This is a genomic window from Glycomyces sp. NPDC046736, assembly GCF_040645615.1.
In the GTDB taxonomy this organism is placed as follows: Bacteria; Actinomycetota; Actinomycetes; order Mycobacteriales; family Micromonosporaceae; genus Glycomyces.
Window position 1 is genome coordinate 166,828 of the sequence record NZ_JBEYYO010000002.1, and the last position, 57,361, is coordinate 224,188.

The following is a 57,361-nucleotide window of genomic DNA, read 5'->3' on the forward strand; positions in this document are numbered from 1 at the left end:
GGTCCTCGCCAACGCACGCGCGTTCCGCAAGGCCCCTAAGGGTTCTGGATGATCCGCTCGGTCAGTTCGGTGATGAGCGCGTTCGCCCGCGCCTCGTCGAACAGGTCGGGCAGGGTCAAGCGCTCCACGATGAGGCCGTTGAGCGCCAAGTAGAGCAGGACCACCGAGTCGGCGTCGCCGGGCAGGCCCGAGGCGAGGTGGAAGTCGATGTTCTCCTGGAGGTTCGCGCGGACCTGCTCGGTGATCGCGGCCCGCAGCTCGGGGCGGCGCGCCGATTCGAGGCGGAGTTCGAGCATCGCGAGCTGGCCGGAGGGGAACGCCGTGAGGCGCTCGACCATCTCGTGGAGGAGGCGGTCGACGCTGGCCCGGGTGCGGGGGAGCGCCATCGAAGCGTCGATCACCGTCGAGTCGGGGTCGAGGCGCTCGAAGACCCGGCCGTTGACCTGCATCAGCAGATCGTCGCGGTTCGCGAAGTAGTTCGACGCGGTGCCCACCGGCACCCCGGCCTCCTTGTCGACCGCCCGGAACGTGAGCCCGCGGGCCCCCTGGCCTGCGAGGACTTCGATCGCGGCGTCGATGAGCGCGGCTCGCCGCTCGGGGTTCTGGCGCATTGCGGCCTCCTCGGTTGACACCACTCCGGGTGTAGTGGTAAGTTCAAACCACTTCATTCATAGTACTTCAAACGGAGTGTATATGCGCACGCAGTCCCGCACCCTGACCTACTACATCGGCGTCTCGATCGACGGCTACATCGCCGGACCCGGCGACGAGTTCGACTTCTTCGCGATCGAACCCGACCTCACCGCCGCCATGAACGAGATCCGGCCCGAGACCGTTCCGACCCGGTTCCGCGAGATGATCGGCACCGCCGGCGTGCCGAACCGCAGTTACGACACCGTCCTTATGGGACGGAAGACCTACGAGATGGGCGTCCCCGACGGTGACTACAGCCCCTACCAGTCCCTGGACCAGTACGTGATCTCCTCCAAGCCCGCCCCCGAGCAGGCCGAGGGAGTGACCTTCACCGACGCCGACCCGATCGCGCTCGTGCGCGAACTCAAAGCCCAACCGGGCCTGGGGATCTGGCTGTGCGGCGGCGGTCGCCTCGCCGGAGCGCTCGCGCCCGAGATCGACGAGATCGTGATCAAGCGCCACCCGGTGATCGTGGGCAAGGGCGTCCCGATGTTCGACGGGGCCTTCGATCCGACGCCGTACGCGCTGGTCGAGAACCTGACGTTCGACTCCGGCGAGTCGGTCCAGACCTACCGGAAGTCATGACGCGCAAGCGAACGGCCGCGGCACTCCATAAAGGAGCACCGCGGCCGTTCGGCGTTCTCAGACCGGGAAGCGCCGAGGCTCCGGACCGGGCTTGGCCGGACCCGGACGCCACAGACGCAGCCACTGGGCCGCCAGGAGCGAGACGTACAGCGGGTTGAGCAGCACATAGCGCCGCCACAGCCGCTTGGGTTCGAGCCCGAGCCGCCACAGCCATTCGAGCCCGGCGCGCTGCATCCACGGCGGCGGAATCCGCAGGTTCCCCGCGTGATAGTCGAAAGCCGCGCCCACCGCGAGCTGCGGCATGTCCAGATGCGGGCGCATCTGATACACGAACTGCTCCTGCCTCGGGCAGCCCAGGCCCACGAACAGGACCCGCGCACCAGAGGCCTTGACGCGCTCGGCGATCAAGTGAGCGTCGTCGTCCTCGCTGAGGCGGAACTGCGAGGCCTCGGCCCCGGCGATCCGCAGCTCGGGGATCTGCTCGGCGAGCTGCTTCTGAAGGGCCTCAAGGGTTTCGGCGGTGCTGCCGTAGAAGTACACCGGCAGCCCTTCGGCCGCCATGCGCTCCAAGACCTTGATGGTGAGCAGCGGGCCGTACACCCGGTCGCTCAAACCGGCCTTGTGCAGCAGGTTCAGCGCCCACCGCACCGGTTGCCCATCGGGCGCGACCAGGTCGAAATCGTTGAGCTCGGCGCGCAGCCACTCCTGGCGGTGGCTCTCGATCACGCCGTGCACGGCGAGCGCGGTGACCGCCATCGGCCTCCCGTCCCGGGCCGCGGCGGCGATCTCGTCCACCGCGGCGGCGTAGGTCGTCGCGTCGACCTGCGTGCCGAGGACGGAGCGCTTGTCGGAGGCGGCCACTAGCTGGTCTTCCAGCGGTCGCGGTTCTCCTCGAAGATCTCGCGCATGATGAGGTTGACATCGTACTTCTGGGACCACTCGGGGTAGTCCTCCTGGAACTTCGCGTTCGAGCCGATCCACCAGATGTGGTCGCCCACGCGGTTCTGTTCGACGTATTCGCGTTCGACCGGGCGGCCCACGAGCTCCCCGGCGATGTCGAGCGCTTCGAGCACCGAGCAGTTCGAGTGGCGCCCGCCGCCGAGGTTGTACACCGCGCCGACGCGCGGGTTGCGGTAGAACCGCTCGAACGCGGCGACCACGTCGGAGGAGTGGATCGCGTCGCGGACCTGCTTGCCCTTGTAGCCGAACACGCGGTAGGCGCGGCCCTCCATCGCCACGCGCATCACGTACGCGAGGAAGCCGTGCAGCTCGGCCGCGGAGTGCCCGGGGCCGGTGAGGGTCCCGCCGCGGAAGACCACGGTGTGCATGCCGAAGTAGCGGCCGTACTCCTGGACCATGACGTCGGCCGCGACCTTGGAGGCCCCGAAGATCGAGTGCAGCGAGGCGTCGATCGACATGTCCTCGCGGATGCCGTCCCGGTAGATGTGGGAGGGGTCGATCTCCCAGCGCGACTCCAGCTCGACCAGCGGCAGCGAGTTGGGGGTGTCGCCGTAGACCTTGTTGGTGGAGCAGTGGATGAACGCGGCCTCGGGGGAGTGGTGGCGGGTGCATTCGAGCACGTTGAGGGTGCCGCCGGCGTTGATGTCGAAGTCGGTGAAGGGCTCGGCCGCGGCCCAGTCGTGGCTGGGCTGGGCGGCGGTGTGGACGACCAGTTCGATGTCGCCCGCGTAGCGCTTGAAGATCGCGTCCAGGCCCTCGCGGTCGCGGATGTCGGCGTCCACGTGCACGTAGTGCTCGCCCAGGTCGCGGCGGAGGGCGTCGACGCTCCAGCCGGTGGAGCCGTCGGGACCGAAGAAGTAGCTGCGCATGTCGTTGTCGATGCCGACGACGGTCATGCCGAGGGAGGCGAAGTGGCGTGCCGACTGCGACCCGATGAGCCCCCCGGCGCCGGTGACGATCGCGATACTCATGAGAAAGACCTTTCCTGTGCCTCGGTACTCGGGCGCGGCACCGCTCTCAACGGGCCAAACGCTAACATGCCACGCTCACGTTCGGCGCTGGCCATCGGTGGGCTGGGCTGGGATCTCGGGCTCTTCGGGGCCGCTCACGGTGAGTGCGCGCTGGCGCTCGGCGGTCTTGGTGGTGGCCCACAGCCAGATGAGCCCGAGGGTGGGCAGCACGGCCGCGGAGATGAGCGCCGGGACCAGGTGCAGCGTGGGGGTGATCATGACGCCCACGATGAGCAGCGTCGAGATGAGGATCGTGCGCCTGGTCGCGGGGTCGAAGACCTTGATCGGGCCGAGCGGGATGGTGTGCCAGGGCACGCGCTTGGCCATGCGGATGATGATCAGGCCGAGGAGGAACCCGGCCGGCTCGTCGGAGAGCCAGTGCTGGCCGAGGAAGACCTGGGAGCAGAACACGATCACCGGCGGGGCCAGGAGCAGCAGCCAGCGGGCCCACGCGGGCAGGACGCCGCCGATGAGCATCACGATGAGGCCGAACAGCAGGATCGAGTTGACCGCGTGCCCGGAGGGGAACGCGGTCGCGTCGGGGATGTTGCCGCCGCCGCCCTCGGCGAAGTAGGTGAACAGCAGCGGGCCTTCGGGCGAGACCTGTTCGAGCTGGAACGGGTGATGCGAGAGGGGGCGGCCGAGGAGGTGCTTCAAGCCCAGGATCGAGGCGAGGGTGATGAACGAGATCACGTACATCAGCAGCGGCCGGATCGAGCGCGACCGCAGCGCGCACCAGATCGCGATGAACAGGGTCACGGTCGCGACCGTCCGGGCCTGGCCGAGTTCGGCGCCGGCCTTGGCGAGGTCGCGCAGCCAGATCGTGTCGTTGGCGTCGACGGCCCACATGCGCACGGTCCAGTCGAGGCGCACCAGCCACGACGGGTACGTCACGAGGTAGGCGAGCGCGAGGAAGCCCACGAACATGGCCAGGTCGGGCCACCAGCTCTTCGGGCGCCGCGCGAACGGCTCCCAGTCGAACCAGCCGATGGGGATGTAGCGTCGCAGCGGGGTGATGATCTGGCTGACCACGGCTCGGTCGGCGACCGTCACACCGCGATCGGTGATGTTGGCGCTCCTGCGTTCGGTCGCAGGCCGGCTCGAATCAGAAGGCATACCTGGATAGTCGCCGGTCAAAGTTAATTTTGATGCCGCCACACCCGAACTGGACCGAATTTGTTATCAGGTCGGTATATATGGTGTGGTTTGCGACGCAACCCGAATGAGCAGCGGTGACGCAGTGTGATCCGCGCGTGTGGGCGGTGTCTCGCCGGCGATCCGCGTCACCTACCTTTGAGGAGCGGGCGCGGTCTGCGCTCCGGACAGGGAAAGCGGGCGTTTCGATGGGTGCGAAGCGGGGCGCGCGATGAGCGCGGCGCAGACGGCGGTGCTGCTGGCGGCGCTGCTCGCGTCGGGTCTGACGGCGGGGCTGTTCGCCGGGTTCTCGTACGCGGTGATGCCGGGGCTGCGGCGCGGTAGCGCGCGCACGCTGGTCGAGGCGATGCAGGGCGTCAACGTGGCGATCATCAATCCGCTGTTCATGAGCCTGTTCATGGGCGGGCTGCTGGTCTCGATCGCCTCGGTGTTCGTGCTGTGGGGCACCGATGCGCGATGGTGGGTGCTCGGCGGCGCGGTGTCCTATCTGGTGATGTTCCTGGTCACGAGCGCGCTGAACGTGCCGCTCAACAACGCGCTCGACGCGGCGGGCGACCCGGACGCGAACGAGGACCTCGACGGGGTGCGCGCGGGCTACGAGGCCCCGTGGACCTTGTGGAACAACGTTCGGGCCGTGGCGAACACGATCTCGTTCGTGTGCTTCGCGTTGGCGCTCTTGGTGTTCGCCGCGGGGTGACCCGATTCGGGCGAAGACCCGGCGGATGTCGGTGGTCGCATTTACGATTCGGGCATGTCACTGAGTTTCAAGGTCTGCGTCGACTGCGCCGATCCGCATCTGCTCGCCGCTTTCTGGGCCGAGGCCATGGGCTACGAGGTCGAGGACCACTCCGCGTTCATCCAGACGCTCCTCGACCAGGGGTTCGCCCCGCGCGAGGCCGTGACCGAGGTCGACGGCCGCCTCGCCTGGAAGACGGCGGCGGCCGTGCGCGACCCCGACGCCCCGTCTGACCCCCGCACCGGCGTCGGCCAGGGCATGCGCCTGCTCTTCCAGCAAGTCCCCGAACCCAAGACGGTCAAGAACCGCCTCCACCTCGACCTCCACTACGGCCCTGACGACTACGAGGCCCAGGCCGCCCGCCTCGAAACCCTCGGCGCCACCCGCCTCGGCGCCTACGACGAGGACGGCGCCAAATGGATCCTCATGGCAGACCCGGAAGGAAACGAATTCTGCGCCCACGCCTGACGGCGCGTCAGCCTCTCAGGAGCGGGAGCAGTTGGGTGCCTTGGCGTTTGATCTCTTCGAGGTAGGGGGTGTCGGAGAGGACGAAGTGGGTGATGCCGAGGGCTTCGTATTTGCGCAGGGACTTGGCCACGTCTTCGGGGGAGCCGACGAGCCAGGTGGTGCCCGCGCCGCCTCCGCCGTAGCGGCCGGGGGCGGTGTAGAGGTTGTCGTCGAGGACGTCGCCCCGCTCGGCGAGGTCGAGGAGGCGCTGCTGGCCCACGGCGGTGCGGCGGTCGAAGTCGCGCCGCGTCCCCTTCTTGGCCTCGGCGAGCGCCTCGACCTTGGCTTCGGCGTCGGCCCAGGCCTGCTCGGTGGTGTCGCGCACGAAAGTCGTGATGCGCAGCCCGAATTCGAGCGGGGCGTGCTCGCGGCCGAGCTTGTCGCTGAGGTTCTTGAGGCGCTCGATGCGCTCGCGGACCCCGTCGAGGGGCTCGCCCCAGAACAGCTGCACGTCGGCCTCGGCCGCGGCCGTGCGCTCGGCGGCCTCTGACGCGCCGCCGAAGTACAGCCGCGGGTGGCGCCGCTCGCCGAGCACGACCGGGCGCGGCGTCACGGTCGAGTCGGTCACGCTGAAGTGCTCGCCCTCGTACGTCACGCGCTCCTCGGTCCAGAGCCTGCGCACGAGCTGCATGAACTCCCTGGTCCGGGCGTAGCGCTGCGCCTGGTCGCCTTCGCTGTCGCCGTACGCGGCGAGGTTGTCCTGGCCCGAGACGATGTTGACCAGGACCCGCCCGCCGGTGAGGTGGTCGAGCGTGGCCGCGGCCGAGGCGAAGTTCGCGGGCCGCCAGTAGCCGGGACGGATCGCTATGAGCGGCTTGAAGGTCGAGGTCTGCGCCGCCAGCGCCGTGGCCACGGTGAACGTGTCGGGCCTGCTCCAGCCGGTGCCGATGAGCGCCCCACCCCAGCCGTGCTCCTCCAGGGCCTTCGCGTGGCCGGTGAGGGTCGCGAGGCTGTTGTGGCCCTCGACGGCGTCGTCGCCGCGGTGGCCGGGCTCGACCTGATTGGGGATGTACCAGAGGTATTCGGCGCTCATGGGAGGGTCTCCTTAGATCGCGAGCAGTATTTTTATAGTTATCCTATAGAAGTAGTGTAGATTATGCGAGGGTCGTTCGCCTCCTCCGCGAGCGCCCGCACCCGCAACCGAAAGGCGACTCCCATGGCACACGGCGCTTTCGAGACCACCTACGCCGCCGCCGCAGACCGGTACGAGCACCACCCCTACCGCCGCGCCGGCCGCTCCGGCCTCGACCTCCCCGCGCTCTCCCTCGGCCTGTGGCAGAAGTTCGGCACCGACTACGCCTACGAAACCCAGCGCGACATCGTCCTCCACGCCTTCGACCTCGGCATCACCCATTTCGACAACGCCGACCGCTACGGGCCCCCGCACCGCGCCGCCCAGCAGTTCTTCGGCCGCGTCCTCGCCAAGGACCTCGCCCCCTACCGCGACGAGATCCTCCTGTCCACCAAGGCCGGCAACCCCATCGGCCCCAGCCCTTACCTCAAGGGCGGCTCCCGCAAGACCCTCCTCACCTCCCTCGAACACAGCCTCCGCGACCTCGGCACCGACCACGTCGACGTCTTCTACCACCACCGCCCCGACCCCACCACCCCCATCGAGGAGACCGTCAGCGCGCTCGCCGGCGCCGTCCAGCAGGGCAAGGCCCTCTACGTCGGCGTCTCCAACTACAGCCCCGAGCAGGCCCACGAGGCCGTCGTGCTCCTGCGTGACGCCGGCGTCCCGCTCCTGGTCCACCAGCCCCGCTACTCGATCTTCGACCGCACCCCCGAACGCAGCGGCCTGCTCGACCTCGCCGCCGCAGACGGCTTCGGCCTCGTCGTCTACTCCCCACTGGCCCAAGGGCTCCTGACCGACAAGTACCTCACCGACATCCCCGACGGGGCCCGCGCCAAGAACAGCGCCTTCCTCAAACCCGACGTGATCGACGACGTCTACCGCGAACGCGCCGCCGCCCTCAACACCCTCGCGAAAGACCGCGGCCAGTCCCTCGCGCAGCTCGCCCTCCAGTGGGTCCTGCGCCGCCCCGAGGTCACCTCGGCGCTCATCGGCGCGAGCTCGACCTGGCAGCTCGACCACAACGCACAGGCCCTCGACTTCCCGCCTTTGAGCGACGACGAACTCAAACTCATCGACGAGCACGGCGTCCACGGCACCGGCCTGGGACAGCGATGACCGACCAACTCGACCGATCCCTCTCCGCCGCAGCGCGATACGGCGATCCTGACGCCTCGCTCGGCGTCGACACCGAGGTGCTGCGCCTCCAGCTCGCGCACCGATCGGTGCGCCGCTTCGGCCCCCGGGACGTCTCCGACGCCGAGCTCGACGCTCTCGTGACGGCCGCCCAGTCGGCCCCGACCTCCTCGAACCTCCAGCCGTGGAGCGTCGTGGCCGTTCGGGACCCGGAGCGCAAGGCCCGCCTCGCGCGCCTCTCGGGCGAGCAGGACTTCGTGGCCGGGGCGCCCCTGTTCCTGGTCTGGGTCGCCGACCTGGGCCGGGCCCGGCGGCTCGCAGTCCGCAGCGGCGCGACCCTGGACGCGGCCGACTACCTGGAGACGACGATGATCGGGTTCATCGACACGGCGCTGGCGGCGCAGAACGCGGTGCTGGCGGCCGCCTCGCTCGGCCTCGGTTCGGTGTTCGTGGGTGCGATCCGCAACCGGCCCTTGGAGGTCGCCGAGGAACTGGAGCTGCCGCCGCACGCGATCGCGCCGTTCGGGCTCGCGGTCGGCCACCCCGATCCGACCGAGCGGGCCGATGTCAAGCCGCGTCTGCCGCGCGAGGCGGTCCTGCACCGCGAGCGCTACGACGCGGCGGGCTCCGACGCGCACCTGGGGGTCTACGACGAGCGCCTGCGGGCCTACAACCAGCGGTTCGGCCTTCCGGGGGACTGGACGGCCCGGATCCTGACTCGTTTGAAGGGCCCGGAGTCGATGGGCGGGCGGCACCTGCTCAGGGAGGTGCTGGAGCGACTCGGGCTGCCGAGTCGCTAAGGGAGGCTGGACGATTCGGTCCGACGTCCGATCACTTGGGACGCAGGAGGGCCCGCGCGCACCGCTCGTGCCGGTCCGTGTCAGGATTCGCAGGCGAGCCCTCTGCGCCCCCTCTGAAAGGACCGGATCACGTGCGACGCGTATCCCGAATGGTCGGCCCCATGAACGCGCTGACGCAGGCGTCGGCGAACCGCCAGCGCGCGAACGTCGACGCGACCTTCGACAAGCTCGTGCGCCAGGCCGAGCAGGCGTCGGGCGGCACGGCCGCCGGGGACGACGCGTTCCTTGAGGAGTACCGCTTCCTGCTGCGGCAGGCCGCGAGCGTGCGGTCCCTGTCGGGCCTGGGGTGGACGGGCATCTCCAGCGACGTCCGCGGGCGCATGACCAACCGGTTCCGCGTCCGCCGCCTGCTCTCGCAGCACCCGGAGATCGCCGACGAGCCGATCGAGGCCCCGATCATCGTCACGGGCCTGCCGCGCACGGCGACCACGTTGGCGCACAAGATCCTCGCGCGCCACGAGGGCAACCGCGCGCCGCTGATGTGGGAGCTCCAGGCCACCGACCGGGCCGACATCCCCGACGCGGTGCGCCGCCGCCGCATCAAGGTCTCGAAGCGCTCGGCGGCGTTCGGGCACAAGTTCTCCCCGGTGCTGCCGATGATCCACGCGATGGAGCCCGAATCGCCCGAGGAGTGTGTGTTCGCGTTGCCGCACGGCCGCAACTGGCTGGTGTGCGCGAGCATGCCGGGGTACCGCAAGTTCCTTGAGGAGCGCAATTTCCTGCCGGACTTCGAGTACTACAAGAAGGTGCTCCAGGTCCTCCAGTTCGGCGGCCCGAGACGTCGCTGGGTCCTGAAGTCCCCGTATCACCTTGAGCACCTTGACAAGCTGATCAAGGTCTTCCCGGACGCGAAGATCATGTGGACGCACCGGGACCCGAACACGGTCATGGGCTCGTGGTGCTCCCTTATGGAGACCGGTGTGGCCCTGTGCAACCGCGAGTACGACCCGCACGACATCGGCAAGGAGTGGCTGGAGATGCTCTCGCAGATGGTGCGCGTGGGCCGCGACGTGCGCACGACGTTGCCGCGCGAGCGGGTGGTCGACGTGTCGTACCACCAGCTTACGGCCAACCCGTACGAGGAGATGCCCGCGATCTTCGCGAAGCTGGACATGCGGTGGCAGGGCAAGGACGAGGACAACCTCCGTGCGGCCCTTGAACGCCCGTGGATGAAGCGCGGCCACGAGTACAGCCTCGGCCACTACGGGCTCGACCCGGACATGATCGACCACGCCTTCGGCGACTACGCCCGCATGGTCAACTCGATGCGCTGAATCCTCTGTCGAAAGCCCGCCCGCCGGTCGACGGTGGGCGGGCTTTCGCGCGTCCCCGATATCGGGGCTCAGATCAGTCTGGTGTTCTTCATGACCTGGGTATCCGCGTAACCACGTTGCCGGTCGGAGCGGAAGCGAGCACAATTGCTCGGCCGACACGGGCAACACCGGGGATGAGGGGCCGCTGCATGAGCGTCGAATTGAAGACCGAACGACTGATCCTGCGGCCGTTCGCCGAGGCCGATCTTGAGGCGTTCGCGGCGATCAACGCCGACCCTGAAGTCATGCGCTACATCGGCGACGGCAAACCGCGCGACCGCGAGGCGACCCGCGAGGGCATCGTGAAGTCCAGGCGCGCCTGGGACGAGCAGGGCTGGGGCACGTTCGCGGTGGTGGAGACGGACACCAGCGACCTGGTCGGCTTCGCCGCCCTCGCCGTCCCGAACTTCCTCCCCGAGATCCTCCCGGTGGTCGAGGTCGGCTGGCGCATCGCCCGCGACCGGTGGGGCAAGGGCTACGCCCCCGAAGCCGCCCGCGCCGCGATCGGGTTCGCCTTCAACGACATCGGCATGACCCGCCTCGTCTCCTGCATTCACAGGGACAACACGGCCTCGATCCGAGTGGCCGAAAAACTCGGCATGACCCTCGAACGCGAGACGACGGTCCCCGAAGTCAACGTCCCCTGCAAGGTCTACGAACTCAACCGCTGAGACCAGGCGGCATCCAAGAGCACGAAAGCGCGCCTAACGCCGACTCGCACCAGTTTGACCACTGTGGATCGCGTCCTCCGCGGTGTGGTCTAATCACCGTGAGTGGTCGGCGAGTAAGTCTCACGTGTGAGGTGTGCGCTGGAACCTGTATGGGATGCCGCTCGGTTGTCGCCCGCGGCGCGAAGCTGTTGGGGGAAGTCCTCCTACTCGGATGCGAGCGCGTGGATGCCGCTCCACCGCCACTTGTCCGATTCCGCGGCTGTGGCCGCTCACCTGTATAAACACTTCCTGGCCGCCTCGGTCCGGCGACTCATCGCCGCCGCGCTGCCCGGCGGCGACGACGACGCGCTGCTGCTCTGCACCTGGCTCGCTGGCGTTCACGACATCGGCAAGGCCAGTCCCGCTTTCGCGATCCAAGTTCCAGAGCTCTTCGCGGGCATGGAATCCGAGGGCCTCAAGGCCCGCCTGCAAGTCCACGCCGATCGCGCCCATGCCCGCCACGAGCTCGCCGGGATGCTCATCCTCGACCGCTGGCTCGAGAAGCGCCACCACTGGGACACCTCCCGCACCGCCCAGTTCAGCGTCGTCGTCGGCGGCCACCATGGATTCCCGCCCGACGACGCCCAATGCGTCGGCGCCCTCGACCGCCCGCACCTGCTCGGCTGGTCCCGGCCCGAAGGCCGACTCTGGCGCGACACCCAGTTCGAACTCCTCGACTGGGCCGCCGAGTCCACCGGCGTCCGCGACCGGCTCACCGCCTGGCGCGATGTCCAACTCCCGCAACAGGTCCAAGTCCTCGTCACCGGCCTGGTCATCATGGCCGACTGGATCGCCAGCAATCCCGACCTCTTCCCCTACCGCACCGACACCGCCTTCGACCCCACCCGCATCAAAGCCGGCCTCGACCAACTCGACCTCACCGCCCCCTGGAACGCCGTCGCGCCCAAGCCCGCCGACGATCTCCTGACCGTCCGCTTCGGACTCCCCGACCACCACCGACTCCGACCCGTCCAGGCCGCAGCCCTCGAAGCCGCTACCACCGCCCCCGCGCCCAGCCTCATGATCATCGAAGCCCCCATGGGCGAAGGCAAGACCGAAGCCGCGCTCCTCGCCGCCGAAGCGTTCGCGGCCCGCTGCGGCGCGGGCGGCTGTTATCTCGCGCTGCCCACTCAGGCCACATCGGACGCGATGTTCGCGCGCGCCCTCGACTGGGCCGCCCGCCTCCCCGACCACGACCGCGATCGCGGCGCGCACAGCATCGCGCTCGCACATGCCAAGGCCTACTTCAACACTCGCTACACCAGGCTCTTCCATCGAGGCGAACCCGCCGCCGTGGCACAGGACGACCGCGAATCGCGCGCGAACCTCATCGCGCACCGGTGGATGGCCGGGCGCAAGAAGACCATGTTCAACAGCTTCGTCATCGGCACCGTCGACCAACTGCTCTTCGCCGCCCTCAAGGCCAAGCACCTCTCGATGCGCCACCTCGGCCTCGCCGGGAAGGTCGTCATCATCGACGAGGCCCACGCCTACGACGTCTACATGGGCGTCTACCTCGACATGGCCCTCGAATGGCTCGCCGCATACGACGTCCCGGTCATCGTGCTCTCGGCGACCCTCCCGGCCGCCAGACGCGCCGAGCTCATGGCCGCCTACCAGAGGGGACGCCAAGGCCCCCAACCGATCAGAGGCCGCCGCCGCGCCAGGCGGCCCGAGCCGCGGGTCCTCCACCCCGAACTCCAAGGCGACATCGGCTACCCCGCCGTGATCACCGGCGGCGCTACCGGTCCGGCCACCGTCGCACGCGTCGCTCCTTCAGGCCGCGCCACCGCCGTCGAGCTGCGCAAACTCAACGACGACCCCGACACGCTCATCGCCACCCTGCAACGCGAACTCGACGGCGGCGGCTGCGCGCTCGTCATCCGCAACACCGTTCGGCGCGTGCAGGAAACCGCCGAAGTCCTCCGCGAGACGTTCGGCCGCGACATGGTGACCGTGGCCCACTCCCGCTTCACCGCCCCCGACCGCGCCGAGAAGGACACCTTCCTGCGCAACAGCTTCGGCCCGCCCGAGAACGGCCACGAGCGGCCCGCCAAGCACATCGTCGTCGCCAGCCAGGTCGCCGAGCAGAGCCTCGACATCGACTTCGACGTGCTCGTCACCGACCTCGCCCCCGTCGACCTCGTCCTCCAGCGCATGGGCCGCCTCCACCGCCACGAACGCGCCTACCGCACCCGCCCCGCCCGCTGCCACATCACCGGAGTCGACTGGGAAGCCGAAGTGCCCCAAGCGGTCCGAGGATCGATCGCGGTCTACCGGAACTGGGCGCTGCTCCGCTCGGCCGCAGCCCTGCTCCCGTTCCTCGACGGCGAGCGCATGGTCATCCTTCCGGGTGACATCGCCCCCCTCGTCCAAGCCGCGTACAGCACAATGGACATCGGCCCTCTGTCCTGGCGGAAGGCCATATCGGCCGCACTGGAAGACGACCTCGCGAAGCGCGCCGAACAACGCGATCGAGCCGCCACACACCGGCTCCGATCCCCATCCGCCCCCGGGCAGCCGCTCCTCGGCTGGCTCCACGGAGGCGTCCCCCTCCCCGACGAGACCGCCCCCGAAGGGCGGGCCATGGTCCGCGACATCCCCGTCGACACCCTCGAAGTCCTGCTCATCGCCCGCGACGGCGACACGTTCACCACCCTGCCGTGGCTGCCGCGCCTCGGCGGCGTGACCCTCCCGACCGACACGACCCCCGACGACACCCTGGCGAGGGCCCTCGCCGCGACCACCCTCAACCTCCCGGCCTCGATGTCCGGCCCGGACGTGCTCGAAGCCCTCGAAACCCGCCTGCCCTGGCTCGACGCCTGGCAGGACTCCAAACCCCTTGCGGGACAACTCGTCCTCGACATCGACCTCGAACACGGCACCGACCTCGCCGGCTTCCACCTCGACTACGACCGACACGACGGATTGCGGGTACGAAAACTGTGACCCCCGAATTCAACCTCATCGACGACCCCTGGATTCTGGTCGAACGCCACCACGGCGGTCCCGCGACCGTCTCCCTGACCACGCTCTTCGGCGACGCCGCCGACTTCACGCGCATCACCGGCGACCTCCCCACCCAGGCCCTGCCGATCCTCAGGCTCGCCCTCGCGATCGTCCACCGGGCGATCGAAGGACCGGCCACCTTCGCGGACTGGAAGGACCTGTGGGACGCCAAGCGCCTCCCGGCCGAGGACATCGCCGACTACCTCGCCGAACACCGCTCCCGGTTCGACCTCTTCCACCCCGAGACGCCCTTCTACCAGGTCGCCGACCTCACCACCAAGAAGACCGAACTCGGGCTCGCGGCGTTCATCGCCGACGTCCCGACCGGCAACCCCAAGTACGCCACCCGCGCCGCCGAGGGCCTCGAACGCATGGACTTCGCCGAGGCGGCCCGGTGGCTCGTCCATTGCCACGCGTTCGACCTCTCCGGCATCAAGGGCGCCGCCGAGGGCGACCCGAGAGCCAAGGGCGGCAAGAGCTATCCGATCGGACCGGGCTCCCTCGGCCGCCTCGGCGGCGTCTACGCCGAGGGCGACAACCTCGCCGAGACCCTGATGCTCAACCTGATCCCCGACGAGTTCCTCTACGGCGAAGACGCCCCCGACGAGGACGACATCCCCGTCTGGGAACGCGACCCACACGGTCCCACGCCCGAGGACCGCCAACCGCCCGGCATCCCGAAGGGCCTGTGCGACCTCTACACCTGGCAGTCGAGGAGACTCCGCCTCGTCGCCGACGACACCGGCGTCACCGGGGCGCTCATCTGCCAAGGAGACAAGCTCGAACTGCGCGACCAGTTCGCGAACGAGCCGATGACCGTATGGCGTCGCAGCGAGCACCAGCAGAAGCTCCTCAAGTCGGCCAAGCCGATCTACCTCCCGCGCCGACACGACCCCGACCGGAACGTGTGGAGAGGCCTGAGCGCCAGCCTCCCCGCGCTCTCCGCCGGTAGCACTGCGGGAGCCAAGTTCCTGCCGCCGAAGGTGGTCGACTGGATCGGCTTCGCCAGCAACCGAGGCCTCATCGCTCGCGAGAGGACCGTCCACTATCACGCGACCGGTATCGCATACGGCACACAGGAAGCCGTCATCACCGAGATCATCGACGACCGCCTCAGCGTCGCCGTCGCGCTCTTCGAAGCGGACAACCGCGAACTCGCCATCACCGTCGCCGACGCCGTGATCGAAGCCGAGAAGTCCGTCTGGGCCCTCGCCGCCCTTGCTCGTGACCTCGCCCGCGCGGCGGGCGGACGCGACGGCGTCGAAGGCGCGGGCATCGCCGCCTCGGTGACCGCGTACGCCGCGCTCGACGACCGCTACCGCGTCTGGCTCGCGAAACTGGGACCCGACACCGACACCGATGCGGCACGCGCCGAATGGCAGCGGACCGTCTGGCAGGTCGTCCGCGACCACGGCGCGCGACTCGTCGCCGCCGCCGGACCCGCCGCGTGGGTCGGGCGCGGCGAAGGCAAAGACCTCATCAACACCCCGCTCGCGGAACTGCGATTCCGCGACCGGCTGCGCCTTGCGCTCGCACTGGCGTTCCCTCCCAGACCAGAGGAGCCCGCCTGATGGCCGACAACCCCTTCACCGACGGCGCCCACGCCGGGCGGATCAGAAGACCGCGAAACCCGAGGCGGCCCAGGCCCTTCGGGGCGCATGTCGCCGAAGTCGTGAGTGGACTCCAGGCGCGATACCTGAAGCAGCGCCCCGACGCGATCGCCACGCTCGCCCAGCTCCGCCACGCAGTGAACGCCGAACCCGGCACCACGGGCCTGGAGGCCGCCTGGCTACCCGACGCGCTTCTCGAACTCGATCACCGCCGCTACGACGACGAGACCCATCCCCGAGCCACGCCCAGCGAACGGGCGCTCCACACCGCCGTCACCTTCTTCGCCCTCCACCAGCAGTCCCAGCGCGATCAGCGGATGCACACCCCGGGCACGAGCTTCGCGAACGCCGTGCAGTGGCTCGCGACCGTGAACGCGGACGGCACCGTCTACAAGCGATTCAGTTCTGTCAGTTCGGCCTCCAGCTACGACGAGATCACCTACCACGCACGCCACCTCGTCAAGCAGCTCCGCGCCGCCAAGATCGGCTTCGACTACGGACTCTTCGCCGACGACCTGCTCACCTTCCAGCGCCAGGGACCACTGTCCAACGGCCTCACCGGCCCCGATCATGTGCGTTCCCTCTGGGGGCGCGAGTACTGGCGAGCCGCCCTGCCCAAGGCGAAGATGCCCGCACCGCCCGACGACAGCGCCCCCGACCCCTCTACCGACCAGGAGTAGCCATGTCCCGCACCATCATCGAAGTCCACGCCATCCAGACCGTGCCCCCGGCGAACCTCAACCGAGACGACACCGGCTCGCCGAAGTCGGCCGTATTCGGCGGCCAACGCCGGGCCCGCGTCTCCAGCCAGTCCTGGAAGCGGGCCATCCGCCTCGACTTCCGCGACACCCTCGACGCCGCCGACCTCGGTTGGCGCACGAAGCAGGTCGTGGACCTGGTCGCAGGCCGAGTGACGGCGGCCGACGCCGCGCTGGCCGATCGCGCGCGCGACCTGACCGTGGCCGCGTTCAGCGACGGCGGCGTCAAGGTCAAGCTCCAGAAGCCAGGGGCCAAGATCGAAGAGGCCGGGTACCTGGTCTTCTTGAGCCACAACCAGGTCGAGAACCTCGCCGCCGCGATCGTCACCGCCGCACAGAACGGCGAGAAGCTCGACAAGAAGGCCGTCAAGTCCCTCCTCGCCGACCGGCATTCGATCGACGTGGCGCTGTTCGGCCGCATGATCGCCGACGACTCGTCTCTGAACGTCGACGCCGCCTGCCAAGTGGCCCATGCTATCGGCGTCCATCCGGTCGAGACCGAGTACGACTACTTCACCGCCGTCGACGACGAGAAGGACCGCGACCCTGAAGAGGACGCGGGCGCGGCGATGATCGGCACCGTCGAATTCAACTCCTCGACCCTCTACCGGTACGCGAACCTCGACGTGAACCTGTTGCGAGAGAACTTGGGCGACGACGCCGCGACCGCGCGGGCCGCCGAAGCGTTCGTGTGCAGCTTCATCAACTCGATGCCCTCGGGGAAGATGAACACGTTCGCGAACCGCACGCTGCCCGACGCGGTGCTGGTGACCGTGCGCGACAGCCAGGCGATCAACCTCGTCGGCGCGTTCGAGCAGCCGATCCAGGAGTCCAACGGCCGCATCGAGAAAGCGTGCGAGGCCTTGGTGAAGCAGCTCGACGCCGTGGCCGAGACGTACGGCGAGGAGCCGGTGCGGACCTGGACGCTGCGGCTCGGCGAGCGCACCAAGGCCCTCGCCGAGACCGGCGAGCAAGTGAACCGCGACGGCCTGCTCGCGGGGGTCGCGGCGCTGGTCACCGAGCGGCTGGGTTCGGCCTGATGGCCGAGAGGACGCTCCTGCTGCGTCTGGCCGGGCCCTTGCAGTCCTGGGGCACGACCAGCCGCTTCACCCGCCGCGCAACGGATTACGCGCCGTCGAAGAGCGGCGTGCTCGGCATGCTCGCGGCCGCGAGGGGCCTGCGGCGCACGGAGCCGCTGACGGAGCTGCTCGGGGTGCGGTTCGGCGTGCGCGTCGACCAGCCGGGGATGATGCTGCGCGATTTCCAGACCTCCCGGCCGCTGGACGACCAGAAGGCGAACGCGACGCTCGCCGAGCGTTTCTACCTCTCGGACGCGGTCTTCCTCGCGGCGGTCGAGGGCGAGGAGACGCTCGTCGACGGTTTGGCGGAGGCACTGGGAAGGCCGCGTTTCCTGCCTTATCTGGGGCGGAGGTCGTGTCCGCCTTCGCAGCGGATCCTGATCGGTGTCACGTCGCTTTCGATGGTCGAGGCCTTGAAAGGGCACAGGTGGCTTGCCTCGGAGCACCATCGTCGCCGTCAGGGGGCGAAGGTCACGCTCGACATCGTGCGCGACGTGCTTCCTTCGGACTCCGACCAGCGCGGTGACTCGGTCCATGATGAGCCGGTGAGTTTCGATCCACGGCATCGCCGATACGAGTGGCGGCGGGTTCGTCCTGACGTCGCGGAAGTCGACAATCCTGATGCCCGCGTGAAGGTTCCGGCCGGTGACGGCGACGGTGGCGGGCCGCGTCACGATCCTCTCGCTTTCTTCGGAGGCTGACATGTACTTGACACGTTTCCGCTTCAACACCGCCCGCCGCGAATCGCGGCGCCTCCTGGGCAGGACGCAGTTCCTTCACGCGGCAGTGTTGCACGCTTTCCCCGAACCCGAACGGCTGCAAAGCGATGAGGGCCGCATCCTGTGGCGGCTCGACCAGTCCGCGCGACATGACGCGGCGCTGTACATCGCGAGCCCGGAAGAACCCGACCTGACCCACCTGGTCGAACAGGCCGGCTGGCCCACTCGATCGGACGGCAGAGGCTGGGAGACCCGGCCGTACGGGAAGCTGTTGGCGGCCTTGGAACTTCAGCAACAGTGGGGATTCCGGCTGACCGCCAATCCTGTCCACTATGTCCGGCGCAAGCCCGACCTCCCGAAGCAGCGCCTCGCCCATGTCACTCCGCGGCAACAGCTTCAGTGGCTGCTCGACCGCTGCGAATCGCACGGTTTCACGATCCATGAACGGCCGGACGGCTCCGCGAACGTCACGGTCCACGACCGCGATTGGCTTCGTTTCACCAAGAGCAGCAATGGGGGCGAGAGTCGAGGCGGAGAGATGGGAAACAGGACCGCGACACCGGTGACGATCCGCAGAGCGACCTTCGACGGCGTCCTGACGGTCGAGGACCCGGACAAGCTCCGCCGCGCGCTCGTGTGCGGTATCGGCAGGGCAAAGGCATACGGCTGCGGCATGCTCACGCTAGCCCCGCTCGCGGGGAGCAGCTGATGTCCAGTTCCTTCTGGGGCACATGATGTCCCCAATCCCCGGCGTCCCGCCCCCGGACCTGCCCGACCTGGTTCGGGTCGAGGACCGGTTGACGTTCCTCTACACCGAACGCAGCACCATCGGCCGCGACGCGAATGCCGTGACGATAACGGACACAACGGGAGTCGTCCACGTCCCGGCCGCCGACCTCGGCGTCCTCATGCTCGGGCCGGGCACGCGGGTCACGCACCAGTCGATGCTGCTGCTCGCCGAGAACGGCTCGACCGTGATCTGGGTGGGGGAGTTCGGTGTCCGCTACTACGCGCACGGCCGCGCGCTCGCCGAGACGAGCCGCCTGATCGAGGCGCAGGCGCGTCTGGTCAGCGACCGGTCGCTTCGTCTGGGCGTCGCGCGGCGGATGTACGCGATGCGGTTCCCCGAGGACGATGAGGTCTACACCCTGACGATGCAACAACTCCGAGGTCGCGAGGGTGCCCGTGTGCGGTCGACGTATCGCGAGCACGCGAAGCGAACCGGTGTCTCTTGGGGCTCAAGGAAATACGACCCGGCCGACTTCGACTCGGGCGCCGCGATCAACCGGGCGCTCTCGGTCGCCCACTCCTGTTTGTACGGCGTGGTCCACGCCGTGACGGTGGCACTCGGGGCTTCTCCGGCCCTGGGCTTCATCCATTCCGGACATTCACGTGCCTTCGTGTACGACATCGCCGACCTTTACAAGGCCGAGGTGACGATCCCGGTGGCGTTCGACGTGGTGGCGGCTGAACCGCAAGACGTGTCAACGGCGACGCGGCACGCGGTGCGCGACGCTTTGCAGTCGGGCAAGGTGCTTGCGCGATGCGTGAAGGACATCCGTGACCTACTCGTGGCCGTCGACGACGATCTTGGCACTGCTGACTCCGAAAACCGAGACGACTACTGGATGCAGACGGCCGAGGTCCGTCTCTGGGACGAGTCGGGCACGGACGTCGCTGGCGGCGTGGACTATTCAGCCGGAACCGACCACCCTGACGAACCCGAGGTGCCGTTCTGATGACGGTGATCGTATTGACGGCCTGTCCTGCTGGACTGCGGGGGCATCTGACGTAATGGATGCTGGAGATCTCAGCGGGAGAGTTCGTCGGCAAACTGAGCCGACGAGTACGAGAGCGCCTCTGGACCAAAGTCCGCGAACTAGCGGGCAACGGCCGGGCTCTCCTTGTCTACCAGACCCAGAACGAACAGGGCTACACCTTCGAAACCCACGACCACCACTGGGAACCGGCAGACTTCGACGGCCTGACCTTGATGCGCCGCCCCTCCCAGGCCACCAAGAAGAGCCCCAAACTCAAACCAGGCTGGAGCAACGCCGCAAAACGCCGCAAGTATGGAGGCAAAGGTCCGGGAGGGAAGAACACGAGAGGTGAGGCTGATGAACGCTGACCCATGTGGGTCACCCCTCCGGCCACTAGACCCATGTTGCCCACAATGGAGAGTGATTTCCAGCCTTATCTCTCGATAGCCCCACCCCAGTTCAAGAAGTGTGCTCCCCGCCCAAGCGGGGATGAGCCGTCGCCCTCAACGAGCGGCGGCCCGACCGCGCCGTGCTCCCCGCCCAAGCGGGGATGAGCCCACTGAGCAGTTCTCATGGGCGCGGCTCACGCTGTGCTCCCCGCCCAAGCGGGGATGAGCCCCGCGCGCGCTGGCCGGCCGACTCGATGCTCCCGTGCTCCCCGCCCAAGCGGGGATGAGCCGGAGGGCCGCGACGTTCTCCAAGACGACGAGCCGTGTGCTCCCCGCCCAAGCGGGGATGAGCCCATCATCCACCTGGTCAACTTCCTCGCCGACACGTGCTCCCCGCCCAAGCGGGGATGAGCCGGGTTCGAAGACATGTAGGGTTTACCGTTGCTCGTGCTCCCCGCCCAAGCGGGGATGAGCCCGCGTCACGGACGGGAGCGACCAGTGAGGCACTGTGCTCCCCGCCCAAGCGGGGATGAGCCGGTCCGCGTCGAGAGGCGGCCCCTCATAGGCCGGTGCTCCCCGCCCAAGCGGGGATGAGCCGGGCAATCATCTAGCGAACGCCTCTGCGTTCGGGTGCTCCCCGCCCAAGCGGGGATGAGCCAGCACCGTGAGGAGAGCTACCCAAGCAAGACCGTGCTCCCCGCCCAAGCGGGGATGAGCCGCGGCCGAAACCCCGGTCCGGCGGTGGGCGAGGGTGCTCCACGCCCAAGCGGGGATGAGCCCCGCGGTTCCCACTCGTCTCGCGCATTGATGTGGTGCTCCCCGCGCAAGCGGGGATGAGCCCGCGGGTTCGAAGTCGGGCGAGGGCTGCAAGGCGTGCTCCCCGCGCAAGCGGGGATGAGCCTCCTCGAACAAGGAGGGCCGCGACGTTCTCCAAGTGCTCCCCGCGCAAGCGGGGATGAGCCCCGGCTTGCCCAGTTGTGCGGGCCCATGTCGGAGTGCTCCCCGCACAAGCGGGGATGAGCCCGTTCGAAATCCTGGAAGTCGGGCGAGCTCGTGGTGCTCCCCGCGCAAGCAAGGATGAGCCCGAATCCGCTGCGAGGGGGCGCCTCGTCGGGAGTGCTCCCCGCACAAGCGGGGATGATCCCCCTTGCCGGGCCCACGTGTACCCGCCGTCGTCGTGCTCCTCGCACAAGCGGGGATGAGCCCGTGACCAGGGGCACGACGAGAGAGGGAGTCTCGTGCTCCCTGCTCAAGCGGGGATGAGCCCCGGATCCGCACCGGGATCATGGGACTCGCCGGATGCTCCCCTCACGAGCGGGGATGAGCCTGGCAGCACCCACGACGTCCACACGTCAAGGCGGTGCTCCCCGCCCAAGCGGGCTTCGCGCCGTTGCTGACCTGGCCATGGGTGCTTGGCCGCCATCATGATCGGCCGGTTACAGGCCGATCCGGCCGTCGATGCGTTCGCGCAGTAGGTCGGCGTGGCCGTTGTGTTGGGCGTATTCCTCGATCATGTGGAAGGCCACCCAGCGCAGCGTCAGGCGGTGGCCGGGCTTGTAGCGGTTGGGCATTGACACCGCTTCTAGGCTCGGCGCCTCGGCGATGAGCCGGTCGGCGAATTCGGCCGCGTCTTCCCAGGTTCGCCATCCTTCGGCGACGCAGTCGGGGTCGGGGATCGCCCCGTCGAAGTCGGCGTTGGGCTCGGCTTTCGAGCAGTACAGGTAAGGCACGTCCATTCCGGACAGACCCCGCCGGAACCAGCCGTGCTCAACCTCGGCGAGGTGTCGGACTAGGCCGAGCAGCGACATCGTCGACGGCGGCACCGCCCGGGCGGCGAGCTGTGCAGGTTCGAGCCCGGAGCACTTGAGACGCAACGTCTCCCGGTGCCAGCGCAGGAATCCGAGCAGCATGTCCCGCTCGCTCCCTTCGCCGTCCGGCATGGTGCGCGGGTCGAGTTCGGCTTTGATGAATTTTTCGGCCATGCCGGGAGCCTCCTGATAGGAGCGAATCTGCTAAGGGCGACTGAGGTCGGTGACCTCCGGGCCGGGCACGTAACCGGCGGACTTGTAGGTCGCCAGGGCCGCCTGGTTGGAACCCTCTGCGCAGACCGTGGCCGCGGAGGCGCCCATCTCGCGCAGGGCGTGGGCGCCGGCGATCGCGATCGCCTTGCCGTGGCCTTTGCCTTGGTGGGCTTGGTGAACGCCCACGGGTTCGAGGAGGCCGGGCTTGCCTTGGCCTGCCGACCACACCGTTGCCGCGGCTACCGCTTCGCCGTCGGCGTTGTAGGCGACCAGGCAGCGGGCGTTGGCGTACGGGGTGCCCTCTGCCATTGCCTGCCAGCGCTCTTCGCTGAACTTCGAGCCCGGGAACGCTGCTTTGTGGACTCCGATTCGGTCCGCCAGGTTGTTCGGACCGACTACTTTCACTTCGAGGTCGATCTGGGGAATCGGCTCCGACAGGTTGCGCACCATCGGAATCCACGGCTCGTCCGGTTGCCAGCCTGCGGCGCGCAGGACCTCGGTCAGGCGCCCGCCCCAGAGCACCTCGGCGTTCGCGCTGTCTTCGAGGAAGATGCCCCCATCGGCCCGGCTCATGTCGTCGGCCATCTGCGCCGCGAGCTCGTCGTCCCAGTGCGCCTCGGGCGCCACGGCCAGCCGCAGGACATCGGGGCCGTCGAGCATGCCCACCGCGAGGATCTCCCCGTCGCGCACCCAGGTACGCAACGAGGCGGCGGTCTTTTCGGGTCCGAACTGCCAGAAATACCCGACGTCGCCCGGATGCAATTGCATAGGTGCATCATCCCGCCGCCACCGCGCGAGGGCGTGGACCACGTCGTCGAGGTCGGCGGTGGTCGGGGTGTGCAACGAGATCGGCATGCCCTGATCAAACCGGCTTGAGCCTGGGGCGTCCAACGATTAACGAGTCGCGTGGGACGGGAACGCCTGGACTTTCCGCCGCGAGATAGGCACGGACCTTGCCGAGGTTGGTTTCGAGCGGCTCGACGGCGTCGACTGTCAACTTATCGACGGTCAAGGGCGGGAACCGGACGCGCATGCGTTCCACGTGCTCCCAGTCGATCTCGTGCCAGTTGGGAATGTTCCGCTTTCGGCCTTCGATCCGTGTCCGATGCAGCTCGACATCACTGCACACGCACTCGATGACGCGCAACTCGCCACCGTGCTCAGCAGCGGTCCGGGCCCACTGTTCGGCGGTTTCGTCGTTGATGACGCTGTCGGTGATGGCCGACTGCCCGAGCATGAGCTGCCTGGCTGCCAACGCCTCGGCGAGTCCGTCGTAGAGCGCGAGGTAGGTCGGCTCGTCCATGCCGTCGAACACCCGATACGGCTTGAGCGACCCCATCAGCCAGTCGCTTGCGTATACCGGCGTCCGCGAGACTCGCGCAAGGGCTTCGGCCAGCGTCGACTTCCCCGTGCCGGGGAGGCCCGTGAACGCGACGATCTGAGGAACCTTGTTGTTGGCGTGCATAGGAGCCTCTCTTGATACTCCCCGCAATGTCCCACACCCGGCCGCTTCAAGCAAACGGCCGGGCCGGTTTGGGCCCGGGTTCAGGCGGCAGCGGCGAAGAGGTAGGCGGCTGGCCTGGTTCGTGGTCGGGGAAAGGCCGAAGTGGGCCTGGGTTCGGGCGGCGGCGACTACGGGGTGAGGGGTTGGCGCGAGCTGTTTTCGGGGCCGGGCCGGTTTGGGCCTGGGTTCGGGCGGCAGCGACGAAGGGGTGAGGGGTTGGTGCGGGCCGTTTTCGTTGCCGGGCCCGATCGGTTTGGGGTTCGGGCTGGCGGCGACGGGAGCCGGTGGGAGAGGGCCCGAGGTGGGTTGCCGTGGCCTGGCCGGTGGGGGCGTGGGTTCGCCCGGCGGCGGCGGTCAGGGTGGCGGTGGCGGTGGCGGGCATGACGACCGTGCCGGTTGCCGTTGCCGTTGCCGTTGCGGTCGGGGTGGCGGTGGGCATGGTGGAAGTGCCGGTCGCGGTTCCCGTGCCGGACATGCTGATGGTCGTGGTGTGCTGCATCGCTGTTCACCTCCTTCCGCTTCCTCGTGACCCGGGTTCGTGATGCCGGGTTTGACCGGTGGTGGCCTTCGCTTTTCGAGGCCATGCTGCCTCGGCCCTCGGCCTTTCGGCGTCGCGCCCACACTTCCTCAGGCCCGGTGCCTCCCGGCCCTGGCCCATCCTGCGTCAGGCCCTCGGCCTTCCGGCCTTGCGCCCATGGCGTGTCGGGCCTTCGGCCTTGCGGCGTCGCGCCCATGCCTTCGGTGGCCCTCGCCTTGCGGTGTGGGCCGGTACACGGCGTGCGTGGGGTGTTGCGGTGTCCTTGTCTCTGTGGCAAGGCCGTAGCAACTATCCCCGTCGCTTTGTCGTGGTGGTCTCGAGTGGTCTGGCCCGGGAGTGGATACCCGGTGAGTGTCGTGCTCCCTTGCCAGTCCTGACCGCCTCGATACGGTGTGCCTCGTTCTACCGACACTGCCTCCTGGCCAAGGTGATCCCGACCAAGTGATCTCTGAGCCCTCCCTGATCCCATGTCCCGCTCTGAGACAAGCTGCCGGAAGCGACCCAAACCCGATCATACGAAGGATTGAACGCAACCCACCCCCGAGATTGACCGGGAGCGCGAGATGGTCGGCTCGATCTTCGCCGAAGTGACGAGCGGGCCAGAGGCTTGGCTTAGTCTGCTTGCACCCAACACGCCACCCGTACGAAAACCATGTCCCTGTACGTACACCAATCATCCCACCCACCAGGGACACTGTCATCACCCACAGGGGTACACAACCCTCACATTCGACCCCGAACCCCAAGCGCCGCAACCACACTCACACCCGGCCACCGACTGCCGACCCCGCCCGACCGCCCGCCTCGCCGTCGCTGCCGCCTTTGACCTTCACCCACCACACACCCGAACCCGCCAACCAACCCCGAGCGGCCCACTGCCTCGTCGTCGCCGCCCTTAACTTTCCCCCACCAAAACCCGGTCGTGGAGGTCGCGTTCGGTCTGGAGCGTGGAAGGTGCCCGGGATGTGGACCTGGGCGGGGTGTTGGGGGTGGGTTGTTAACGGGGGCAACGGGATTCAGTTAATTGGTGGGGTGGGTGGGGGTCTGGTGTCTATGGACACCCGGGCGTGGTGGGGGTACCTTGAGGTTGGGTCGGGACCCTGTGGGGTCCCGTCGCCGCACCCCAGGACATGCAATGGCTCCTCAATATCACGACATGCGGGAACGGCCGGAGGCCGCCGTTGGCGTACCTTCGGTCATTCATATGTGATCATGAAGTCACGGAGTGTGTCGTAATGGCCTCGACCCGGAAGGAGGCGCGTTGCCGTGACAGACGAGTCGTACTTCCAAAACCACTTTCGCGATTCAACGATCACCAATTTCGTCCAAGCCAATCTCGTCAACCTGATTCCGCGCCCACCGATCAAACCTATGGAAATCCCGCTGCCGCCGAAAATCCTGATCGGCCGCGACTCCATAGTCGATGAAATCAGTCGCGGATTCGCCGACGGTACACACAATCCGGTCGTGGTCACCGGCCCCTCAGGGGTCGGAAAATCGGCGCTCGCCGCCAAGGTCGCGAAGCAGTCGGTCGATCAATTCCCTGACGGGCAGGTCCTCATCGACCTCGAAGACGAAGACGCCCTCCCTGCCCTCAGGTCGGCGCTCCTGCGCCTTGGCGTGGCGAAAGATCAGCTTCCCGATAGTTTCGGAGGCCTGCGTGCCAACCTCCGCTCGGTCACCAGCGGCAAGGCCATGCTATTCATCGTCGACGGCGCAGGCGACGCCCGAGACGGCCTGGACTTCGCACCCGCATCGGAGCATTCGGCCCTGGCGATATTCGCCCTTAAATCCACAGTAGACAAAATGGTGCCCCACATCCCGTTGTCGGAAATGAGTGTCGAAGAGGCCGTTCGAATGCTCGGACTCTCCATCGAAATCGACGGCCTCCCCGCCGGAACCGTCCTCGAAATGGTGCACCTCTACGGCACTCGCCCTTCGACAATCAGCCGACTTGCCGGACTGATTCGCGCCCGCGGCAACGACAGGACCCCCACGATCGACGTGATTCGCGACCTCGTCGAATCGCCCACTCCGGACCTGCTCGGCGCGACCTACCGCACCCTCTCCGTCTCCGGCGCATGGCTCTACCAATTCCTCAGCGTTCTGCCCGGCACCGAATTCGAGGAATCGCTCCTGGAACTGTTCGACACGCCGCAGCAATCCGGCAGCGACGTTCTCGAAGAACTGATCAACGCCCGACTGATTACCAGGCCCCGCGAGGGCTGGTGCCTCGTGGAGCCGGCGGTCACCAGGGACTCTGCCGCGCGGGGCCTGACCGAGAAACTGCCCATTCAGCTCGTCACTTCCCTGCGCGACAGTATTCGCTGGTATGTCAAACGCGCACAACTGGCCGATCGCTGGGTCATGAAAGAACGCCTCCGCCGCGCCCCGATGCCGAACGTGCCTGCCGAGAACTTCACCTCTGAGACCAAGGCGCTCGACTGGCTCCGCGCCAATCACGTCACCCTCCTCACAGCAGTGCGCATGGCCGCGCTACAAGGATGGACCGACGAAGCTTGGGCCCTCGCCGAAGCCATGTGGGCCTTGTACACCAACGTGCCCTACCCCGAAGAGGCCGAGCAGTGCTACACCGCGGCGGTCGACGCGACCCGCACTCCTCTCGACCGCGCCCGAATGCTCCTCTGCCTCGGACGCGTGCGCCTCGACCTGGGACGCTTCGCCGAATCCGAGCACAACCTGCGCGAGTCGCAAGCGCTGGCCGAGGCCGGCGGGGACCTCGAACTCGTGAGTTCGGCGGTGAGTCAGCTTGGGCGCGTCGAGTATTGGCAGGGACGCCTCGACCCCGCGATCGCACGCTTCGAGGAGGCCGAACGCCTGGCGAATTCGCACGGCACATCAAGGGCCGCAGCGATTCAGCTCATGTATCTCGGTCGCGTGCACCGCGATCGCGGCGATATCCACAAAGGACTTGAGTACTTCAAACATGCTCAGGACGCTTTTCTCGCGATCGGGGACGTCCGACACGTGGTGATCGTCGAGTCTCACATGGCCACCACCGGTGCCGCCCAGGGAATCCCGCACGCCGTGGAGGCCGCCGACCGGTCGATCGGATGGCTTCGAAAGGGCGGCATATCCAGGCACGAAGCTGAAGCGCAGGAACGCCTCGGCGCGATCCTAGAGGGCGCGGAGGGTCGGCGGCGGCTCGAAGCGGCGCTCGAAATCCATGAGCGGATCGGAAACCTCGCGCAGGCCCGGCGTCTCCGTCGCTTGTTGGAATAGCCAGGCGGGCAACGCGGCCGCGACCACGTCGAGCCGCCTGGGCTCGCATTCGAGGCTGAACGCCGCCCCACTTTGGAGCACGACCACGGCCGAGCCCGCACTGGTGGTGGCGCTTGCGGCGCGGGCGCGCGGCCATTCCTCCAGCAGTATTTCGGCCGCTTCGCGTGCGTGCTCGGGCGTGCGGTGCTGGTCGTGGTCGAGGAGAACTTCGGCTGCGGCCCAGAGCCTTCGGTCGGTACACGCGGTGCGGACGATGAGTGGGCCGTCCGTCTTGGCCTGGCTGACCGGTAGGCGCTCCCATGTGGCCAGATCGGGACCGAAGTGCACAATGAACCGCCAAGCCGAGGTCGCCCGGCACTCGGGGCGCGTCGGCGGGTCGGGCAGGCGTTGCTGTGCGGTGCCCTCCCAAGCCGGGATGCCGAGCATCTCGTAGGTCTTGGCGAGGATGCGTTCGCTCGGCTGGCCGTCGGCGAGGATGGGGCCGAAGTCGAAGTCCTGGCCGCGGTCCTTCGCGTCCAGGATCTGTTGCGGGAGCGGCTTTTCCAGATCGAGCCTGGGTGCGCCACGGCCGAAGTCGGCGAGTGGGGCATCGGCGGGCATCTGCTCGAAACCGAAGGCCGCCAACAGGACCGGCGTGCCGATCGCCGCGCCGTACTGGGTGGTGGAGCCGCTGTCGCCCACGATCACGTCGGCGGCGATGAGGAGCGCCCGCCAGCCGTCCTCGATCGGGGCCATGATCAGGCCGTTCGCGAGCTGCGGCGCGAAGACCCCGGCCGGGGTCGGGCCGTTGCCGTGCTCGATGTTCGGGTGAGGGATGAAGCCGACGCGGAACTCGTCCATCGGCAGCGTGCCGAGCAGCTGCTCAACGAGGTTCGCGCGGCCCCTCCCGACCAGCGACAGGTCGCCCCAGGTGGAGCAGACCACGACGAGGCATTCGCTTGGGGCCACACCGAACGCGTCCCGATACCGGTCTCTCCACTTGAGACTGTCCCGCATGCGCTGATGCCCGATGTCGCCCACGATCTCGGCCGCGGGCAGCGCTTCGGCGCAGTCGCGGGCCAGTTGCCGCAGCGCGGCCTCGCCTGCCAGCGGAAGCCAGTCGACCAGCGGCCGGTTGCGCCACGGCGCCCACGGCGGCCGGGGCCCGAGGAGCTGCTCGGGTGCGAGGCCGTAGACGCCGCTGAGGTCGGTGCGCATGCGGTTGTTGCCCGCGCCGTGAGTGATGATCATGAACGGGACGTGGCGGCCGAAGCGAGGCCCGGTGCGGAACAACTCGCGCGTCGGGCTCCCGGAGACCACCAGATGCGGCGCGAACTCCTGGACCTCGCTCCACGGGATCGTCCGCAGCCCTGAAGCGAGGAGGAAGCGGTGCGCCGCCGCTTCGAATTTCGAGCCGGGGATGACCGCGAATCTGAGGTCGAGTCGCGGATCCTGCGCGAGCTGCGGGAAGAGGTCGAACACGAGCCGCGCGAACGCCTGCATGTTGGTCGCGGCCAGCAGCACGCGACGGGTTCCCCCTTCGGGGAACGTCGCGTTGTCCGGCCTCATGTGCATGTCGCCGCTTCCAGCTGGGTCGATCGCGTTGCGCAGGAATCAGATTACGTTGCGAACTCAGGTTTGGGCAGGCAAGGTGTCCCGAATCTTGCCGGGTCGGGCCGAGATCGCCGTTCGGTTGTGTCCGATGTCAACCTATCCCGTTCGGGTGGCTTCGGGACGCCTTGTCGGCGCCGTCTGTGGGACGATATTCGAGGCGCGGGCCGGTCACGGCGCGCATTCCTCGCCGACATGGAGGCCCGCATGTCCGATACCCCGCTCCCGAACTTCGTCAACCGGCTCCACGACCGCGAGGCGGTCGCTCGGTTCCTTGACGGCGAGGCCCCCGCGGACCTGGTGATCACCGGTGAGAAGGGCGTGGGCAAGACCGACTTCGGCGGGATGCTGGCGCATTGGTTCAAAGACCGGTTCCCTGACGGCGTGGTCTTCGCGGACCTCTCCGACGATCCCGAGACGGTCATGCGCTCGATCCTCCACGGGCGCTTCGGGATCGAGCTCGATGCGCTTGAATCGGACATGGAGCTGCTGACGCTCCAGTACCAGTGGGTGACCCGACGCAAGACGCTGCTCGTGATCGTGGACAACGCGCCGTCCCGCGAGGCCGCCTCGGCCTTCAGGCCTGTGCCCGGACGGTCGGCCTGGCTCGTGCTCGCGCGCGAATGGCCTGGTCATGGCGCGGTGGCTCGCCACCACCTGGACCCGCTGCCGCCCGAGCACGCGGTCGAACTCATCCAGCGCTGCTTCCCCGGGATCTCGCTCGACACGGCCAGCGCGATTGTGGAGGAATGCGGAGGAAACCCGGAAGTGCTCCGGACCGCCGCGGGGTACTACGCGATCATGCTGGAGGCCGACGAGGCGCAGATTGCCCGGGCTGGAGCGCGCACTGGCGAGGACGCCGCTTCGAGGCGGGACGACACGCGGCGGTTGCTCTCGGAGTCGGCGAGTTGGCTCTATGGGCTTCTGCTGCAACTGCGGGGCCGCGAGTTCGAGGTGGAGATGCTCGCCGCGATCGACGGCGAAGCCGAGTTCCACTTGGGGGACTTGGTGAAAGCGCAGCTCGCGGAGTTCGTTCCCAGCTCGCCGGGCCGGTTCCGGGTGATCGGGGATGCTCCGGAAGGTGAACTGCCCCTTGGCTACCGACGCGACATGCCGGTGCTCATGGCCTGGTACACCGGCCGGGCGCAGATGGCCGACAGGTCGGTGAACGCGGAACGCCTCCGCCGGGGCACGATGCTCGACCCGGTGGGGAAGCCGTTCAAGGAGGCGGGCTCGGGCCTGGAATGGTTGCGCGAGAACCGCCAGACCTTGGAGGGTCTGGTGCGACTCGCCTCTACTATGGATCTTGGTGTGGAGGCGTGGGTGCTCGCTGAAGCGATGTGGCCCATGTACAACACCTCGCCGTTGCCGCTGGCGGCTATCGCGACCTATCGCACTGCGTTGGGTGCGACCCGTGACCAGATTGCTCGGGCGCGGACTTGTATTTTCTTGGGCCGCAAGCTGCTTGACGTGGAGCAGTACGACGAGGCGCGGGAACTGCTGGACGAGGCGGTCCGGCTCGCCCGGGAGCGCGGCGATGAGCGGATGCACATCGCAGCCGACGAGCAGGCCGCATGGATGCACTACTGGCAGGGCGATCGCGCTGCGGCGCAGTCGATTTGCATGAGCGGCTCCGAGCGGGCCCGGAAGCTGGGGTTGCAGCGCTCGCAGGCGCTGTTCTTGAAGCTGTTGGGCTTCGTGCACCGGGACTTGGGAGCAGAGGGCGCCGCACGCGACTGCTTCACGACGGTGCTGGAGCTGAGCGCTGAGAGGTCGCGCGATGCGCTGACGGCCGCGTTTGAGCTGGCGATGCTGGGCTCCGAGGCAGAGAAGGCGGGCGAAGCGATCGAGGGTTTGCGCGAGGGCGGTTTCACTTGGCAGGCAGCCGAATCGGCTGACCGGCTTGGGGTGCGGCTCGGCGGGGATGAGGGACGGCGCTGGCGCGAGTACGCGCGAGAGCTGATCAGCGAGTTTCGAGATCCTGACCGCGGAGGGTCCCCCGAAAGGGTGTAGACGCTTTAGGCGTGTCGCCTTGACGGTGAAGTCGCCTGCGTGTCAGGGTTTTTGGACGCGCAATGCGTGTAATTCAGCTCAACTGAATATGGCCGGTGGGCCGCCCCTCTCGTCGCTAAACAGATAGGCGGCCCACCCCCTACGCACCAGAGAGGCGAACCTCCCATGGTTGGCTCCACCCTACGCGAAAAATGGTCCGCGTCAACAGCTCAAAACGCACGATTCACTGAATCGGGAACGGATGACGTTCCCGATGTTTCCGCTGCTCAGCGTAAGTACGACGAGGCATGTTGGACGGCCGTCCGACCCGTTTCGGGCACCCCGCTCTGGGCCCGCCGGGCAGAAAGCGGCGGGCGAGCAGCGATCCCGCCGTGGGAACCGTGGCCCGACACCCCGCGAGACCCGGCCCGCTTCGCGGAGAAGCTGGCAAACGGGCGCAGGCTCGCTCCAGCGCAGGCGGCCCGAGAAATCGCAGCACCGAAACCGCAAGCGGCGCAGGGGCAGCGGCAGACGTCCCACGCCTGGCGAATCGCCTTCGACGAGCCCGCGAAGGGCGCAGCGACGGTCAGGGTGAGAACGGCGATCGAAGCGGGCGCGACGAGCGCGACGAAATCAGCGGTCAAGGCACGCGCAGCGGTCCCGGCGAGCGAGATGCGCACGGCGGGCGTGGCGAAGTCGGCAGTCAAGGCAGGCGCAGCGGTCGCGGCGGAAGTGGTGGCCGGTCCCGGCAACGCAGGCCCGGCGCGCGAGGTGCAGGCGGCGGCGCCGATGCGCTCTGTGGATCCGTTTGCGGCGCTGCGGAAACGGGTCGCGTTGCTCTTCGGGTTCGCGTACCTGCTGCTGTTCGCGCTGGCCTCGGGCCTGTCGGTGTACATGCCGCTGTCGGCCGACGGCCGAAACGAGGATGCGGAGGATGAGGGCGACACCTCCGAGCGTCCAACACTCCACGGCACCCCGCCCCAAACCGATTACCGCCCAAGGCCACACCCCCACCCCGACCCGCACACACCGGGCCTGCACATCCGACCGGACGGCTCGCGCTACCTGATCGTCCCCCTCAACTTCGCAGGAGCCGCAGCATGAACCGGTTCCTCCAACGCAACAACGCACCGCTGGACCCGACCTTCGTACTCGGCAAAGCCTGGATCGGCGGCCGCTTCCTCCGCTTCGACGCGAGCTTCAGCCAATCAAGAATCCGAGTCACCTTCGCCGGAGTCGACACGATCGCAGTCGGCTCAGTGATCTACCTCGACACCGACCTCCCCGCCCTAAGAGTCAGCTCCCCAATAGACGCCGAATGGGCCGGCCTCCACTGCGCCGAAATCATTGACGAAGCCAAACGAATCTGGGCAGAAGCCCTCCGCGAATGCAACGGCTAACAAACCCAACCACCCCGCCCGGCCAGAAGGCCGGGCGGGACAGGCGGGGCCAGGGATCGTCTGCCGTTCCGGACCCACGCCGCAACGCGATCGGCCATATACTGGCGGCACCCTCATACTCACAACTGGAAAGCTCCGCGCCCCGCCCATGAAGTTCATCGCCGAGCACGCGCTCCCCTTGGGACTGACACTCACCGCCGCATGCATCGCGCTGGCGCTTGTGCGGTACCTCTTCGCCCCTCGGGAGTCGAAGAAGTTCGTCGCCAACGTCCTGGCGCTTGCGTTCCTCTTTCTCGTCACCACGTTCTGGTTCGTGGCGAACCGCGACTACATCACCAGCTTCTCGGACCTCGTCAACGAGGCACCCCCGCCCTCCGTGCCGACCGAGACCGGCATCAGCGAATGGAAGGCTGCTTTCAGCGACTTCGAACTGGTCTGGCCCGAGGGAGACACGCTCCAGACCGAGCGGCCGCCGGACCTGATCAGCTTTGACCCCGAGACCGGCGGCTACTACGCGGGGGAAAGGATGCAGGCTGGCGCGACCTTCTTCGCGGCCATCGGTTTCGAGGGCGACGAGGTCGACTGGTTCACCTGCCATGCGGCCGGCATCCGCACCGATGTCGCGGAGGACTTCCTCAACACCTGCTGGAGTGCGGCGGCGGTCATCGGCGCCGACCAGGCCGCGGGAGCCGAGTGGTTCGCGTCAATGCTCGTGCCGCCAGCCGAGTCGAGCCAGATCGTCAGGGACAGCGAGACCAATTGCCCGGTGGAACTCATCGCGGTCTCGTTGAGCCCCACCGAGAACTACCTGAACACACAGTTCAGCATCACCCCGGCACCGGATTGCTGATGAACCAGCCTCCAGGAGACGAGCGTTGATCGGTTCAGCGGAAGAGTTCGTGAGGCTTCGATCGAGCAGTGATCCCGTCGAGTACGGGCGCGCTGCACACGGACGAATCGGTTCGGCTGAGGGTCGCCTGCCATCGGAACGCCGCGGAGGCGACGCTGCGCATGCTTGAGCACGATTCATGGGATGAGATTCGCGAGGTCGTGCAAGACCGGCTCGCCCGCTAAGGGTTGCCCGAGCTTCCAAGGAAGGCTACGTCTCAGTTGGTGATGGTTCCGGCTTGCATGGTTAGGGAGCGGGCTTGGAAGGATTTTCGGAGTTGGCGGTCGTGGGTCACCAGGATGACGGTGCCGTCGTAGTCGGCGAGGGCTGCTTGGAGGTCCTCGGCGAGAGCGGGGGTGAGGTGGTTGGTCGGCTCGTCAAGGAGCAGGAGGTCGACAGGGCTGGTGACCAGGCGGGCGAGTTCGAGGCGGCGGCGCTGGCCCCAGGAGAGGTCGTCCACGCGGCGACCGAAGTCCTCGGCTTCGAACAGACCCAGGTGCCAGAGTGCCTCGGCGTGTTCGTCGATGGTGCCGACCCGCCCGTCGGCGAAGGCCCGGAGCACCGACCTGCGGTCGGGTTCGGGCGAGGTGTGCTGGCGCAGGTGTCCAGTGATCCCAGTGCGGGTGACGGTGCCGGTCTCGGGTTCGAGTTCGCCCGATATCAGCTGTAGGAGCGTGGACTTCCCTGCACCGTTGGGCCCGGTGATCAGGAGGCGTTCACCGTGCTCGACCGACAGCTCAGGCACATTGAGGCGGCCGTCGAGGCGCACCTGGTGCAACCGCACCGCCGCAGTGGTGCCCGAGGTCGCCAGGCCCGCGCTGAAACGCAGCGGTTTCACCGGCGGCCGTACCGGATTACGTTGCAGCACTTCGAGTCGCCGCTTCGCGATCGTGATGCGGCTGCTCGCGCCGTGAGTGCCGCTGCGGACCGGCGCCAGTCGAGATTTGGGGACCTTGCGGGGAATGGCGGCCAGGTTGCCCGCGTTGTCCTCGATGATCGAGCGCTGGCGGTCCACCTCGGCGCTCCAGTGCGCGTAGGCGGCCTCGGCCTGACGGCGTGAGACCGCTTTCGCGGTGAGGAATCCTCTGTAGCCGTTGCCGTAACGGCCGATTCTGTGGTCGCTGACTTCGATGATCGTGTCGGTGACCGCTTCGAGGAACGCCCGGTCATGGGTGACGGCGACGACCGTGCCGGGCCAGTCGCGAAGCTCGGCTTCGAGCCAGGCGAGGGCAGCGTCGTCAAGATCGTTGGACGGCTCGTCGAGCAGCAGCAGCGCGGGCCGGGAGGCGAGAGTCGCGGCAAGCATGAGACGCGAGCGCTCCCCTCCCGACAACGTCCCCAATCGCCGGTCCCGTCCGATGCCGCCCACACCCAGGTGGGTGCAGGCGCGTTCGACCCGCACGTCAGCGCCCCATCCCTCACGGGCTTCGAAGCGCTGGAGCAATTCGGCGTACCTCTGGGCCGCCGCGTCCCCGCCCGATGCCAGATCGCGTTCAGCTGCACGCATCGCCTGCTCAAGGCCCCGCAGGCCAGCCAGCGCGAGGTCGATCGCGTCCGCGACGGTCCGCTCCTCGGGCAGGTCGATCCGCTGCGGCAGATAACCGACGCCGTCGGGAGCGTCGACGATGATCTCACCGTTTTCAGGCTTTTCGACGTGAGCGAGCAGACGCAGCAGCGTCGACTTGCCCGAACCGTTGTCACCGACGATGCCGACCCGCTCCCCCGACGCGACGGTGAACGTGACCTGGTCGAGCACGAGTTGGGCGCCGTAGCGCTTGGTCGCACCGGCGACGACGAGTTGGCTGAGGCGATACACCTGTCACAGACTATTTCGGGACGACAAGGGCGACTGCGCCCAGTTGTCGGCTATGGCTGGTTCTCGATGGGGGTGAGGGTTGGTGGTGGGTTGAAGGTTTGGGCGAGGACTTTGGTGAGGTCCGGGATTTCGGGTGTGGGGTTGAGGGTGCCTCGGACCAAGTGGTCGTAGATGGCCGAGGGGATTGCGTCGAGTTGGGTGGCATTGGCTTCGACTTGGAAGGCGGGGCCGTCGCGGGTGATGACGATTGCGTGTGCTTGATCGTCGGTTTGGGGGCTCGTGGTGTTGTAGGCCGGGGCTTTGATTCTGGTGCTTGCCACTCGGCTGATCGGGTGGCGTTGTAGGAGTGTCCGGGTCGCAGTGATCGCTTTGTCGACAGTGGTTGGTTGGGTGTGGCTGAGGATTACGTTGGCGGCGTTGCGGAGGCGGGGGTCGGGGGTGGCGGTGTCGGCTACCAGGTGGCCGTCCCTGTAGTCGGGGATCGTGGTCGGTATCGAGATCGGGTAGCGGGTTCCGTTGGAGCCGTTAGGAGCCCAGCGCCAGGAATAGGTGGGTCGGCATTGGGGGAGCTGGGCGGGCAGCGGGACCGCTGGGGGTGCTGGAGGTGCCGGGGGTGCGAGGTTCAGCAGGCGGTAGGCCGCCGTTGCCAGGCGGGTTGCCGGGCCCGGGGTCGGTTCGGCGAGTGCTGCTGCGTAGTCGAATTCGACAGGGCCCCTTGCGATCGCTTCGCGCAGTTGCGGGGCGGCCGGTTTGGCTTGGTTGAAGCGTGGGGCCGTTCTGCCGAAGCGGGCGAGAGGGAGTTCTGGGGGCATGTTGGCGAAGCCGAAGGTGGCCAGTAGGACTGGGAGGCCTATCGTTGCTCCGAAGAACGTCACTGAGCCGTGGTCGCCGATGATGCAGTCTGCGGCGACGAGTGCTGCTCTCCAGCCTTCGTCTGGCGGGATCATGATGAGGCCGTTTTGGAGTTGCGGGTGGAGGAGGCCGGTCAGGCGCGAAGGCGCGGTGAGGTCGTCGTTGGGGTGGGGGATGTAGGCCAGCGCGAAGTCGTCCAGGGGGAGCTCTGCGTGGAGGCGTTCGGGGAGGGTTTCGGCTTTGCGGCCTAGAGCCGTTGCGTCCCATGAGGATGAGAGCAGGATCAGGTTGCGGCCCTCGACGCCTAGGGCTTCTCGGTAGGCGTCTCTTTGGGCCGTGCTCGCTCGGAGGCGTTCGAGGCAGACGTCGCCGCAGACTTCGGCGTGGGGCACGGCCGCCGGGCAGTCGATTGCGAGGCGGGTCAGGGCTGCGGGGCCGGGGAGGGCCATGAAGTCGGGGACTTGGCCTTCGGGGCCTTGGATCTGTTCGGGGGAGAGGCCGGAGACGCCGCTGAGTTCGGGGCGGAGGCGGTTGTGGCCTGCGCCGTGGGGGAGGGTGAGGACTGGGGCGTCGGCTTCGTAGAGGCAGGGGTCGGGGCTTGCGGTGACGACGAGGTCGGGGGCGAGGGTGCGGGCGGTGGACCAGGGGAGGAGTTCGATGTCGTTGCGGTGGGCGAAGTCGGGTGCGCCGGATTCGAAGCGGGAGCCGGGGATGAGGGTGTAGGCGATGGTGAGGCGGGGGTCGGGGGAGAAGAGCGGCTCGACGTCGTAGCGGAGGCGGGCCAGCGCTTGGGAGGTGCGGCCCGCGAAGAGGAGGAGCCTGCGGTTTCCGCTAAGCGACCGCGAATTCCGGCTTGCGGCTTGCGGCTTGCGGCTTGCGGCTTGCGGCTTGCGGCTTGCGGCTTGCGGCTTGCGGCTTGCGGCTTGCGGCTTGTCGATCATCTTATCGGTTTTCGGCCCTCAATCGACGGATCGCGACCGCGTGTCGCGAAGATATGTTAACCGCCCGTTGGCGTTCCGGCCGCGCGCGCCACGCCCGCCGAACCGGTGTCCCGGCCGACTCCGGCACGCTAGCATCGGCCGGTGAGCGAATTGCGGAGCAGGAGGTCGACGTGGGTCGGCCGGTGGCTGGAGCCGGTGTGGTGACGGTGCTCGCCGCCGTGCTCGGCTTCGCGACCATCGCTGTCTTGGTGCGGCTCTATCTCGTCGCGAACCTGCGGGACGGCGATACGGCCGCCGCGCGGCCCGCGCGTGCGCTCATGGTCGCAGGGGGTGTGATCACTGCGGTAGGTCTCGTGCTGGTCGCTTTCGACCCGTGGGACACCGCCGATGCCGCCGCGATCCTGACGCTCGTCGGCGGCTCGATCGTGTTCCTGGCCGGGAGCCTGGTGTGGCATCGGGCGGTCTCGGGGCGCGTGTCGCGGTCGCGGGCGTTGGCGATCGGGGCGCTGGTGTGCTTCGCGTGCATCGGGTTCGCACTGCCGGGAGTCGTGCTCGCCGCGCTGGTGTTCGCGGTGCTGCTGCTGTTGGCGCTGGTCGCCTCGGGCTGGTTCACGCCGCCTTCGGCGAGCGTGCGCGAATGACGCGGCGCGCTCGCATGCGGGGCGGCGGCGTGTCACACCAGCGGGGTGTGCGCGTGAGCCTTCAGCATGCGCTGGCGGCGGCCGTCGTGGCAGCGCTCAACCACGGGGCGCGTCTCGCCACCGGCTTGCCCAACGGGGTGCGCGAGTGACCCTTCGATACGCACTCGCGGCGGCCGTCCTCGCGGCTCTCGCCTACGGGATGCTCGCCGGTCTCGGCACCGGCGCTCCCGACGGTGTCACCGCCGACTGCTTCCACCTCGCCCCCGACGGGACGATCGCCGACTGCCCTGAAGCGCCCGAACCCGCCCCCACCGCCGCCGTCCAAGCCGCGAACTGGGCCTGGTGGGGCCCGGCCGCCGCACCGGTAACCTTGGGGGCCTTGGTGATCGCAGCGTGGTTCAGGATCAGGGCTCGGTTCGCTCGGTCATCCGAAGGCGCATCGAGGGCTCCTTCGTCCGGTTGAACCCGTACCGCTGGTACAGCCCCTCGCCGTCCCCGGTCGCCAGCAGCTCGACCGTGGCCACGCTCTGCTGGTCGAACCAGTCGAGCAGCGCCGTGACGCACGAGCGGCTGAAACCGCGCCTGCGCCACTGCGGATCGGTGACCACGTTGAACACCCACCCGACCCGGCCCGACAGGTTCACCGGGAACGGCAGCCGCTCCTCGATGGTCCCGGCGGCGCACGCGGCCAGCCCGGCCCCGTCAGGCGCGTCGATCACGGTCACGGCCATCGTCGGCTTCGGCTCGTCCAGGCGGCGGCGCAGCACCTCAGCGGCCTCGGACTTCCACGTGCTGTCGCTCATGTCGAACCATTCGGCGATCATGACCTCGCGGAGGCGGATGATCTCGTCGATGTCGCCGAGTTCGGCGTGCCGTGCGTTCACCATGCCGGGAGCCTACGCCCCCGGCGCGGCGCGTGACGGGTTCCCTTGGCGCGCAGAACGTGCCATGATGGCCTCTATGTCCCGTCGCCCCAAGGACCTCACGCCGCAGGAGCTCCGCTTCGAACCGCAGAAGCCGGTGCGCTGGCTCTCGCCGCGCACGCTGCTGGACACGAGCATGCGTTTCGGGCTGGCGCGCGTCTTCGGCGGCTACGTCGACAAGCGCGAGATCATCGGCGGCCGCCCGCAGGAGACGTTCGCGCACACCGAGACCGGCGAGCTGTGGCTCGACTACGTGGCCGACGTGGGCGACGGCTTCAACGCGACCTATTCGATCGCGCACCTCCTTGCCCAGGACCACGTGGAGGTCCCCGACGGCAAGGGCGGGACGCTGCACCTGCCGAGGGGCTCGGTGCTCGTCATGGGCGGTGACGAGGTCTACCCGGCCGGGGACTGGCTGGAGTACGAGCGGCGCATGAAGGGCCCGTACGAGGCCGCGAACCCCGGGAACCCCGTTGCGCTGTATGCGATCCCGGGAAACCACGACTGGTTCGACGGGCTCACCGCGTTCGCCCGGCAGTTCACCGAGGGCCGCACGATCGGCGGGTACCGGACCTTCCAGAAGCGCTCCTACTTCGCGCTGGAGCTGCCGCACCGCTGGTGGCTGTTCGCGGTGGACGCCCAGTTCGACACGCACCTGGACCAGAACCAGATCGAGTACTTCCGCAAGGCCGCCGAGCGGATGCGCCCCGGCGACCAGGTGATCCTGTGCGTGCCGCAGCCGTCGTGGCTGTGGACCGAGGAGGACCCCCGGTCCTTCGACCGGATCGACCACTTCATCCGGGACGTGGTGGCCGCGCGCGGGGCGCGGGTCCCGTTGATCCTCACCGGGGACCGCCACCACTACGCGCATTACGCGGAGGTCGACGGCTCCCGCCACCTCGTGACCGCCGGTGGCGGCGGCGCGTACCTCTCGCCCACGCACACGCTGCCCGACGACCTGACCGCGCCGAAGCGCTCCATCCCCGAACCCGATGCGCGCGAACGGCAGTACCGGCTGACGCAGACATACCCGTCGAAGGCGAAGTCGCTCTCCTACGCGCTCGGGATCTTCGGTCGGCTGCCGTGGCTGAACAAGGGCTTCGTGGCACTGATGAGCGTGGTCTCGCTCATCGCGACAGTGTCCATTCTGGAGGGCACGGGGACGTTCGTGGCCGTGGCGGCGGTGCTGCTGGCCGCCGGGGTCGCCTTCGCGCACCCCGGGGAAGGCAGCCGCACGGCCCGGCACTACATGCTCGGCGGCGTCCACGGCGCGGCCCAGGTGGCGCTGGCATGGGCAGGGGCGCAGGTGATCCGCTCGCTCCCCAACGTCGAGTTCTGGACCTACCTGGCGTACCTGCCGGTGGCGGGCCTGGTGGGCACCTGGCTCGTGGGGCTCTACCTCGTGGTCGCGAACCGGTTGGGCGTCAACGCGAACGAGCTGTTCGCGGGCATGTCGGTGATCGACCAGAAATGCTTCCTGCGCATCCGCATCGACGCCTCCGGGGCCACCGTCTACCCGATCGGCCTCGACCGGGCCGGACGCCACTGGAAAGCCGATCCCCAAGGCGGCGAGACCGACTCGTGGATCAAACCCGCAGAACCATTGCGGCCCAGGCTCATCGAACCGGGCTTCGCGGCCCAGCACCCGGGCCCGCGGCGCGACCAGCTGCCGCGCCAGAGCGCCGTGCGCCGCCTCGTGGCCCAGGCCGGGGACTGGTTCAACCTCAGGCTCTGATCACTCGCCGCGCCCCAGCTCGGGCTCGGGCGGGGTCTCCAGGTTCGCCTCCGGGCCGTGCCCGCCCTGGCCCATGAGCCGGTGCAGGCCGCCCGAGAAGATCGCCAGCACCACCGCGGTGAGGATCGCGATCCCCGCGAGGATGAAGAAGAACGCCTGCTCGCCGTAGCGCGGCACCAGGAACGCGAACGCCTGCCCGCCAAGGGGAGTGCCCACGGCCGGGCCGAGGAACCACACGCCCATCAACTGGCCCTTGAGCGCGGTCGGCGCCAACTGCGTCGTCACCGACAGGCCCACCGGGGAGACGCACAGCTCGCCCCACGTGAGCAGCAGGTACACCACGACCATCCACCCGAGCGCGACCAGGATGCCCGAGTCGGCCCGGCCCTGGAGATACCCCAGGAACACCCACGACAGGCCCGTCAGGCCCACACCCAGCGCGAACTTGTACGCGGTGCCGAACCCGGCCCCGGCCTTGAGCCAGAGGATGCCGAAGATCGGCGAGAAGATCAGGATGAAGATCGTGTTGAAGTTCTGCACCCCGCCCGCGGGCAGGTGGAAGCTCCACGAGTCGAGGTCGACCGAGTTCGACGCGAACGCGGTGAGGATCGAACCCATCTGGAGGTACAGCATCCAGAACACGACCGAGGCGATGAACAGGCCGACGTACGCGCGCAGGCCCGCCTTCTCGGCGGGCGTGACGTCCTTGGCCTCGCCGAAGATGTAGATGAAGTACCAGACCGCGGCCGCGATCGACAGGATCGTCACCACGGTCGGGACCGTCGAGAGGGTGAGCGTCCCGGTCGCGGCCCAGATCGCGATCGCCACGGCCGCGACCACCAGCGAGATCACGACGATCCGGACGACCTTGCCGCGCTCGGCGTCGCCGAGCGGGCGCGAGGGGCCCACGCCGGTGCCCGTCAGGCGCGACCAGCCGCGCACGTACCACAGCAGCCCGATCGCCATCCCGATCGCGGCCGCGCCGAAGCCCAGGTGCCAGCGGTCCTCGCCGGCTAGGTACGGGGTGATGAGGATGCCGAGGAACCCGCCGAGGTTGATGCCCATGTAGAACACCGAGAACCCGGCGTCGCGCCGCGCGTCGGAGTCGCCGTCGTAGAGCCTGCCGACCATCACCGAGATGTTCGGCTTCAGCAGGCCCGAACCGATCACGATCAGGAACAGGCCGAAGAACACCAGGCCCGCGCCGCTGACCGGGATGGCCATCGAGATGTGGCCGCACATGATGACGATGCCGCCGATGAGCACCGCCCGCCGCGCGCCCAGGACGCGGTCGGCGATCCAGCCGCCCGGCAGCGACGTCAGGTACACCGCGCCCGAGTACAGCGACGCGATCGGGACCGCGACCGTGTCCTCCAACCCCAGGCCGTTCTGCATCACGTTCGCGGTGAGGAACACCAGCAGGATGCCCTGGAGACCGTAGAAGCTGAACCGCTCCCACATCTCGGTCCCGAACAGGACGGCCAGACCCCGCGGGTGCCCGAAGAAGGTCTTCTCGCGAGCGGCGGGGTATTCACGGTGGGACGGCTCGCTGTGAGACATCGGCGCTCCCGGTATGCGTGCGGACCGGCGCGGGCGCGCGCCGACAACTGCCGACGCTAATAGCTCCCAAGAACCTCCGGAGGCCAAACCGAGATCTGTCGTACCGGAACGGGCGCGCTGCGATTGTTTGTCTGATATGCGGCTTTGATTGGTTTACGATCCGCACTATGAGCGATGATCCGTACTGGAACCCCGGACAGGCAGGCGAGCCCTCGGGCCGCTTCTCCGGAGGCGACCCGCTGGTGACCGGCGACTTCGAGAGCTGGTGGCACGCCACACTCGACGTGGTGCAGCGCTCGTGGCGCACGGTCGGCCTCATCCTGCTCATCGGCGTGGTGCTGCCGCGCTGGATCCTCGGGGCCTTCAACAGCAACGTGCGCGACACCGAGGTGAAGGTCGACGTCACCGACTTCGGCGCGGTCGTGCGCGAGTACGCGCCCAGCGCGATCGTCGGATTCATCGGGGTGATCCTCAGCCTCGCGGTGCTGTACGTGGCCGGGTCGGCCGCGTTGGCGGCGGTGCGAGTGGCCACCGCCGAGGCCGCGGGCGGGTTCCTGAGCCTGGGCGAGGCGTTCCGGTTCGGGTTCCGGCGGGGCGGGAAGTTCTTCCTGTGGCTGCTCCTGGCCTGGGTCACGATCGGCGTGGGCCTGGTGCTGTGCGTGCTGCCGGGCCTGTGGGCGATCTTCGCGCTGAGCCTGATGGCCCCGGCGGCGGTGTTCGAGGCCAGGCGGAGCCCGTACGCGCGGTCGATCCAGTTGACGCACTCGGCGTTCTGGCCCGCGCTCGGGCGGCTCATCATCGTGGTGCTCGTGGCGATCGCGGCGAACATCATCATCAACATGGTCGGCCTGCTGCTGGCGGGGGTGTGGCACGGCCTGTTCGCGCCGTGGCTGGCCGCGGTGCTGACGATCATCACCGAGGCGATCATGGCGCTGCTGCTGCTCGCGCCGATGATCTGGATCCTGGCCGCCTCGCTGTGCACGTACGCGTGGCTGCGCGGGCGCACCGAGTCGGTCTCGGCGACCTCGCTTTCGGCGGAGGCCGCGGGAGCGACGGCCCCGGCCGCGCCGCAGGGCGGGTACTTCGGCGGCCCGGCCGCGGGAGCGGCGGGTTACGAAGGGCAGCAGGGGTACTCGGGGCAGCCGCCGCAGGCCCCGCCGTACGCGGACCCGAGCCATCAGCAGGCGCCCGGCGCGGGCGGATGGCCGCAGGAACCGGGCCAGCCGCCGCAGGCGGGCGGCCAGGCGGGACAGCAGCCGTGGGAAGCGCCGCAGGCGCCGTTCGCGGACCCGGGCCAGGCGCCCGGTGGCGGGCAGCCGCCGTACTCGGAGCCGACGCAGCCGCAGACCGACCCGAACCAGTACGCCGATCCCGGGCAGCCGCTTCCCGAGCCCGGGGTGTGGCCGCAGGAGCCGACGCAGCCCGATCTCGAGCAGCCGGGGCACTCCACCGATCCCGTCGATCCGGCCGACCCGGGGGAGCCCGGGCATCCGGGCAGGCCCGACCAGCCGGGGCCGACCTCGTAGGACTTCACCGCGACGCAAGACTCGGACGCCGGGGCCCCCGCTCCGGCGTCCGCGCTTTTCACCACTCGGAACGCGCCCCGGATTGGCACTCTCGGGGTGAGAGTGCTATACCTGGTTTTGGCACTCGCCTCTGGGGAGTGCTAACAAACGTGTTGAGGTGGTCGGGCCGCGAGGCCCACCGTCGCGGGAATGCCGCCTCACCGTCGACCACGAACGTTATCCGAAAGGAAGCCATCCAACATGGCGAAGATGATCGCATTCGACGAGGAGGCTCGCCGCGGGCTCGAACGAGGCATGAACACCCTCGCCGAAGCCGTCAAGGTGACCCTCGGCCCGAAGGGCCGCAACGTGGTGCTCGACAAGAAGTGGGGCGCCCCCACGATCACCAACGACGGTGTCTCCGTCGCCAAGGAGATCGAGCTCGAAGACCCGTACGAGCGCATCGGCGCCGAGCTGGTCAAGGAGGTCGCCAAGAAGACCGACGACGTCGCCGGTGACGGCACCACCACCGCGACCGTGCTCGCTCAGGCCCTGGTCAAGGAAGGCCTCCGCGCCGTCGCCGCGGGCGCCAACCCGATCGCCATCAAGAAGGGCATCGAGAAGGCCGTCGCGGCCGTCGTCGAGCACCTCCAGTCCACCTCCACCGAGGTCGAGACCGAAGAGCAGATCGCCAGCACCGCTTCGATCTCCGCCGGTGACACCACCGTCGGCGCCATCATCGCCGAGGCGATGGAGAAGGTCGGCAAGGAAGGCGTCATCACCGTCGAGGAGTCGAACACCTTCGGCCTCGACCTGGAGCTCACCGAGGGCATGCGCTTCGACAAGGGCTACCTGTCCGGTTACTTCGTGACCGACCAGGACCGCATGGAGGCCGTGCTCGAAGAGCCGTACATCCTCGTCGCGAACCAGAAGATCTCCGCGGTCAAGGACCTCCTGCCCACGCTGGAGAAGGTCACCCAGACCGGCAAGCCGCTCCTGATCATCGCCGAGGACGTGGACGGCGAAGCCCTCCCGACCCTCGTGGTGAACAAGATCCGCGGCATCTTCAAGTCGGCCGCCGTCAAGGCCCCCGGCTTCGGCGACCGCCGCAAGGCCATGCTCGGCGACATCGCGATCCTCACCGGCGGCCAGGTCATCTCCGAGGAGATCGGCCTCAAGCTGGAGAACACCGACCTGTCGCTCCTGGGCCAGGCCCGCAAGGTCGTCATCACCAAGGACGACACCATCATCGTCGACGGCGGCGGCGAGGAAGAGGCGATCCAGGGCCGGATCAACCAGATCCGCGCCGAGATCGACAACTCCGATTCCGACTACGACCGCGAGAAGCTCCAGGAGCGCCTCGCGCGCCTGGCCGGCGGCGTGGCCGTGATCAAGGTCGGCGCTGCCACCGAGGTCGAGCTCAAGGAGCGCAAGCACCGCGTCGAAGACGCCGTGCGCAACGCCAAGGCCGCGGTCGAAGAGGGCATCCTCGCCGGTGGCGGCACCGCGCTGGCGCAGGCCGGCGCGATCGCGTTCGACAAGATCGAGGCCGAGGGCGACGAGGCCACCGGTGTGGAGATCGTGCGCCGCTCGCTCGGTGCGCCGCTGCGCGCCATCGCCGAGAACGCCGGCCTCGAAGGCGGCGTCGTGGTGGAGAAGGTCCGCGACCTGCCTACCGGTCAGGGCCTCAACGCCGCGACCGGCGAGTACGTGGACATGCTGGCCGCCGGCATCCCCGACCCGACCAAGGTCACCCGCTCGGCGCTCCAGAACGCCGCGTCGATCGCCGCCCTGTTCCTGACCACCGAGGCCGTCGTCGCCGACGCCCCGGAGAAGGAAGGCGCCGCCCCCGCCGGCGGCGGCATGGGCGACATGGGCGGCATGATGTAAGCAGCCCTTCGGGGTTCGCACACCAGCCGCTCGCGTCGGATTTTCCATCCGATCGAGTACTGCGAGGGAGGACCGCTCACGGTAGAGTGAGTGGTTCTCCCTTTCTCTGTACTGGCTTCAGTGCAGACGGCGCAAGCCACTGCGTAGCGGCATACCGTCCTCTCCAAGGACGGTATGCCGCATCCGCTTCGGCCCCAACCGAATTCTGAGATCTTCCCCGGCGGGGCGCCCCAGGCTACCCTGGTGCCGTGCCCCCCACGCCCCGCCGCGCCATCCCCCTGAGGCCGCGCCCCGAGCGCAGGCTCCCGATGCTCGCGTTCATGACCTGCGTCCTCGCCGCGCTCACGCTGAGCTGCTATCTTGGCGGGCTCGCGATCGACGCCCGTGTGGCCCAACCGGAGTCGTTCCCCGCCCTCGCCGAGGCCGAGCCGCCCGCCTACCGGTCGGACGGGCCCAGGCTGCTGGTCTGCACCGAGGACGCCACGGTGTTCACCGAGCGCAACGAGGGCGTGAACTACAACGACCGCATCGCGAACGAGCGCACCTACGAGGACTGCCTCGCCGAAGGGCACCGCGACCTCGCCTCCGCCGTCGCCGCAGCAGAACCCGGCACCAACATCGCGGTCCTGCCCGGCCGGTACACAGTGGACGAGACGATCCTGGTCGAGACCGCCGACCTCCAGATCGAAGGCCTGGGCGACAGCCCCGACGACGTCCAGATCACCGCCCGCTTCAACGCCGACTTCGTGCTCAACGGCTACGCCACGACCGGGCTCTACCTCAAGGGCATCGCGTTCGGGCAGGCCGGCGTGGCCGCGCTGCGCCTCGCGGGCGTCCAAGGGGCCGCCCTCGACACCGTGTCCGCCTTCCAGAGCGAAGACTCGGGGCTTCTCGTGGAAGACTCGATCGGCGTGGCCCTCAACGCATGCCGCGCCACCCAGGCCGACGGCGCGGGCATCCGCATCGCGTTCGCGCAGGCCGAGATCACCGGCTGCGAGGCCACCGGCAACAGCGTCGGCCTGGAGATCACCGGCGACAACGTCAACGCCGTGGCCACCGCGAACCGCCTGCACGGCAACGCGACCGGCCTGGTGGTGGCCGACACCGGCACCAACGCCGAGATCACCGCCGCCGACAATCTCCTGTACGGCAACAACGCCGAGTACGACCGCACCGCCGCGTGCGGAGCCGAACCGGCCAAACGCGACTGGGGCTCGGGCGTCCGCTGCCCGGACACCGTCTACCCCAGCGGCATCGGGCTCCTCGTCGCCGGAGCCACCGACACCACCGCGACCGGCAACCGGATCTGGAACCAGCAGACCGCCGCCATCGCCACCTGGGGCGCGCCCGGCCAGGCCACCGGCCTCGGCGGCGACCGCAACGCCTTCACCGACAACATCTTCGGCATCCGCGAGGACAACCAGCGCGAACGCAACCGGCTCGACCTGTGGTGGGACGGGGTGGGCGTCGACAACTGCTTCGACGAGCCGCAGGCCCACCGCACCGCGCCCTCGGTGCTTCCCGGCTGCGACTCGGGGGTCTCGCGCGCGTTCGGTGACCCGCTGCGCACCCTGAAGGTCTGGCAGTGCGGGATCGGCGGCACCGAGGTCCCCGAGGGCTGCGACTGGTACGGCGCGCAGTTCACCTCCCGCATCGAATTCCAAGCCGCCGTGGTCTTCGCCGCCGCGCTGCTGTTCCTCACCGGCGCAGGCTGGCTCGGCGCCGCGCGCTCGCCGAATCCGCCCAGGGCCGGGCAGATGACGTTCTCCGCGTTGGGGACCGGCGCGGGCGTCATGCTGTTCGTGCTCGCCGTGTGGTCGGGCCGCGCCGACTACGAGGCGCTCGCGATCAGTATGTGGGGCTTCGGCTGGCTCCTGGCGGGCCGCTCCTGGTACCGCTGCGGCGCCCGCGTCTTCGGCTCGTTCACCGCGATGATCGGACTGGCGGCGCTGCTGGACGCCTTCGACCGCGGCGTCCGCTCCCTCGTGATCATGCCCGTCTCGCCCGCGTGGATCTGGCTCGCGATGCTGCCTATATGGACACTCGTGGTGCTCGGCGTCGCGTTCGGTCCCCGTCGGCGGGAACACGAACCGGCTCCGGTGGAGCGCACGCCGGTCACCGCGCGTGCGAGCGACAGCTTCGACTGGTAGCGGCCGATCGCGTACTGTAGCCACATGACTTGGACGTGGAAGCTCGAAGACGCCGACGGCAACGCCATCGAGGCCCCCGACAGCGACCTGACCAGCCAGGGCGACGCCGAATCGTGGGTCGGCGAGCGCTGGCGGGAGTTCGCCGACCAAGGCGTGGCCGTGGTCGAGCTCCAGGAGGATGGCCGCACCGTCTACCGCATGGACCTCGCGCCGCCTGAGGAGTAGTCCCGCGCCACGAGAGTCGCCGGTCGCCTGCCGCGCGTAATAAGCTGGGGCGCGTGACCGACTCTGGTTCCCTCACTCTGACCGCGACCCGCGCCCGCGCCGGTCTCGACGCGCGGCGCGGCATCGTGCGCCTTCACGCCGAAGCGCTCACGGCCCTGGGGCTGCGCCCCGGGGACGCCGTGGCGCTCACCGGGCGGCGCACCACGACCGCCATCGCGCTGACCGCCGACCGGTACGCCTCCCGCAAGGCGCTGTACGCCGACGACCTGACGCTGGGCAACATCGGTGCGCGCGACGGCGATCCGGTGATGATCGTCCCGGCGCCCCTGGCCGCCGCCGAGCGCGTGGTGCTCTCGGGCCCGGCCTCGGCGGTGGCCGTGGTCGACCCGGACACGCTGCGGCTGGCGATGCTCTCGAAGGTCGTGGGGGAGGGCGACGACGTGTCGCTGCTGCCGATCGAGCTGGGGGACGCGCAGCGCGAGGCCGTCGCGGCCACGCGGCGCACGCTCAACAACACGCTCGGGTTGGGTTGGACCACGATGGTGCTCAACGTGGTCGGCTCGGACCCGAAGACCGGGGCGATGATCACCTCCGACACGCGGGTCGAGTGGGAGAACGACGCCCCGGCCGCGATCGACGTGCCGCTCGCGTCGGGCCAGGTCGCGAACCTGCGCCGCGCGCCCGCTCCGGTCGTCTCCGGCGGCTCGGCGAGTGTTGCCGAGGCCCGCGTGGCGCGCGCCGAGGCCGTCGCGCCCCGGGCCGAGGCCCAGCCCGCGACTGCCGCGGCGATCCCCTACGACGAGCTCGCCGGGGCCAAGATCCCCGCCGAGGAGCTGCGCGAACTGCTCGACCTCGGCTTCAACCACCGCGAGGTCCTCAAGGTCGTGGGCACCGACATGGCGCTCGGGGTGCTCGTCTCGGGCCCCTCGGGCGCGGGCAAGGCCACGGTGGTGCGCTCGGTGGCTGAGGCCGTCGGCGCGGGCGTCAGCGAAGTCTCCGGCACCGATCTGGCCGCGCTGGAGGCGAACGCGGCGGCCGACCGGCTGCGCGCGGCCGTCGCGGCCCTGACCGTGCCCGGGGTGCTGCTCGTGCGCGGGGTCGAGCACCTGGCCCCGGCCGGGAAGCGAACCCCGTTGGGCACCATGTTCACTCAGTTGATCGACGAGATCCTGTCCGAGCCCGGCGAGCACGCGGTGGTATGCACGACCGCGCGGATCGAGGACGTGGACGCCACGCTGCGCGGCAAGCTCGAACACGAGGTCGTGGTGCCGATGCCCGACGCCGACGCGCGAAGGGACCTGCTGGTGTACTTCACGCGCGGCATGAAGGTCGCCGAGGAGGTCAAGTTGGAGAAGGTCGCGCACCGCGCGCCCGGCTACGTGGCCTCCGACTTGGCCGTGATGGTCCGCGAGGCCGGGGTGCGGGCGGCCATGCGCGCCAAGGCGGGCGGGGCCACCGCGCTGCAACCGTCCGATTTCGACGGTGCGCTCGAATCGGTGCGGCCCACCAGCATGTCCGGCGACTCGGTCGAACTCGGCGGGCTCACGCTCGACGACGTGGGCGGCATGGAGGACCTCAAGCAGACGCTCACCGAGACGGTGCTGTGGCCGCTGACCTACCCGGACGCGTTCACGCGCCTCGGGATCGAGGCCCCGAGAGGCATCCTCCTCTATGGACCTCCCGGGTGCGGCAAGACCTACATCGTGCGCGCCGTCGCCGGTGAAGGCCACGCGAACGTGTTGAGCGTCAAAGGTTCCGAACTGCTCAACAAGTGGGTCGGCGAGTCGGAGAAGAACGTGCGGGAGCTGTTCCGCCGCGCCCGCCAGGCCAGCCCGACGCTCATGTTCTTCGACGAGCTTGACGCGCTCGCCCCCGTGCGCGGCGGCGGCACCGACGGCGGCACGGCCGACCGGGTGGTGGCCGCGCTGCTCACCGAGCTCGACGGGGCCGAGTCCCTGCGCGACGTCGTGGTCGTGGGGGCCACGAACCGGCCCGACATGATCGACCCGGCGCTGCTGCGCCCCGGCCGCTTGGAGCGCCTCGTCTACGTCCCCCCGCCCGACGCCCACGGCCGCGCGGACATCCTGCGCGCCAACGCGAAGAACGTCCCCTTCGCCGACGACGTGGACCTCGACGAGGTCGCCGACGAGCTGTGGCTCTACTCGGCCGCCGACTGCGCCGCGCTCGTGCGCGAGGCCGCCCTGACGGCGATGCGCGAGTCGCTCGAAGCCAGCGTGGTCACCGCCTCGCATGTGGCCCAGGCGATCGAGCGAGTTCGCCCGAGCCTGGACCCCGAGCAGCTGGAATACCTGGAGAACTACGCCCAGAACCGCGAGGGCTGACCGCTCACGCGAGCTTCTTCTGGAAGACCTGCTCCATGCCCGCGAGCCGGTAGCCGACGGCCTCGTTGATGGCGATCATGTGCTCGTTGGCGACCGCGTTCCCGGTCCACACGTACCGCATCTTCGGGCGCCATTTACGGATGCGCCGCTGGTTCTCGATCTTGAGGATCGTGCCGAGGCGGTGGCCGCGGAAGCGCGGATCGACGATCGTGTCGCCCTGGATGCAGTGCGTCTCGGAGCCGGCCTCGATGTGCACCTCGGTGAGCCCGGCGATCTCGCCGGTGGCCTTCTCGCGCGCGGCGACCTGGAGGCAGAGGATGCCGCGCTGGCCGCGGCGCCGGTCCCAGTCGAGGAGCCGCTGCGGGGTGATGGCGGCTTCCTGGAGGTCCCAGTCGCCCAGGGGCATGTCGGTGTACATGCGCGAGTGGAGGTAGGCCACTCCTTCGATGAGGTCGGCCGGAGGCGCGCCGATGAAGGCCACGGTCTCGAAGCCCTCGGCCCGCTTCCAGGCGTCGTCCCGCAGCCGGTCGAGCTCGGCCTCGTCGACCGCGTCCAGGTCGCAGCGGCGGATCGCGGTGTCCAGGCTCCGTTTGAAGCCCTTGGCGACCAGGAGTGAGGCGGCGTCGCCGCGCACCTCGGGGGAGGACTCGTGGGGCACGGGGACCCAGGAGGAGACGGTTTCGCGGCCTTCCTCGGCGGCGCGTTCCTCGAGGTGGCGAAGGAGGGCCGAGCCGACGCCGCGGCGGCGCTCGTCGGGGTGGACGGCGAGCCAGAACCCGGCCATGTGGGTGTTGTCCTCGTCGGTCAGGTTGAGGTCGAGGATGCCGAGGACCTTCCCGTCGCAGACCGCGGCCCAGTGCTCGTTGCGGCCCGCGGCGTCGGCGGTGATCAGCCCGGTGAGCGGGTAGACGGGGGTCCAAGGCCTGAGTCCGGTGAAGTCGTGGGCGTCGACGGCGGCCTGGAGGGCCACCCAGGACTGGACGAGGGCGTGGTCGGCGGGGTTCACCCGGACGATGTCGTAATGCGTCATGGGCAGAGTCTGGCCGAGACCTGTGGCACAGGCAAGTCCATTCGGTGGATCGCGAAGGGACACCGAAGGGGCGCAAGGGTTTGGAGAGGCCGCGTCAGGGTACGCGAGCGAAGAGGAGACACCCGCATTGGGGAAGATTGGTCGGGAGACCGCAATCCCTGACACCGGCTGGCGCTGCTCGACACGTTCTAGCCCCAGGACTCGCAGTCAACCGGGTGAGTGGCGACAGGACTACTGCGGCCTCCCGCAAGAAGAATTCTTGCTCATTCACTGAATAGGGTCAAGACCCGAACTTCGCTTCTTTTTGTCGGGTACCCGACACAAGCCTTCACAACGGTCACACAGAGTGATAATTTCGGGAGCTCGGCAAGCGCTCTACAAGGAACCCTTCCCGAACTCCCGGTCCACTCAGGATTCCAGAATTCCGGCCTCTTTCGCGGCCTTCAACGAAGGCTTCACCGTGTGCGTGGGCCCGACCAGCGACGACACCGCGTCCAAAGTCTTCAGGCCTTCACCGGTGTTGTAAATGACGGTTTCGGCCTCCGGGTCGAGCTGCCCGGATTCGAGGAGCTTACGCAGCGTAGCCACGACCACCCCGCCGGCCGTTTCAGCGAACACGCCGGTGGTCGAGGCGAGCAACCGAACGCCTTCGCGGATCTCATCATCCGAGACTTTGGCCATCCCGCCGCCGGTCGAGCGGCACGCTTCGATCGCGTAGGGCCCGGCGGCCGGGTCGCCGATGTTGAGGCTCTTGGCGATCCCGGTGGGCTTGACGGGGGTGATCACGTCGGTTCCGGCCGCATAAGCGTCGGCGATCGGGCTGCACCCGGCCGACTGCGCGCCGAAGACGCGGACCTTGCCCGGCTCGGTCAGGCCGATCTCGGCCGACTCCTCGAAGGCCTTGTGGATCTTGGTGAGCAGCTCGCCCGAGGCCATCGGGACCACGACCTGCTCGGGCAGGCGCCAGCCGAGCTGCTCGGCGACCTCGTAGCCGAGCGTCTTGGAGCCTTCGGCGTAGTAGGGGCGGATGTTGACGTTGACGAACGCGGTGGTCTCGAAGTCGTCGGTCTCGGTCAGCTCCGAGCACAGCCGGTTCACGTCGTCGTAGGACCCCTGCACGGCCACGAGCTGGCCGCCGTAGATCGCCGACTGGACGATCTTGCCCGGCTCCAGGTCGTGGGGGATGAACACGATCGAGGGCACCCCGGCGCGCGCGGCGTGCGCGGCCACGGAGTTGGCGAGGTTCCCGGTCGAGGCGCACGCGAAGCGGTCGAAGCCCAGCTTGATCGCGGCCGAGACCGCGGTGGAGACCACGCGGTCCTTGAAGGAGTGGGTGGGGTTGGCGCTGTCGTCCTTGACCCACAGCTTCCGCATGCCCAGGGCCTTGGCCAGGTGCTTCGCGTCGATGAGCGGGGTCAGGCCGGGGTCGAGGCTGACGCGGTCGGCGGGGTGGACGCCGACGGGCAGCAGCGGCGCGTAGCGCCAGATGTTCTGGGGACCGGCCTCGATCTGCTCGCGGGTGACCTTGGCGAGCGCGGCCTGGTCGTAGTCGACCTCAAGGGGACCGAAACACTGCCAACAGGCGTGCTGGGCGATCAGGTCGTAGGTGGCGTTGCAGTTGCGGCAGATCAGGCCCTTGGCCGGGCTGTCAGCGAACAGGGTATTGGACATACGAGAAGGCTCCTCCCTCATCTTCCCCGCGTCGGCGGGCCGGAATTGGCACCTGCCGCGCGCCGTGGCGCTCGGTGGTTGCCGCAGCTTCGCAGGGCCGGACCCCTCAGCTGCTCTGGATGAAGTACGAGCCGAATGCTACGGGTGTGTTGCGTGAAGCTGCAACCGGCATACCAACTTGCGAGACTGGTTCACAATCCTGGTGTTCCGATGGGTGAGGTGCGATCTCCCAGGTCAACGGCATACGCCACGCCTGGGCCGAACGGTCGTTGTCGGGGATCGGTCAGCGCCTACAGGGCCCGCTTGGTCGCGGCCCACACCGCCCGCGCGTCGGCCGTCCCGGCCACGTCGTGGACCCGCACGCCCCACGCGCCGGCCTCGAACGCCAGGATCGAGGTGGCCAGCGTGGCCGCCTCGCGCTGCCCGACCGGGCGCGGCTTGCCGCTCTCGTCCTCCAGGAGCTTCCCGAGGTAGGTCTTGCGCGAGGACGCGAACAGCAGCGGATACCCCAGCGCCACGAACTCGTGCAGGTGCGCCGAGAGCCGCCAGTTGTGCTCGGCGGTCTTGGCGAAGCCGATCCCGGGGTCGAGGATGAGGTTGTCGCGGTCCACACCGGAGTCGAGCGCGGCCTCGACGCGGTCCTCCAGTTCGGCCTTGACGTCGGCGACCACGTTGTCGTAGTGGGCGAGCCGCTGCATGTCGGCCGAGTGGCCCCGCCAGTGCATGAGGATCCAGCGCACGCCCGTGTCGGCCACGACCCGCGCCATGTCCGGGTCGGCCAGGCCGCCGGAGACGTCGTTGACGACACTCGCGCCTGCCTCGATCGCCGCCGCCGCGACGGCCGCGCGGGTGGTGTCGATCGAGACCGTCAGGCCCCGTTCGGCCAGCGCCGCGATCGCGTCGACCACGCGGGCGGTCTCGGTGGCCGCGTCCACGCGCTCGGCTCCGGGCCGGGTGGACTCGCCGCCCACGTCCACGATGTCCGCGCCCTCGGCGGCCATCTGCGCGCCGTGGGCCACCGCGTCGCCGAAGTCGAGGTAGCGCCCGCCGTCGGAGAACGAGTCGGGGGTGATGTTGAGGATGCCGATGATCGTCGGCAGGGCCGGGCCCGGTGCGGCGCTTGCTTGCGGCTCAGTCACGGCATCGACGTTACCCGCGCCGGGCGCGTGAAGCCCTCGCATCAAGCGAGGCGCGTGAGGTCCAGCACGTGCCACACGAGCAGTTCCCCGGTCCCGGTGGACCACCACAGGCTCCGCGCGTCCGCGCCGGTCCCGCTAGCGGTGGAGGCCACCAGGAACGCTTCGCCCGCTTCGAGGTCGAACAGGGTCACGCGCAGGCCCTCGCCGACGGCGCTGACGCTCTCCGAGAGAGGCTCGAACCGGTCGATGAGGCCCACGTCGGGAGAGACGGCCGAGGTGAACCCTTCGGCCACGGTGACGCGCCCGGTCCCGTCTGGACGGACGAGGTCGATACGGGACCCATCGGCGGCGGTCACCACGAGACGGCACCAGGTGGCCGAGCACAAGGTCAGCTCGTCCTCGCCGGCGAAGACCTTGACGCCCGCGCCGGTGTCGCCGCGCACGAGCTGCGCGCCGCCGAGCGAGTCGGAGCCGGCGCTGGCGAGCCAGGGCCACGCGGCGGCCTGCCAGGACCCGCCGAGCTCGTCGACGGCGACCTCGCCGCCCCCGACCGGCACGGACCGGTGCTCGGTGACGCGGGTTTCACTGCGCGCCATGCTGAGCCAGTGGAGGCCTTCGGCGGCGAACTGGAGGTCGTAGGCGCTGCCGGAGGCGATCACGTCGCCGGTGTCGGCGGTGAGCAGCTCCCCGGGGCCGGGCCTGCCGTCCTCGCCGCGCGGGGCCGTCCACAGCTGGGAGGCGACGCGGCCCTGCTCGTCGGGGATCGAGACGATCCACGCGAGACGGTCGTCGGTGGCCGCCGCGGCGATCACCCCGGGCACGGCGCCCGGTTCGGCCACTGTGGTCGCGGTGGCCTCCCCTAGGGCGTCGCGTTCGAGGTAGAGCAGCGCGCCGGTTTCGTCGGTGCCCAGAGCGGCGTCGGTCTTCGGGTCGTCCTCGTCGAGGAACGCCAGCGGCGTCCACGCCCGGCCCTCGACCAGGCCGGGCCAGTCGACCGGTTCGGTGTCCCAGTTGGCCCACACCGTGGGGGTGGTGTCGGGCGCGACGGTTTCGGTCTCGGGGCGGTCGGGGGAGGGCCAGACCAGCCACGCGAGGGCGAGCGCGGCCGTGCCGACGAGGGTGAGCCGCTGCGCGGTGTCCATCGGCCGCTTCGTTTCCGCCGCCGTCGCGGCCGGGTCGATCAGGTCAGCTCCGGCGGTGTCAGTCGCGTTCGCGGGACTTGTACAGGTACAGCAGTCCCGCGCCGACCCCGGCGGCGGCCGCGGTGGGCAGCGCCAGTTTGGCCGCGCGGCGGCCGCGTCGGTAGTCCAGGACCGGCCAGCCGTAGTGGCGGGCTTGGCGGGCCAGGCGCGCGTCCGGGTTGACCGCGATCGCGCGTCCGACCTTCCGCAGCATCGGCAGGTCGTTCGCCGAGTCGGAGTAGGCGGTGCACTGCTCCAAGTCGAGGCCCCGCTCGGCCGCGAGCTGGGCGATGCCGTCGGCCTTCGCGGGGCCGTGCATGAGGTCGCCGACGAGGCGGCCGGTGTAGCAGCCGTCCTCGACTTCGGCGATGGTGCCGAGCGCGCCGGTCAGGCCCAGGCGCGAGGCGAGGATGCCGGCGAGTTCGACGGGGCTGGCGGTCACCAGCCACACCTCCTGCTCGGCCTCCAGGTGCCGTTCGGCGAGCCGCCGGACGGGCGCGAGGATGCGCGGGGAGATGTCGCGGTCGACGACCTCTTCGCACAGGGCCCGCATCTCGGCGACGGGGAACCCGGCGACCAGTTCGAGCGCGGAGCTCTTGATGGAGGAGATGTGGCCGTGGTTCTCGGCCCCGAATTTGAAGCGGGCCTGCTTCCACGCGTAGTTGAGGATGTCGCGCGCCGAGAGCACGCCGTGCTTGGCGAGCGCGCGGGCGAGCCAGTAGGTGGACGCGCCGTGCATCAGGGTGTTGTCGACGTCGAAGAAGGCGGCGGAGGGAATGTGGGCGTTGTCCTCGTCGACCAACGGCTCGACGACGACGGAGTGGGCACGGGCGCTGCCGCCAGACCGCGCCGGTTGTGGACGGGGTGTGGCGGAGGCAATGTAGGAAGCCTCGATCTCAGACACCCTAAAAGCCTACAAGCCTCAGGCAGACGCCCTGTAACGCCAGGACGCGAGCCCGGTGAATTTCCAGTGTGGCCCCAGTTACGCCCAAAAGCCCCCTTCGCCCCGCAGGCGAAGGTTCCCCAGGTGGCCGAGCGGAGAGCGGAGCGGAGGGCGAGGCGACGAGCGGCGGGCGGCGGCGAACGCGGGGGCGACAGAGGAGCGGGCGGAATAGGGCGCCGGAGGGAAGCGGGGCGTGGAGACTGGCGGGCGGTGAACGCGCGGGGCGGCGGGGCAGCGGACGAACGAGGCGCTGGAGGCGGGCGGCCGAGGCGGCGAGCCGAAGCGGGGGCGCGGCGGAGAGATCGTGGCGTCCGTGCGGGCGGCGGGCGTGCGAGACGAAGCGCCGGAGGCGGGCGTGCGAGTGGCGAGCCGAGGCGGCGGCGAAAGAAACGGCGGGGCGGCCGCTCAGAGGCGGCGATGGCGTGGCGAAACGAGGCGCGGGAGGCGGGCAGCCGAAACGGGGGCGGCGGGTGAGTGGTGATCCGAGGCGGCGCGGCCGGGCGTTCGCTTCGGCGCGGCGTTCGCGCGGTGCATCGCCTCGGGCGGGACAGGGCGACGGGCCGGGGGTGTTGGGGGCCCCGGCCCGTGTTCCGCACCTTTTTCTTCTGCTCAGTTGAAGAGGTCGGAGATGACTCCGGTGAGTTCGCCGAGGACGCCGCCGTTCTGGGGGGCCTCGGTGGTCGGGTCCTCCGTCGTGGCCGGGCTCGTCGCGCCGCCCGAGGTGGGCGCGGACGGCGGGGCGTTCGTCGCCGTCGCGTCGCTTCCGGTCGGCTCGGTTTCCGGCTGCTCGGCCTGGGTGCTCTCGCCTCCGTCGCCGCCGCCTTCTTCGGTGCTGCCGGTGCTCTGGCTCTCGCCCGAGCCGCCCGGCTCCGCCGGAGTGGTGGAGTCGACCGAGTTCTGCGAGCACGTGCCCGGGATCGGACCCAGTTCGTCACTGGCCCCGCCCGACTTGGTGCAGTCCAGCGCCTCGCGCAGCTCGACCGAGCGCAGCGCCGCGGCTTCGAGCACCGCCGCGAGCTCCTCGCCGGATTCGAGGCCTTCGCCGCCCATGCCGGTGAGCATGTCGTCGAGCACCCATCGGTGCTCGTTGGCGAAGTTGTCCACATAGTCCAGCGGCGACGGGTCGCCGTTCTCGACCGCGAGCTCGCCGAGCAGCGCGGTGCCGCTGCGCAGCTCCGAGGCCGCGTCGTCGAGCGCGCTGGCGACCGCTTCGTCGTCATGGGCGACCGCGGCGGCCTCCTGGATCCGGGTGCGCGCGAACTCCAGGTAGAGCTGCGCCTTCCCCAGGTCGTTCCCGGCCAGCGCCAACTGCGCCCGCTCGGTGGACCGCTTGACGTTGTACAGCGTCTCGCCCGGCAGCGCGTCACCCGAGGCCGCGGAGACCCCCGAGACGGCGACGGTACCGGTGAGCAGCGCGGCGACGATGGCGAGACGGCGGCCGCCGCGCGGGCGCTTGGGGAACATGTCCTCCAGCACCGGCGGTCTTCGCGTCTGCGGCACGGAGGCGCTGGCGCGGTGCCGGGCGGTGACGCCGATGCCCTCGTCGGTGGCGACGGCCATGAGCCGCCTTCTGGTCGC

The 57,361-nt window shown here is 69.1% G+C and carries 49 protein-coding genes and 1 riboswitch (2 of these 50 running past the window's edge); of the genes, 30 read left to right on the top strand and 19 right to left on the bottom strand.

The window, feature by feature from the left end; translation table 11 throughout:
* Positions 1 to 52 carry the 3' portion of an EamA family transporter gene (locus AB0B28_RS02695; protein WP_360115346.1) on the top strand. The gene continues 1,307 nt to the left of window position 1, outside the view, so the window shows 52 of its 1,359 coding nt (coding positions 1,308-1,359); the start codon falls outside the window, past its left edge; the stop codon is at positions 50 to 52.
* Here AB0B28_RS02695 and AB0B28_RS02700 read toward each other — a convergent pair.
* Positions 36 to 611 carry a TetR family transcriptional regulator gene (locus tag AB0B28_RS02700; protein ID WP_360115349.1) on the bottom strand — a complete coding sequence of 192 codons (576 nt, stop codon included), beginning with the start codon at positions 609 to 611 and terminating at the stop codon, positions 36 to 38. The genes AB0B28_RS02695 and AB0B28_RS02700 overlap by 17 nt on opposite strands.
* Before the next feature lie 82 nt (positions 612 to 693).
* Between AB0B28_RS02700 and AB0B28_RS02705 the strand changes: the two genes are divergently transcribed.
* Positions 694 to 1,278, top strand: a complete 585-nt coding sequence (locus AB0B28_RS02705; protein ID WP_360115352.1) for a dihydrofolate reductase family protein — start codon at positions 694 to 696, stop codon at positions 1,276 to 1,278.
* 57 nt (positions 1,279 to 1,335) lie between these two features.
* Here the strand turns inward: AB0B28_RS02705 and AB0B28_RS02710 are convergent, their stop codons facing one another.
* From AB0B28_RS02710 to AB0B28_RS02720, 3 genes are all read right to left on the bottom strand, one after another.
* Positions 1,336 to 2,139, bottom strand: coding sequence for a WecB/TagA/CpsF family glycosyltransferase (locus AB0B28_RS02710; RefSeq protein WP_360115355.1), 804 nt, complete (start codon positions 2,137 to 2,139; stop codon positions 1,336 to 1,338).
* The gene (locus AB0B28_RS02715) at positions 2,139 to 3,209 is read right to left on the bottom strand and encodes an NAD-dependent epimerase/dehydratase family protein (protein ID WP_360115358.1); all 1,071 of its coding nucleotides are present in this window, start codon (positions 3,207 to 3,209) and stop codon (positions 2,139 to 2,141) included. The genes AB0B28_RS02710 and AB0B28_RS02715 overlap by 1 nt, the downstream gene beginning before the upstream one ends.
* A gap of 75 nt (positions 3,210 to 3,284) precedes the next feature.
* Complete coding sequence (locus AB0B28_RS02720; RefSeq protein ID WP_360115361.1) at positions 3,285 to 4,364, bottom strand: phosphatase PAP2 family protein; 1,080 nt, start codon at positions 4,362 to 4,364, stop codon at positions 3,285 to 3,287.
* A gap of 250 nt (positions 4,365 to 4,614) precedes the next feature.
* Between AB0B28_RS02720 and AB0B28_RS02725 the strand changes: the two genes are divergently transcribed.
* On the top strand, positions 4,615 to 5,100 hold the full coding sequence (locus tag AB0B28_RS02725) for an anthrone oxygenase family protein (protein ID WP_360115365.1): 486 nt from the start codon (positions 4,615 to 4,617) through the stop codon (positions 5,098 to 5,100).
* Positions 5,101 to 5,154: 54 nt separating this feature from the next.
* Positions 5,155 to 5,607 (top strand): VOC family protein, encoded by a 453-nt coding sequence (locus tag AB0B28_RS02730; RefSeq protein ID WP_360115368.1) that lies wholly within the window; start codon positions 5,155 to 5,157, stop codon positions 5,605 to 5,607.
* A gap of 7 nt (positions 5,608 to 5,614) precedes the next feature.
* On the opposite strand, the gene AB0B28_RS02735 is transcribed toward AB0B28_RS02730, so the two are convergent.
* Positions 5,615 to 6,679: an LLM class flavin-dependent oxidoreductase gene (locus tag AB0B28_RS02735; protein WP_360115371.1), complete on the bottom strand. Its 1,065-nt coding sequence runs from the start codon at positions 6,677 to 6,679 to the stop codon at positions 5,615 to 5,617.
* Between the two features lie 123 nt (positions 6,680 to 6,802).
* Here AB0B28_RS02735 and AB0B28_RS02740 point away from each other — a divergent pair, with 123 nt between their 5' ends.
* The 12 genes from AB0B28_RS02740 to cas2e all read left to right on the top strand — a co-directional run bounded on the left by AB0B28_RS02740 (position 6,803) and on the right by cas2e (position 20,041).
* A complete protein-coding gene (locus AB0B28_RS02740) occupies positions 6,803 to 7,837 on the top strand; it encodes an aldo/keto reductase (protein WP_360115374.1) in 1,035 nt (344 codons plus the stop codon).
* On the top strand, positions 7,834 to 8,655 hold the full coding sequence (locus AB0B28_RS02745) for an NADPH-dependent oxidoreductase (protein WP_360115377.1): 822 nt from the start codon (positions 7,834 to 7,836) through the stop codon (positions 8,653 to 8,655). The genes AB0B28_RS02740 and AB0B28_RS02745 overlap by 4 nt, the downstream gene beginning before the upstream one ends.
* Before the next feature lie 161 nt (positions 8,656 to 8,816).
* Positions 8,817 to 9,989, top strand: a complete 1,173-nt coding sequence (locus tag AB0B28_RS02750) for a sulfotransferase (protein ID WP_360115380.1) — start codon at positions 8,817 to 8,819, stop codon at positions 9,987 to 9,989.
* A gap of 188 nt (positions 9,990 to 10,177) precedes the next feature.
* Positions 10,178 to 10,699, top strand: a complete 522-nt coding sequence (locus tag AB0B28_RS02755; protein WP_360115383.1) for a GNAT family N-acetyltransferase — start codon at positions 10,178 to 10,180, stop codon at positions 10,697 to 10,699.
* 225 nt (positions 10,700 to 10,924) lie between these two features.
* Positions 10,925 to 13,687, top strand: coding sequence for a CRISPR-associated helicase Cas3' (cas3, locus tag AB0B28_RS02760; RefSeq protein ID WP_360115386.1), 2,763 nt, complete (start codon positions 10,925 to 10,927; stop codon positions 13,685 to 13,687).
* Positions 13,684 to 15,318, top strand: coding sequence for a type I-E CRISPR-associated protein Cse1/CasA (gene casA / locus AB0B28_RS02765; RefSeq protein WP_360115389.1), 1,635 nt, complete (start codon positions 13,684 to 13,686; stop codon positions 15,316 to 15,318). The genes cas3 and casA overlap by 4 nt, the downstream gene beginning before the upstream one ends.
* A complete protein-coding gene (gene casB, locus AB0B28_RS02770) occupies positions 15,318 to 16,037 on the top strand; it encodes a type I-E CRISPR-associated protein Cse2/CasB (RefSeq protein ID WP_360115392.1) in 720 nt (239 codons plus the stop codon). Before casA ends, casB begins: the two co-directional genes overlap by 1 nt.
* Positions 16,038 to 16,039: 2 nt before the next feature.
* Positions 16,040 to 17,155, top strand: coding sequence for a type I-E CRISPR-associated protein Cas7/Cse4/CasC (gene cas7e, locus AB0B28_RS02775; protein ID WP_360115395.1), 1,116 nt, complete (start codon positions 16,040 to 16,042; stop codon positions 17,153 to 17,155).
* A complete protein-coding gene (cas5e, locus tag AB0B28_RS02780) occupies positions 17,155 to 17,895 on the top strand; it encodes a type I-E CRISPR-associated protein Cas5/CasD (RefSeq protein ID WP_360115398.1) in 741 nt (246 codons plus the stop codon). The genes cas7e and cas5e overlap by 1 nt, the downstream gene beginning before the upstream one ends.
* 1 nt (position 17,896) lies before the next feature.
* The gene (gene cas6e / locus AB0B28_RS02785; RefSeq protein WP_360115908.1) at positions 17,897 to 18,622 is read left to right on the top strand and encodes a type I-E CRISPR-associated protein Cas6/Cse3/CasE; all 726 of its coding nucleotides are present in this window, start codon (positions 17,897 to 17,899) and stop codon (positions 18,620 to 18,622) included.
* 25 nt (positions 18,623 to 18,647) lie between these two features.
* Positions 18,648 to 19,652 (top strand): type I-E CRISPR-associated endonuclease Cas1e, encoded by a 1,005-nt coding sequence (cas1e, locus tag AB0B28_RS02790; protein ID WP_360115401.1) that lies wholly within the window; start codon positions 18,648 to 18,650, stop codon positions 19,650 to 19,652.
* Between the two features lie 59 nt (positions 19,653 to 19,711).
* On the top strand, positions 19,712 to 20,041 hold the full coding sequence (gene cas2e, locus AB0B28_RS02795; RefSeq protein WP_360115404.1) for a type I-E CRISPR-associated endoribonuclease Cas2e: 330 nt from the start codon (positions 19,712 to 19,714) through the stop codon (positions 20,039 to 20,041).
* Positions 20,042 to 21,498: 1,457 nt separating this feature from the next.
* Here cas2e and AB0B28_RS02800 read toward each other — a convergent pair.
* From AB0B28_RS02800 to AB0B28_RS02810, 3 genes are read right to left on the bottom strand one after another with little or no spacing between them, the layout of a single operon-like run.
* Entirely contained in the window at positions 21,499 to 22,044 is a 546-nt protein-coding gene (locus tag AB0B28_RS02800) for a DinB family protein (RefSeq protein WP_360115407.1), read from the bottom strand.
* A gap of 30 nt (positions 22,045 to 22,074) precedes the next feature.
* Positions 22,075 to 22,938, bottom strand: a complete 864-nt coding sequence (locus AB0B28_RS02805) for a GNAT family N-acetyltransferase (protein ID WP_360115410.1) — start codon at positions 22,936 to 22,938, stop codon at positions 22,075 to 22,077.
* Between the two features lie 7 nt (positions 22,939 to 22,945).
* Entirely contained in the window at positions 22,946 to 23,548 is a 603-nt protein-coding gene (locus tag AB0B28_RS02810; protein ID WP_360115413.1) for an AAA family ATPase, read from the bottom strand.
* Positions 23,549 to 23,898: 350 nt separating this feature from the next.
* On the opposite strand from AB0B28_RS02810, the gene AB0B28_RS02815 reads away from it, so the two are divergent.
* Positions 23,899 to 24,129, top strand: a complete 231-nt coding sequence (locus tag AB0B28_RS02815; protein WP_360115416.1) for a hypothetical protein — start codon at positions 23,899 to 23,901, stop codon at positions 24,127 to 24,129.
* A gap of 1,262 nt (positions 24,130 to 25,391) precedes the next feature.
* Entirely contained in the window at positions 25,392 to 27,368 is a 1,977-nt protein-coding gene (locus AB0B28_RS02820; RefSeq protein ID WP_360115419.1) for a tetratricopeptide repeat protein, read from the top strand.
* Here AB0B28_RS02820 and AB0B28_RS02825 read toward each other — a convergent pair.
* Positions 27,264 to 28,922, bottom strand: a complete 1,659-nt coding sequence (locus AB0B28_RS02825) for a hypothetical protein (protein ID WP_360115422.1) — start codon at positions 28,920 to 28,922, stop codon at positions 27,264 to 27,266. The two genes, AB0B28_RS02820 and AB0B28_RS02825, sit on opposite strands and share 105 nt — an antisense overlap.
* A 243-nt stretch (positions 28,923 to 29,165) precedes the next feature.
* Here AB0B28_RS02825 and AB0B28_RS02830 point away from each other — a divergent pair, with 243 nt between their 5' ends.
* The 4 genes from AB0B28_RS02830 (at position 29,166) to AB0B28_RS02845 (ending at position 33,200) form a co-directional block, all read left to right on the top strand.
* Complete coding sequence (locus AB0B28_RS02830) at positions 29,166 to 30,971, top strand: ATP-binding protein (protein ID WP_360115425.1); 1,806 nt, start codon at positions 29,166 to 29,168, stop codon at positions 30,969 to 30,971.
* Between the two features lie 570 nt (positions 30,972 to 31,541).
* Positions 31,542 to 32,054, top strand: a complete 513-nt coding sequence (locus AB0B28_RS02835) for a hypothetical protein (protein ID WP_360115428.1) — start codon at positions 31,542 to 31,544, stop codon at positions 32,052 to 32,054.
* On the top strand, positions 32,051 to 32,350 hold the full coding sequence (locus AB0B28_RS02840; protein WP_360115431.1) for a hypothetical protein: 300 nt from the start codon (positions 32,051 to 32,053) through the stop codon (positions 32,348 to 32,350). Before AB0B28_RS02835 ends, AB0B28_RS02840 begins: the two co-directional genes overlap by 4 nt.
* A gap of 148 nt (positions 32,351 to 32,498) precedes the next feature.
* Complete coding sequence (locus AB0B28_RS02845) at positions 32,499 to 33,200, top strand: hypothetical protein (protein ID WP_360115434.1); 702 nt, start codon at positions 32,499 to 32,501, stop codon at positions 33,198 to 33,200.
* Positions 33,201 to 33,456: 256 nt separating this feature from the next.
* On the opposite strand, the gene abc-f is transcribed toward AB0B28_RS02845, so the two are convergent.
* Together abc-f and AB0B28_RS02855 are read right to left on the bottom strand one after the other, a co-directional pair.
* Entirely contained in the window at positions 33,457 to 35,055 is a 1,599-nt protein-coding gene (gene abc-f, locus AB0B28_RS02850; protein ID WP_360115437.1) for a ribosomal protection-like ABC-F family protein, read from the bottom strand.
* Between the two features lie 50 nt (positions 35,056 to 35,105).
* Positions 35,106 to 36,848, bottom strand: a complete 1,743-nt coding sequence (locus tag AB0B28_RS02855) for a hypothetical protein (RefSeq protein ID WP_360115440.1) — start codon at positions 36,846 to 36,848, stop codon at positions 35,106 to 35,108.
* A 53-nt stretch (positions 36,849 to 36,901) separates the two neighbouring features.
* Between AB0B28_RS02855 and AB0B28_RS02860 the strand changes: the two genes are divergently transcribed.
* Both AB0B28_RS02860 and AB0B28_RS02865 read left to right on the top strand, forming a co-directional pair.
* The gene (locus tag AB0B28_RS02860) at positions 36,902 to 37,489 is read left to right on the top strand and encodes a low temperature requirement protein A (RefSeq protein WP_360115911.1); all 588 of its coding nucleotides are present in this window, start codon (positions 36,902 to 36,904) and stop codon (positions 37,487 to 37,489) included.
* A gap of 145 nt (positions 37,490 to 37,634) precedes the next feature.
* Positions 37,635 to 37,952 (top strand): hypothetical protein, encoded by a 318-nt coding sequence (locus AB0B28_RS02865; RefSeq protein WP_360115443.1) that lies wholly within the window; start codon positions 37,635 to 37,637, stop codon positions 37,950 to 37,952.
* Here AB0B28_RS02865 and AB0B28_RS02870 read toward each other — a convergent pair.
* Positions 37,894 to 38,376, bottom strand: coding sequence for a GNAT family N-acetyltransferase (locus tag AB0B28_RS02870; RefSeq protein WP_360115446.1), 483 nt, complete (start codon positions 38,374 to 38,376; stop codon positions 37,894 to 37,896). The two genes, AB0B28_RS02865 and AB0B28_RS02870, sit on opposite strands and share 59 nt — an antisense overlap.
* A 73-nt stretch (positions 38,377 to 38,449) precedes the next feature.
* Here AB0B28_RS02870 and AB0B28_RS02875 point away from each other — a divergent pair, with 73 nt between their 5' ends.
* Entirely contained in the window at positions 38,450 to 40,147 is a 1,698-nt protein-coding gene (locus AB0B28_RS02875) for a metallophosphoesterase (RefSeq protein WP_360115449.1), read from the top strand.
* Here the strand turns inward: AB0B28_RS02875 and AB0B28_RS02880 are convergent, their stop codons facing one another.
* On the bottom strand, positions 40,148 to 41,707 hold the full coding sequence (locus tag AB0B28_RS02880; RefSeq protein ID WP_360115452.1) for an oligopeptide:H+ symporter: 1,560 nt from the start codon (positions 41,705 to 41,707) through the stop codon (positions 40,148 to 40,150).
* A 167-nt stretch (positions 41,708 to 41,874) separates the two neighbouring features.
* Between AB0B28_RS02880 and AB0B28_RS02885 the strand changes: the two genes are divergently transcribed.
* The 5 genes from AB0B28_RS02885 (at position 41,875) to AB0B28_RS02905 (ending at position 49,819) form a co-directional block, all read left to right on the top strand.
* Positions 41,875 to 43,233, top strand: coding sequence for a hypothetical protein (locus tag AB0B28_RS02885; protein WP_360115455.1), 1,359 nt, complete (start codon positions 41,875 to 41,877; stop codon positions 43,231 to 43,233).
* A 240-nt stretch (positions 43,234 to 43,473) separates the two neighbouring features.
* A complete protein-coding gene (gene groL, locus AB0B28_RS02890; RefSeq protein WP_360115458.1) occupies positions 43,474 to 45,102 on the top strand; it encodes a chaperonin GroEL in 1,629 nt (542 codons plus the stop codon).
* A gap of 248 nt (positions 45,103 to 45,350) precedes the next feature.
* Positions 45,351 to 47,252, top strand: a complete 1,902-nt coding sequence (locus AB0B28_RS02895) for a NosD domain-containing protein (RefSeq protein WP_360115461.1) — start codon at positions 45,351 to 45,353, stop codon at positions 47,250 to 47,252.
* A 24-nt stretch (positions 47,253 to 47,276) separates the two neighbouring features.
* On the top strand, positions 47,277 to 47,477 hold the full coding sequence (locus tag AB0B28_RS02900) for a hypothetical protein (RefSeq protein WP_360115464.1): 201 nt from the start codon (positions 47,277 to 47,279) through the stop codon (positions 47,475 to 47,477).
* A gap of 53 nt (positions 47,478 to 47,530) precedes the next feature.
* Complete coding sequence (locus AB0B28_RS02905) at positions 47,531 to 49,819, top strand: AAA family ATPase (protein ID WP_360115467.1); 2,289 nt, start codon at positions 47,531 to 47,533, stop codon at positions 49,817 to 49,819.
* 4 nt (positions 49,820 to 49,823) lie between these two features.
* On the opposite strand, the gene AB0B28_RS02910 is transcribed toward AB0B28_RS02905, so the two are convergent.
* The 6 genes from AB0B28_RS02910 to AB0B28_RS02935 form a co-directional block, all read right to left on the bottom strand.
* On the bottom strand, positions 49,824 to 50,849 hold the full coding sequence (locus AB0B28_RS02910; protein ID WP_360115470.1) for a GNAT family N-acetyltransferase: 1,026 nt from the start codon (positions 50,847 to 50,849) through the stop codon (positions 49,824 to 49,826).
* 408 nt (positions 50,850 to 51,257) lie between these two features.
* Entirely contained in the window at positions 51,258 to 52,520 is a 1,263-nt protein-coding gene (gene thrC / locus AB0B28_RS02915) for a threonine synthase (protein ID WP_360115473.1), read from the bottom strand.
* Between the two features lie 14 nt (positions 52,521 to 52,534).
* Positions 52,535 to 52,646, bottom strand: a riboswitch (SAM riboswitch).
* Between the two features lie 164 nt (positions 52,647 to 52,810).
* On the bottom strand, positions 52,811 to 53,659 hold the full coding sequence (folP, locus tag AB0B28_RS02920; protein WP_360115476.1) for a dihydropteroate synthase: 849 nt from the start codon (positions 53,657 to 53,659) through the stop codon (positions 52,811 to 52,813).
* Positions 53,660 to 53,700: 41 nt separating this feature from the next.
* Complete coding sequence (locus AB0B28_RS02925) at positions 53,701 to 54,801, bottom strand: hypothetical protein (RefSeq protein ID WP_360115479.1); 1,101 nt, start codon at positions 54,799 to 54,801, stop codon at positions 53,701 to 53,703.
* A 58-nt stretch (positions 54,802 to 54,859) separates the two neighbouring features.
* Complete coding sequence (locus AB0B28_RS02930; protein ID WP_360115482.1) at positions 54,860 to 55,744, bottom strand: HAD-IB family hydrolase; 885 nt, start codon at positions 55,742 to 55,744, stop codon at positions 54,860 to 54,862.
* 648 nt (positions 55,745 to 56,392) lie between these two features.
* On the bottom strand, positions 56,393 to 57,361 hold the 3' portion of the coding sequence (locus AB0B28_RS02935) for a DUF5667 domain-containing protein (protein WP_360115485.1). 198 nt of this gene lie beyond the right edge of the window; 969 of the gene's 1,167 nt are visible here — the last part of the coding sequence; its start codon lies beyond the right edge, outside the window — the gene reads right to left on this strand; its stop codon occupies positions 56,393 to 56,395.

Excerpts from the sequence above, each read along its gene's own strand:
- AB0B28_RS02700 (WP_360115349.1), bottom strand. The coding sequence starts at position 611 with ATGCGCCAGAACCCCGAGCGGCGAGCCGCGCTCATCGACGCCGCGATC.
- AB0B28_RS02705 (WP_360115352.1), top strand. The coding sequence starts at position 694 with ATGCGCACGCAGTCCCGCACCCTGACCTACTACATCGGCGTCTCGATC.
- AB0B28_RS02715 (WP_360115358.1), bottom strand. The coding sequence starts at position 3,209 with ATGAGTATCGCGATCGTCACCGGCGCCGGGGGGCTCATCGGGTCGCAG.
- AB0B28_RS02720 (WP_360115361.1), bottom strand. The coding sequence starts at position 4,364 with ATGCCTTCTGATTCGAGCCGGCCTGCGACCGAACGCAGGAGCGCCAAC.
- AB0B28_RS02725 (WP_360115365.1), top strand. The coding sequence starts at position 4,615 with ATGAGCGCGGCGCAGACGGCGGTGCTGCTGGCGGCGCTGCTCGCGTCG.
- AB0B28_RS02730 (WP_360115368.1), top strand. The coding sequence starts at position 5,155 with ATGTCACTGAGTTTCAAGGTCTGCGTCGACTGCGCCGATCCGCATCTG.
- AB0B28_RS02735 (WP_360115371.1), bottom strand. The coding sequence starts at position 6,679 with ATGAGCGCCGAATACCTCTGGTACATCCCCAATCAGGTCGAGCCCGGC.
- AB0B28_RS02740 (WP_360115374.1), top strand. The coding sequence starts at position 6,803 with ATGGCACACGGCGCTTTCGAGACCACCTACGCCGCCGCCGCAGACCGG.
- AB0B28_RS02745 (WP_360115377.1), top strand. The coding sequence starts at position 7,834 with ATGACCGACCAACTCGACCGATCCCTCTCCGCCGCAGCGCGATACGGC.
- AB0B28_RS02750 (WP_360115380.1), top strand. The coding sequence starts at position 8,817 with ATGAACGCGCTGACGCAGGCGTCGGCGAACCGCCAGCGCGCGAACGTC.
- AB0B28_RS02755 (WP_360115383.1), top strand. The coding sequence starts at position 10,178 with ATGAGCGTCGAATTGAAGACCGAACGACTGATCCTGCGGCCGTTCGCC.
- cas3 (WP_360115386.1), top strand. The coding sequence starts at position 10,925 with ATGCCGCTCCACCGCCACTTGTCCGATTCCGCGGCTGTGGCCGCTCAC.
- casB (WP_360115392.1), top strand. The coding sequence starts at position 15,318 with ATGGCCGACAACCCCTTCACCGACGGCGCCCACGCCGGGCGGATCAGA.
- cas7e (WP_360115395.1), top strand. The coding sequence starts at position 16,040 with ATGTCCCGCACCATCATCGAAGTCCACGCCATCCAGACCGTGCCCCCG.
- cas5e (WP_360115398.1), top strand. The coding sequence starts at position 17,155 with ATGGCCGAGAGGACGCTCCTGCTGCGTCTGGCCGGGCCCTTGCAGTCC.
- cas6e (WP_360115908.1), top strand. The coding sequence starts at position 17,897 with ATGTACTTGACACGTTTCCGCTTCAACACCGCCCGCCGCGAATCGCGG.
- cas1e (WP_360115401.1), top strand. The coding sequence starts at position 18,648 with ATGTCCCCAATCCCCGGCGTCCCGCCCCCGGACCTGCCCGACCTGGTT.
- cas2e (WP_360115404.1), top strand. The coding sequence starts at position 19,712 with ATGCTGGAGATCTCAGCGGGAGAGTTCGTCGGCAAACTGAGCCGACGA.
- AB0B28_RS02800 (WP_360115407.1), bottom strand. The coding sequence starts at position 22,044 with ATGGCCGAAAAATTCATCAAAGCCGAACTCGACCCGCGCACCATGCCG.
- AB0B28_RS02805 (WP_360115410.1), bottom strand. The coding sequence starts at position 22,938 with ATGCCGATCTCGTTGCACACCCCGACCACCGCCGACCTCGACGACGTG.
- AB0B28_RS02810 (WP_360115413.1), bottom strand. The coding sequence starts at position 23,548 with ATGCACGCCAACAACAAGGTTCCTCAGATCGTCGCGTTCACGGGCCTC.
- AB0B28_RS02825 (WP_360115422.1), bottom strand. The coding sequence starts at position 28,922 with ATGCACATGAGGCCGGACAACGCGACGTTCCCCGAAGGGGGAACCCGT.
- AB0B28_RS02830 (WP_360115425.1), top strand. The coding sequence starts at position 29,166 with ATGTCCGATACCCCGCTCCCGAACTTCGTCAACCGGCTCCACGACCGC.
- AB0B28_RS02840 (WP_360115431.1), top strand. The coding sequence starts at position 32,051 with ATGAACCGGTTCCTCCAACGCAACAACGCACCGCTGGACCCGACCTTC.
- AB0B28_RS02845 (WP_360115434.1), top strand. The coding sequence starts at position 32,499 with ATGAAGTTCATCGCCGAGCACGCGCTCCCCTTGGGACTGACACTCACC.
- AB0B28_RS02855 (WP_360115440.1), bottom strand. The coding sequence starts at position 36,848 with ATGATCGACAAGCCGCAAGCCGCAAGCCGCAAGCCGCAAGCCGCAAGC.
- AB0B28_RS02860 (WP_360115911.1), top strand. The coding sequence starts at position 36,902 with ATGTTAACCGCCCGTTGGCGTTCCGGCCGCGCGCGCCACGCCCGCCGA.
- AB0B28_RS02870 (WP_360115446.1), bottom strand. The coding sequence starts at position 38,376 with ATGGTGAACGCACGGCACGCCGAACTCGGCGACATCGACGAGATCATC.
- AB0B28_RS02875 (WP_360115449.1), top strand. The coding sequence starts at position 38,450 with ATGTCCCGTCGCCCCAAGGACCTCACGCCGCAGGAGCTCCGCTTCGAA.
- AB0B28_RS02880 (WP_360115452.1), bottom strand. The coding sequence starts at position 41,707 with ATGTCTCACAGCGAGCCGTCCCACCGTGAATACCCCGCCGCTCGCGAG.
- AB0B28_RS02885 (WP_360115455.1), top strand. The coding sequence starts at position 41,875 with ATGAGCGATGATCCGTACTGGAACCCCGGACAGGCAGGCGAGCCCTCG.
- groL (WP_360115458.1), top strand. The coding sequence starts at position 43,474 with ATGGCGAAGATGATCGCATTCGACGAGGAGGCTCGCCGCGGGCTCGAA.
- AB0B28_RS02900 (WP_360115464.1), top strand. The coding sequence starts at position 47,277 with ATGACTTGGACGTGGAAGCTCGAAGACGCCGACGGCAACGCCATCGAG.
- AB0B28_RS02910 (WP_360115470.1), bottom strand. The coding sequence starts at position 50,849 with ATGACGCATTACGACATCGTCCGGGTGAACCCCGCCGACCACGCCCTC.
- thrC (WP_360115473.1), bottom strand. The coding sequence starts at position 52,520 with ATGTCCAATACCCTGTTCGCTGACAGCCCGGCCAAGGGCCTGATCTGC.
- AB0B28_RS02925 (WP_360115479.1), bottom strand. The coding sequence starts at position 54,801 with ATGGACACCGCGCAGCGGCTCACCCTCGTCGGCACGGCCGCGCTCGCC.